Raw genomic sequence first — 57,671 nt, 5'->3', positions numbered from 1 at the left:
AGGTCCGGCCCGGCTTGATGCCGCTGACCAGCACGGTGCCGACCAGCACCACCATCGAGATCAGCAGCTGCTGGAGCTGGATCACGGTGAACGCGATCGGCAGCGAGGCACGGGGGAAGTGCAGCGCGCGGATCAGGCCGAGGTTGTCGGCGATCGCCCGGGTGCCGGACTGCACCGCGTTCTGGGTGAACTGGAACACGAAGACGCCGATGCAGAGCCAGGCGATGTAGGTGTCCGGCGGGAAGTTGTCCTTGCTCTTCAGGATCACGCCGAAGACCAGGTAGAACACCGCGCAGTTCAGCAGCGGCGTCACGACCTGCCACAGCTGCCCGAGCTTGGCGTCGGTGTACTGGGCCACCAGGCGGGCGGTGGCGAAGGCCCAGATGAAGTGGCGCCGGGCCCAGAGCTGCTTGGTGTACGCAATCAGGCCGGGCCGCCTGCCGCTCACGGCCAGGCCGTACTTGTCCGCAAGCTGCTTGGGGGTCAGGCCCGCGTCCACCCCCCTGGGGGCTGAGAGGCTGACGGGTTCACTCACTGTCGACACATTCGTCCTTCACGCGGGATCGGTCGGGGCGGCCGGTCGACGGGGGTCCGCCGGCCTTGCGCCGATGGGGATCCACTGGATCACGGGGAGAGTCCGGCCGGTGTGTGGTCACCGGCCGCAGCGATTGATCATTCGATCAGATGACCGGTGGCCGGCCCAGCCTGGTCAATCGCCAAACGGTACGCCATCGCATGGGCCGCCGCGGACCGCAGGGTTCGCGCCAGCCCGCCCGGAACCCGCCCCACCAGGCCTTCAGCGCCTCCGAGGAGGGGCGGCGGGCCAGGGTCAGCAGGAACCAGGTTCCCAGATAGAGAGGCACCAACAGGGCCGGAAGGTTCCGCCTGGCGAGCCAAACCCTGTTCCGGGCGATGTTGTGGAAGTAGGTGGCGTGCCGGGCGGGCGAAGTCGTCGGGTGGTGCAGCACCACGTCCGCCCGGTAGTCGATGGCCCAGCCGGCGTCCGCCGCGCGCCACGCGAGGTCGGTCTCCTCGTGGGCGTAGAAGAACTCCGCGGGCAGCTGCCCGGCCTGCTCGAACACCGCGCAGCGCACGGCGCTCGCGCCGCCCAGGAAGGTGGTCACCCGGGACGAGCGCAGCGGGTCGCTGGCGCGCAGCCGGGGGACGTGCCGGCGCTGGGTCACGCCGGTGTCGGGGTCCGCGATCCGGAAGGCCACGATGCCCAGCTCCGGGTCGGCGGTGAAGGCCTCGCGCAGCAGGCGGGCCGAGTCGGTGCGCGGCAGGTGCCCGTCGTCGTCCAGGAAGAGGACGGCGTCCACGTCCCGGCCGTCGCGGCCGAACAGCTCGATGCCGACGTTGCGCCCGCCCGGGATGCCGAGGTTCTCCGGCAGCTCCACGCTGCGCACGCCCTCCGGCAGCGGCGGCAGCTCGGCGCCCTGGCCCACCACGGCCAGCTCGACCGCCGCGCCCTCCTGGGCGCGCACCGAGTCGATCAGGGCGGCCAGTTCCTCGGGGCGGTTGCCCATGGTGATGATGACGGCTCCGAGGCGGAAGGTCTCCGCGCTGGTCGGGGCGCTCATCGCAGCCTGCTGGAGAGGACGATGCTCAGCAGGTGCAGCACGGTCTGCAGCATGGCGATCGCCGCCAGCACCACCACCGCGAGCCGGGTGAAGAACAGCCCGCCGTGGACGGCGTCGGCGATCCCGGCCGCGAGGATCAGCAGCGAGGCCTCGACCGCGCCGACCAGGCGGTGGAACTTCAGGAAGGCGGCCGCCCGGCGGGCCTTCGCCACCGAGGAGGAGCGCGGCACCGAGGCGCTGTCCTCGACCGCCGTCAGGCCGCTGCGGGCCCGGGCCACGTCCACCAGGTCCGTCTCGGACTTGATCAGGATCGCGCCGAGCGCGGCCAGCGTGCCCAGGAACGCCCACTCCCAGTGCGAACCGCCGCCCTCGCGGTGCAGCAGGTCGGTGGCGCGCAGGCCCAGCCCGGTCAGCAGGGCCGCCTCGGACATGTAGTGGCCGACCCGGTCCAGGTAGACACCGGTGAGCGAGGTCTGCCGGCGCCAGCGGGCCACCTCGCCGTCCACGCAGTCCAGCAGCAGGTAGACCTGGATCAGCAGGGCCCCCAGGATCGCGCCCGCGATGCCCGGCACGACCAGTGCGGCACCGGCCAGGACGCCGGTGAACATCATCAGGTACGTCAGGCCGTTCGGCGTGATCGCCGTCACGGTGGAGAGCACCCGGGTGATCCGCAACGAGATCCGCCGCATGTACAGGCGCCCGGCCCAGTGCTCGGCGCTGCGGCGCTGGAGCATGCCCTCCGGGTGGATCACCGCGCGCAGTTCCTCGATCGAGGGCCGGCGGGTCAGGTCCACCGGGGGCCGTTCGGCGCCCGCGGTGGAGGGGTCAGCTGTTGACGGCTTGGACATAGTCGGCGTACGCGTCCCTGATTGCTGAGGGGGAGAGGTCGAGGTGCTCAAGGATGGTGAAGCGCCCCGGGCGGGTGTTCGGAGCGTAGTGCACCGCGTCGGTGAACTCCGCCTCGGTGAAGCCGATCTGAGCCGCGGTCACCGGCAGCCCGTGGCTCGCCAGGCGCTCCACGATCAGACCGGTCAGCTCGCGCTCGCCCCGCAGGAAGCTGGCGAACGCGGCGCCGAGGCCGACCTGTTCGCCGTGCTGGGCGGAACGCTTGGGGTACAGCACGTCCAGGGCATGCGAGATCTCGTGGCAGGCACCCGAGGAAGGCCGGGTGCTGCCCGCGATGTTCATCGCGATGCCGGACAGTACCAGGGCTTCCGCGAGGGCCGTGAGGAGGTCCTGATCCTGAGTGTTACCTGGGTGGCGCAGCAGGTTCTCGCCGGCCGAACGGGCCATCGCCACGGCCAGTCCGTCCACCGGCTCGCCGGTGACCGCGTGCGACAACTCCCAGTCCGCGCAGGCCGAGATGTTGGAGACCACGTCGCCGATGCCGGCCGCCACGAAGCGCGGCGGGGCCTGCCGGATCACGTCCAGGTCGACGATGATGCCGATCGGGCTGGGCACCCCGTAGGAGCCGCGGCCGGCGTCGTTGTCGAGCGTGGAGACCGGCGAACAGATGCCGTCGTGGGCCAGGTTGGTGGCGACCGCGACCAGCGGCAGGCCGACCCGGGCGGCGGCGTACTTGGCGGCGTCGATGATCTTGCCGCCGCCGAGGCCGACCATCGCGTCGTAGTGCCCGCCGCGCATCGACTCGGCCAGGCGCACCGCGCTGTCCAGGCTGCCGTCGTCCACGTTGTACCAGTCGGCGCCGGGCAGGGCCGGCTCCAGGCGCCGGCGCATCGCCGCACCCGAGCCGTTGCTGATCGCCACCGCGATCCGGCCCGAGGCGGACAGCCGCTGGTCCGCGAGGATGCCGCCGAGCGCGTCCAGCGCGCCCGGGCGGACCTCGACGAACAGCGGCGACGGGACCAGCCGGGTCAGTACTGGCACGCGATCTCCCGCGCCTTCGCCAGGTCGTCGTGGTTGTCGACCTCGACCCAGGAGACCTCGCCGATCGGCTGCACGTCGATCCGCAGGCCGCGGTTGACCATCTCCTGGTAGCCGTCCTCGTAGTACAGCTGCGGGTCGCGCTCGTAGGTGGCGCGCAGCGCGTCGGTCAGGTCGACGGCGGCGGCGGGGTTGATCACGGTGACGCCGATGTACTCGCCGGTGGCCTCGATCGGATCCATCAGCTTGGTGATGCGGCGCATGCCGGCGGCCGGGTCGACGACGACCTTCATCTCCTCGTCGGCGAGCTTCTTCACCGTGTCGAGGGCCAGCAGGATGCCGGGGGCGGTACCGGCCTCGACGAGGCGCTGGTTGCCCTCCAGCATGGTGCGCTGCACGGACGCCGGGTGCACGGTGTCGCCGTTGGCCAGCAGCAGGCCCTCGGCGAAGAGCTCGCGGGCGCACCAGAGCGAGTAGGCGTTGTTCCACTCCTCGGCCTTGTCGTTCTCGACCAGGTGGAGCTTGACGCCGTACTTGCTCTCCAGGGCGTCCTTGCGGTCGTACACCGCCTCCTTGCGGTAGCCGACGACGATCGCCGCCTCGCGGATCCCGACCTCGGCGAAGTTGCCGAGGGTGAGGTCCAGCACGGTCCGCTCCCCGTCGACCGGCACCAGCGCCTTGGGCAGGGTGTCGGTGTACGGGCGCAGCCGGCGGCCGGCGCCGGCTGCCAGAACGAGGCCGATCATGCGAGGTCTCCTGATCCGTCGTGCGGTGCGCGGGGCGGTGCGCGGGGGTGCCGGGGCACCGGCTTTCCGTCCGGCCGGGCCGCGAATCGGCGCGCCGGTGCCACCGCGAGTGCGGGCACCGTGCCGTAAGCGATGGTAGGCGACCCGGGCGACCGGCCCGAACGCGGCCGGGGGCTGCGAGGTGACGGGAGGGTGGCGAAGCGGCGATCGAACGTGGGGCACGGCAGTGATCGAACGCGGGACGAGGCGGTGATCGAACGCGATTCGCATGGGTGCCGAACAATTCTGCTATTCCGATGACCCTTCCGGGAACGTCTCGGACCCATCTGTGCCCGGAATCGACCCGCGGACGGTCATGATCCGCCCGGTTGTGCGTGGGACCCGTACCCACCGCCACCCATACGGCAGACTGGAGCCCGACGCCGGCGCCGGTGCCCCCGCTGCGTCCGCTGCACCCGGTGTACCGGACGTACCCGATGCTTCCGTTGCTCCCTCTCCCGAAAGAGGCCCCATGCCCCAGAGCCTGCCGACCAACCCGACACACTTCGACTCCGAGATCGACACCGGTCTCGACGTCGAGACGGACGTGACGGTCGACCCGGGGGCCTCGACCGGGGCCGCCGACGCCGGCCCCGAGATCCTGCTGGAGCTGGTCGACGACGAGGGCGTCACCACCGGCACCGCCGAGAAGCTCTGGGCACACCAGCAGCCCGGCCGGCTGCACCGCGCGTTCTCGGTCTTCCTCTTCGACCGCCAGGGGCGGCTGCTGCTCCAGCGGCGGGCGCTCGGCAAGTACCACTCCCCCGGCGTCTGGTCGAACACCTGCTGCGGCCACCCGTACCCGGACGAACCGCCGTTCGTCGCCGCCGCCCGCCGCACCGCCGAGGAACTCGGCATCGCGCCGGCGCTGCTCTGCGAGGCGGGCACCGTCCGCTACGACCTGCCGGACGAGGCCTCCGGGCTGATCGAGCGGGAATGGAACCACCTGTTCGTCGGGCTGGTGACCGCGCCCGTCGAGCCCAACCCCGACGAGGTGGACGACTACGCCTTCGTGACCGCGCAGGAACTGCGGGAACTGCGCGCCGAGCGACCGTTCTCGGTCTGGTTCGAGACGGTCTTCGAGGCGGCGCTGCCGGGGATCCGGGAGATCGCCGGGCGGGACTGGTAGCGGGGCCGGTAGGCGGGCCCGGGGCGGGTCGGGGTGCGCGGCGGATCGGGGTGCGCGGCGGGTCGGCCCACGGCGCTCAGTCGTCGGTCTCCGGGGGGACGGGCAGTGAGGCCCAGATGACCTTGCCGCCCTCCCCCGTCCGCTCCACGTCGCACACCCCGCCGGCCTGCAACGTCACGCTCTTCACCAGCAGCAGGCCTCGGCCGCCGGTCCGCCCGGTGTCGCTCTCCAACGCCTTCGGCCGGTACGGGTCGCCGTCCTCGACCGACACCCGGACCCAGCCCCGGCGGACCGCCAGCTCGGTCGTCACCTCCGGCGACAGCTCCGCCGCGTGCGTCACCGCGTTGCTCACCAGCTCCGAGACGATCAGCAGCACGTCGTCCACCAGCTCCTGGTAGCGCACCCCGGCCATCCCCTGGGCCAGCAGGCGGTCACGGACCGCGTGCCGGGTCCGCGGCACCGAGGCCTCCTCGGCCGGCACCGGGAAGCGCCACACGCCCTCGACCGGTCCGGCGAGCGCGCGCGCCGGACCGGCGGGCATACGTTCCGGCCCGCCGCGTCTTGGCTCGGCCTTCGCCGCCCCGCTGATCTGCTCCACGTCCAGCCGCCCTTCGTCCGCGACCCGGGAGTGTCCGCGACCCGGGGATCAGGCGTTCCGCTCATGGCGCCCTCGGTCCACAGAGGCTAGGAGAGGCACCGGTGGGACCGTGGCACCGTCGACAACTTGCCCGTGTCGGACCGCTTCCGGCCGGAACGGACCACGGCCGCCGCCGGGGTCGACCGTTTCCTTCGCGCTCGCCACCGCTTCGGCCGGGGTTCGCGCACCGTGGCGACCCATCCCAGCCAGCCCGACCACCCCGGCCGACCCGGACGTCCCCCCACCCGGGGAAACGCAGGTGAGAAGCACTCCAGAACCCTGGTAATGTTCTCTCTGTCGCCGAGGGGGCGAGAAAAACCCCGAAGCACACACCCTGTCCGGGTGGCGGAATGGCAGACGCGCTAGCTTGAGGTGCTAGTGCCCTTTATCGGGCGTGGGGGTTCAAGTCCCCCCTCGGACACAACCGAATTCCCCGTGGGATCCGAAAGGAACCTGCGGGGAATTTCTTTTTTTCCGGCGCGCCGCCGCTATCCGCGGGTTCTCTCGGGTTCCCTGTACGGGCCGGGTTGCCGCTGCGGCGCTCGCCACCCCTGTGACCCATGCGACTTTTGCGGCTGCCGCGGCCCGAAAACCGGACACGAGATGGCAACGATCGGACAGTTTGAGCTTCCCCTGAGGTATTCGCCCGTTTTGGCCCCATAGGCTATCTCCGTTTGTCCGGAAACCAGCACAAAAACCACGACACCACCCGATGAAACCCCGAGCGAGAGGACCGATACGTTGAGTGAGCCCGAGTCTCCGACGGCATCGCATCAGAACTACCGGCGATCGCTCGGCACCATCAGCCTGACCGCCGTCGGGCTCGGATCAATCATCGGATCCGGGTGGCTGTTCGGCGCCGAGCGCGCCGCCCGGCTGGCCGGCCCCGCGTCGATCCTGGCCTGGGTGATCGGGGCCGCGGTGGCGCTGACCATCGCGCTCACCTACAGCGAGCTGGGGTCGATGTTCCCCAAGGCCGGCGGCATGGTCCGGTACGGCCAGTACTCGCACGGCTCGCTCGCCGGCTACCTCGCCGCCTGGGCCAACTGGATCGCCATCGTCTCGGTCATCCCCGGCGAGGCCACCGCCTCCGTCCAGTACATGAGCTCCTGGCACTTCGGCTGGGCACAGGGGCTGTACAACGGCAAGGAACTCACCCTGAGCGGGGTGGCGCTGGCCAGCGTGCTGCTGGTCGGCTACTTCGTCCTCAACTGGTTCGCCATCACGATGTTCGCCAAGACCAACACGGCGATCACCGTCTTCAAGGTCATCGTCCCGACCCTGACCGCCGGCGCGCTGCTGTTCGCCCACTTCGACACCGCCCACTTCACCGACCACGGCGGCTTCGCGCCGAACGGCTGGAGCGCCGTGTTCACCGCCGTCGCGGTGTCGGGCATCGTCTGGGCCTTCAACGGCTTCCAGTCCCCGCTCAACCTGGCCGGCGAGGCCCGCAACCCCGGCAAGTCGCTGCCCAAGGCCGTCATCGGCTCGATCCTGATCGCCCTGGTGATCTACGTCGCGCTGCAGATCGCCTTCATCGGCGCCATCCCGGCCGCCGACCTGTCGAACGGCTGGAGCAACCTCGCCTACACCTCGCCGCTCGCCGACCTCGCGATGGTCTGGGGCCTCAACTGGCTCGCCCTGCTGCTGTACGCGGACGCCTTCGTCTCCCCCAGTGGCACCGGCATGATCTACGCCGCCACCACCTCGCGGATGATCCACGGCGTGCAGGAGAACGGCCACCTGCCGAAGATCTTCGGCAAGGTCGATGCCAAGACCGGCATCCCGCGCCCGGCCCTGGTGCTCAACCTGGTGGTCGCCTTCCTGTTCCTCGCGGTCTTCCGCGGCTGGGGCTCGCTGGCCGAGATCGTCTCGGTCGCCACCGTGATCTCGTACGTCACCGGCCCGGTCGCCGTGATGGCGCTGCGCCGCCTCGCGCCCGACCTGCCCCGGCCGGTCCGGCTGCGGGCCATGCCGGTCATCGCACCCGTGGCGATGGTGTTCGGCTCGCTGGTCCTGTACTGGGCCCGCTGGCCGCTCACCGGCAAGGTCATCCTGCTGATGGCCGCCGGCCTGCCGATCTGGGCCTGGTACGAGCTGCGCAAGCCGTGGGCCGAGCTGCGGCCGCACGTGAAGGCGGGCGCGTGGATGGTCGCCTACCTGTTCGTGATGGCCGGCGTCTCCTGGGCCGGTAGCACCGACTTCGGCGGCCAGGGCTACCTGCCCGAGGGCTGGGACCTGCTGGTCGTCGCGGCCATCGCCCTGGCCTTCTACCGCTGGGGCGTCGCCAGCGCCTGGTCCAACCCGTCCCTGGCCGCCGTCCGACGCGAGCTGGCCGAGGAGGCCGCAGCCGCCGAGGGCTCTGCGGGCTCCGGTCAGGAGCCGCGGGAGGCCTCGCGGGCCTGAGGGGCGTGCAACGGTGAAGGGCCGGTCGAGTTCATCGACCGGCCCTTCCGCGTTGGTTCGGGGGGTGGGGTGCTGGAGTTCCGGGGTGCCAGGGGTTCCGGGTGACAGCCGACGGCCGACAGATGTCAGCGAACAGATAACAGATTTCAGATTCTGTTATCTGTTCGCTGACATCTGTCCATCGGGCCCGCCGGCCGTCGGCGGTCGGCCATCAGCCCCGGCGGGCGCGGCGGATGACGGCGGTGACGACCGGGGGGAGCAGGTCGCGGGCGGCGCGCTTGGCGACGTTGGCCGGGCGGCGCAGTTCGGCGGCGCGGGCGCGGCGGGCGGCGAGGTCGCGGGCGGCATCCTCCTGGAGCGCCCGACGGGACTGCACGGCCTCGCTCCGGGCGGCCTCGGCGGCCAGCCGCTGGTGGTGGCGGGAGGGGCGGAACTCGCCGATCCCGTCCGAGCTGCCCGTCATCCGGAGCACCTGCTGCCCGTTCAGGGTCTCGGCGCTGAGGTAACAGCCCGCGGCGAGGTCCACCCTGTCGAGCAGGTCGCGCTGGAACGGCTCCGGGTCGCCCCAGGTGCCGTAGAACTTGCACTCGGTCAGCATGATCGGCTTGAGCCCGTGGTTGAAGACCGCGCCCCAGGTCGCGGCGGCCACGCCCGGGGTGTGCTGGGAGCGGTAGTCGTCCAGGACCACGACGCCCTGGTCCTGGAGCGCGACCCGGGCCACCTGGAGGTCGCCCACGACGTGCTCGTACAGGTGCGAGGCGTCGATGTGGATGAAGCGGAACGTGCCCGCCGCGATCCGCCCGCCGGCCAGGATGGAGGTCGGGGCCTGGATTATCTCCGGCAGTTCCTCGTGGAAGGCGAGGTAGTTGGCCTCGAAGGCCGAGCGGGTCAGCGACTTCCGGTAGGAGGTGTCCATCTCGGCCGCGTTCTCGTCGTCCGGCGCGTCCGAGTCGAAGAGGTCACAGACGGTGAAGGTCTCGCCGGGCTGGAGGTGCTCGCCGATCACGATCGCGCTGCGGCCCAGGTACGCGCCCATCTCCAGCAGGTCCCCGGTGATCCCGGCCTTCTCCTGCTGCCCCATGAACCAGTCGAACGAGTGCCGGTCGTGGTCCCAGAACCAGCCCGGGACGTCTTCCAGCAGAGCCGGTTCGGCAGGCCGCTGCGACTCGTCCTTCAACGCGGCATCGGTCACGGGATGCTCCTTAGGCGGTACGGATGACCTGCGGATTTGAGCCAGACCTCAGCCCGGTGGCAGCCCCCGCCCGACCGTGGGACACGCTGGCCCCGGACCATGCGCACCACTACGAACCACTGGCAACAGTAGTGCCTCGCAGCTGAGTTCGCTGCAATCTACAGCGGTGCCCACAGGCGTGAGGAGCTTTTCGCGCAATGATTTTCGCGGACCGTCGTTTCGCTGCCGGAGAGTGGACACGGCGCCTTCGGGACGGTTCGTCCAGTGTCCCGCACCGGCGCCGCCGAGTCACCGTCCCCGGGGATGATCTTCGTCGCTTTCTTCCCGCCTACCGTGAATGGCAGGCGGCCCGAGGAGCGGGCCCGGGCGCGAGGAGCGAAGAGATGACGACAGCGGAGCGGCACCCGCAGAACGGCCGACTGCCCTCCCTGGCCGAGGAGTTGATCGCGATGATGGCTGAGGACGGCGCCGGCGCCCGACTGGCGAACAGCCCGGACCTGGCCGAACAGGCCTGCTGGCGGCGGCTCACGGCCCGACACGGGGACCGGCTCGCCGCGATCATGGCGGACCACGGCTGGCCGACCGAGCAGGCCGTGGGCCCGGAGGCCGCCCGGGCGGCGTGGCTGGTCGCGCAGCACGCCGATCGCCAACTGGACGTCCAGCGGCGGGCGGTGGAGCTGATGGCGGAGGCGGTGGCGGGCGGCGCCGCGAGCGCCCGGGACTTCGCGTTCCTCCAGGACCGCCTCGCCGTCAACGAGGGCCGCGAGCAGCGCTACGGCACGCAGATCGGCGCGGTGGCGGACGGCCACCCGGTGCCCTGGCCGTGCGAGGACCCGGAGCGGTTGGACGAGCGGCGCGCGGGCGTGGGGATCGAGCCGTTCGACGAGTACACCGCGCGGTTCGCCCCGAGGTAACCCGCCGGTCCACCGGGCCGGATTGGCTCTTGCGCGCGGCCACCCGGGCCGCCTTGACTGGCCCTTTGACTAGCACTGTCAGTCAAGCGGCCGATCGGATGAGAGGACACTCGGTGCAGCAGTACGCGGAGTACGGCGACCAGTACATCGACGGCGCCTGGCGGCCCTCCCGGGACGACGCCGGGTCGATCGCGGTGCTGAACCCGGCGACGGAGCAGGTGCTCGCCACCGTGCCCGCCGGCGGGCCGGCCGACGTCGACGCCGCGGTCGCCGCGGCCCGCCGGGCAGCCCGCGGCTGGGCGACGACCACCCGCGAGGACCGGCTCGCCCTGCTGACCCGGCTGCGGGACGGGATCGCCGCCGCCCAGGAGGAGATCACCGCCACCGTGGTCGCCGAACTCGGCGCCCCGGTCGGCTTCACCGCCGCCGTGCACGCCGGCCTACCGCTGACCGTGGCGACCTCCTACCTGACGCTGCTCGCCGAGCACCCCTTCGAGGAGCGGATCGGCAACTCGGTGGTGCTCGCCGAGCCCGCCGGGGTGGTCGCGGCGATCACGCCGTGGAACTACCCGCTGCACCAGGTCGTCGCCAAAGTCGTCCCGGCCCTGGCGGCCGGCTGCCCGGTGGTCCTCAAGCCCGCCGAGGACACCCCGCTGGTGGCCCGGCTGTTCGCCCGGCTGGTGCACGAGGCGGGCCTCCCAGCGGGCACGTTCAACCTGGTGACCGGCACGGGCGCGGTGGCGGGCGCGGCGCTCGCCGCCCATCCGGGCGTGGACGTGGTCTCGTTCACCGGATCCACCGCCGTCGGCCGGCAGGTCGCCGAGACGGCCGGCCGGGGCCTGAAGCGGGTCGCCCTGGAGCTCGGCGGCAAGTCCGCCAACGTGGTGCTGCCCGGCGCGGACCTGACCCGGGCGGTCAACGTCAACATCGCCAACGTCTTCGCCAACTCGGGCCAGACGTGCAGCGCGTGGACCCGCCTGCTGGTGCACCAGGACCAGTACGAGGAGGCCGTCGCGACGGCCGCGAAGGCCGCCGCCAAGTACGCCCCGGGCGATCCGGCCGACCCGCAGACCCGGATCGGCCCGCTGGTCAACGCCAAGCAGCTGGCCCGGGTGCGCAGTTACGTCGAGAGCGCGCTCGTCGAGGGCGCCCGGCTGGTCGTCGGCGGCGCGGAGCCCGTTCCGGGCCTGCCCACCGGCTTCTACGTCCATCCGACCGTCCTCGCCGACGTCACGGGGGACATGGCGATCGCCCGGGAGGAGGTGTTCGGCCCCGTCCTGGTGATCCTCCCCTACCGGGACGAGGACCACGCCGCCGAACTCGCCAACGACACCGAGTACGGCCTGGCCGGCGGCGTCTGGGCCGCGGACACCGACACCGCCGCCACCTTCGCCCGCCGCCTCGACACCGGCCAGGTCGACCTCAACGGCGGCCGCTTCAACCCGCTCGCCCCGTTCGGCGGCTACAAGAACTCCGGCCTCGGCCGCGAACTGGGCCGCCACGGCCTGGAGGAGTTCCTCCAGTACAAGTCGCTGCAGTACTGACCTCGGGACCGAGCGGGGTACCGGCCGCGGCATCGGCTCCGGGCCCGCCGCAAGTGGGGCGGGCCCGGGGGTTCGGGCATCGAGGCCGGTCGGGCGGGGCCGGTCAGGTGAGGTCGACGCCCGGGTAGAGGGGGAAGGGGGCGAGGAGGTCGGCGGCGCGCTTGGCGACGCCGTCGCGCACGGCGCCGTCGAGGCGGTACTGGGCCTTGGAGGGGGCGCCGCCCGCGGTGGTGGTCGGGGTGGTGGCGCGCAGGACGGTGTCGATCAGGGCGGCGATCTCGTCCATCTCGGCGGTGCCGAGGCCGCGGGTGGTGAGGGCCGGGGTGCCGAGCCGCACGCCCGAGGTGTACCAGGCGCCGTTCGGGTCCTGCGGCACGGAGTTGCGGTTGGTGACGACGCCCGAGTCGAGCAGCGCCGCCTCGGCCTGACGCCCCGTCAGGCCGTAGCCGGAGACGTCGGCGAGGACGAGGTGGTTGTCGGTGCCGCCGGTGACCAGCCGACCGCCGCGGCGCAGCAGGCCCTCGGCGAGCGCCCGGGCGTTGTCGACGACGGCGCGGGCGTAGGTCCGGAACTCGGGCCGGCGGGCCTCGGCGAAGGCGACCGCCTTGGCGGCCATGACGTGCGAGAGCGGTCCGCCGAGCACCAACGGGCAGCCGCGGTCGACGTGTTCGGCCAGTTCGGCGTCGCACAGCACCATGCCGCCGCGCGGGCCGCGCAGCGACTTGTGGGTGGTCGTGGTGACGATCTGGGCGTGCTGGACGGGGTCGTGGTCGCCGGTCAGCACCTTGCCCGCGACCAGGCCGGCGAAGTGCGCCATGTCGACCATGAGGGTCGCGCCGACTTCGTCCGCGATCTCCCGCATCCGCCGGAAGTCGACCAGCCGCGGGTAGGCGGAGTAGCCGGCGACCAGGATCAGCGGGCGGAACTCCCGGGCGGTCTCGCGCAGCGCGTCGTAGTCGATCAGGCCGGTGACCGGGTCGGTGCCGTAGCTGCGCTGGTCGAACATCTTGCCCGAGATGTTCGGCCGGAAGCCGTGGGTGAGGTGGCCCCCGGTGTCCAGGGACATGCCGAGCATCCGCTGGTTGCCGAGCGCCTGGCGCAACTCCGCCCAGTCCTGCTCGGTGAGGTCGTTGACGCCCCGGACCTCGGCCCGCTCCAGCGCCGGGCTCTCCACCCGCTGGGAGAGGACGGCCCAGAAGGCGGTGAGGTTGGCGTCGATGCCGGAGTGCGGCTGGACGTAGGCGTGGTCGGCGCCGAACAGGGCGCGGGCGTGCTCGGCGGCGATGGTCTCGACGGTGTCGACGTTGCGGCAGCCCGCGTAGAAGCGCCGGCCCGCGGTGCCCTCGGCGTACTTGTCGCTGAGCCAGTTGCCCATGGCGAGCAGGACGGCCGGGGAGGCGTAGTTCTCGCTGGCGATCAGCTTGAGCGAGGCGCGCTGGTCCTCCAGCTCCTGGCCGATGGCGGCGGCGATCCGCGGCTCCACGCCGGCGACCACGTCGAGGGCGCTGCGGAAGGCGGTGTCGGCGGCCGGGCCGGCGACGGTGTGCGGGGCCTGGGCGGCCTCAGGCGCGTGCGGGGCAGGGGTGTGCGGGGTGGCCAAGGCGGTCTCCTCGTGGTGCACGGACGAGTACGGACGGCCCAGGCGCTCGGCAACTGTCGTGCGGGTGCACGGAGCCGCTTCCCGATGGTCGGTTCCATCCGTGCGCGCCAGTCGCGGCTCCCGGGGATCGTACCAATGCCCGGGGGAATGTGGCGGAGATCTCAGGATTCGGGACGCCATGCCCGTTTCACCCCTCGATGTCCGTTCTTCTGCAACACCGGCATTGCGGCGCAATGACGCCGAATGAAGCCGCAATACGCGCCGAAACAATGCCCGGGAAAACCGCCTGAGGTGATTTGCGGACCTCCCCGCGCATCCGGTCTGATGGCGCTCGAACGGCCGACGGGAAACCCCCGGAGGCCGGTTCGGAAATGCACACCAGCGCACCCTCACCCACAGGGCGGCGGAGAATTCGGGGAGTACGCCTCTCATGGCCGTGGTCGAGACAGCAGCGGGCTCCGTCCCCGCACCCGCCGCGCCGAGGCTGCTCGGCCGCCTCCTGCGCGACCGGGTCGGCGCCGCCGCCCTCGCCGTCGTCCTGCTCTTCCTGCTGCTCGCCCTCGCCGCCCCGCTGATCGCCGCCCTGTACGGGAAGAACCCGGTCGAGCACTACGGCCAGAACTCCCCCGGCCTGCTCAGCGACGGCGGCCTGCCCGTCCTGCCGAACGGCGGCATCTCGGGCGACTTCTGGTTCGGCCTGGAGCCGGGGCTCGGCCGGGACGTCCTGACCCAGTTGCTCTACGGCATCCGCACCTCGCTGCTGATCGCCTTCGCCTCCGCCGCCGTGACCACCACGCTCGGCGTGCTGGCCGGGGTCGCGGTCGGCTACCTCGGCGGGATCACCGACCGGCTGTTCGGCTTCCTGGCCAACGTGCTGCTGGCTTTCCCGACTCTGCTCCTGCTCCTCGCGCTGAGCCCCGTCATCCAGTCCCGGCTGGTCGATCCGGGCACCGCGGAACCGGAGTGGATGCAGTTCCTGGTGCTGATCCTGGTCTTCTCCGCGTTCGGCTGGATTCCGCTCGCGCTTTCCCTGCGGGCCACCGTGCGGTCGCTCCGGGAAAGGGATTTCGTGCAGTCCGCGCGGGCCCAGGGTGCCAGCCGGTTTCATGTCGTCGTCCACGAACTGCTGCCGAACGTGCGCTCGCAGCTGCTGGTGCACGCCACCATGGCGGTGCCGACCTTCGTCGCCTCCGAGGCGGTGCTGTCCTTCCTCGGCGTCGGCATCACGGAGCCGATCCCGGACTGGGGCCGGATGATCTCCCGCGGTTCGGAGGTCTTCCAGGCCGACCCGACCTACATGGTCTTCCCCGGCGTGGCACTGCTGCTCTTCGTGCTCGCCTTCAACCTGCTCGGCGACGCCGTCCGGGACGCGCTGGACCCGCGCGCCGCCCGCTGAGCCCCGCCGCCCTCCGTCCATCACCCCGAGCCCACCCCGACCCGCCCCGCCTCCCGGGGCAAGGAGAGATTCGCCATGCGCTGGACCAGACCGTCCCTCGCCGTCATCGCCACCGCCCTGCTGGCAACCGCCTGCTCGGCCGGCGCGGGCACCGGCCAGGCCCCCGCCGGGGCGGCCGCCAAGGAGACGTCCCCGCTGACCGCCGCGCTCGGCGGCGAGAAGGAGAGCGCCGGCCCGGCCCCCGCCGTTCCCGGCGCCCGCGCGGGCGGCACGGTGAACGTGTACAACAGCGTCGAGTTCCGCCACCTCGACCCGCAGAAGGTCTACGCGGGTGCGACGTACAACGCCTCGCTGCTCTGGGGTCGCCAGCTGACGCAGTATCAGGTCGTCGACGGGAAGGCCAAGTTGGTCGGCGACCTGGCGACCGACACCGGCACCTCGGGGGACGGCGGGCGCACCTGGACGTACAAGCTCAAGGACGGCGTGGCCTGGGAGGACGGCAAGCCGATCACCGCCCAGGACGTCAAGTACGGCATCGAGCGCAGCTTCGGCAAGGGCTACGAGGTCGGCCCGCCGTACTGGCCGCAGTGGCTCACCGGCGAGGCCAGCTACGAGGCGGCGCGCACCAAGTACGCCGGCCCGCAGGACGGCGACCTGGCCGCGATCGAGACGCCCGACGAGCACACCATCGTCTTCCACTTCCCGCAGCCGCAGGCCGACGTCCCGTACATGGCCGCGCAGTCCTCGTCCTCGCCGGTGCGCCGGGACAAGGACACCGGGACGGACTACGACCGGCAGCCGTTCGCCACCGGCCCCTACCGGATCGTCGAGCACGTCCAGAACACCCGCATGGTGCTGGAGCGCAACCCGAACTGGAAGGCCGACACCGACCCGATCCGCAACCAGTACCCGGACAAGTTCGTCTTCACGTACGGCAAGGAGGCGCTCAACATCAACCAGGAGATCCTGTCCGGGCGCGACGGCGGCGCCAACGCCACCACCGCCTCCGACGTACTCTCCCCCGAGCTGTACCAGAGCGCCGACACCGATCCGAAGGCCAAGGACCTGGTCGTCTCCGGCCGCCAGGGCGCCTTCGTCACCCAGCTGGTGATCAACAACGAACGGGTGCCGGACGTCGAGGTCCGCAAGGCCCTGCACCTCGGCTACCCCCGCCAGCAGGCCCGCCAGGTCCAGGGCGGCTCCCGGATCGGCGAACTCGCCACCACCCTCAGCTCGCCCGCGCTGATCGACTGGGAGAAGTACGACCTCCACCCGGTCAAGCCCGAGGGCGACCCGGAGGCCGCCAAGGCCGCGCTCGCCAAGGCCAAGCAGCCGCCGGCGAGCCTGACCTACGGGTACAAGAACACCCCGGACGGGCAGCGCATCGCGCAGGTGCTGGTGGACGGCTTCGCCAAGTCGGGCATCACCATCGTGCCCAAGCCGGTCGACCCCAAGGCGTTCCTGGACGAGGTGCACCGCGCCGACTCCCCGTACGACCTGTTCGAGGAGACCTCGTCCGTCGACTGGCCGACCCCGTCCACGCTGATCCCGTTCTCCTTCGACGGCCGCGCCGGGAGCGACCTCAACTCCGCGCGCTACCGCAACCCTGCGGTGGACAAGGAGATCGACCGGATCAACCAGATCGGCGAGCCGCGCGCCAAGGCCAAGGAGCTGTACGCGCTGGAGAAGACCGTGATGCAGGACGTCCCGGTGCTGCCGTTCGTCTACGCGAACGTCAACCAGCTGCGCGGCTCCAACGTCGGCGGGGCGTTCATCCACCCCATCTACGGCACGGTCAGCCTGGCGTGGCTGTACCTGAAGTCCTGACCGCCGTACCCGCCCCCGCGCCGGTCGGTGCGGGGGCGGGCCCCTGAACGCCCGCACTCCCCCTCCCGGGCACTCCCCGTCCCGCGCACTCCCCCCGTCCCGTCGACCCCGGACCGGCCATGCTCTCCTTCGCCCTGCGGCGGACCCTCCAGGCCCTCGCCGTCCTGGTCGCGGTCTCCGCCGCCGCCTTCGCCCTCTTCTACGCCGCGCCCGCCGACCCGGCCCGCGCCGCCTGCGGCCCCCGCTGCGACAGCGGCCAGGTCGCGGCGGTACGCCAGAGCATGGGCCTGGACCAGCCGCTGCTCACCCAGTACACCGACTACCTCACCGGGGTCGTCGCCGGGCGCGACATCGGCGACGTGGACGGCTCGGTCATCCACTGCGACGCGCCCTGCCTCGGCTACTCCTACCGGCTGCACCAGCCCGTCACCGAGGCCCTGCTCGACCACCTGCCGGTCACCTTCTCGCTCACCGCCGGCGCCCTCGCCGTCCTGCTGGTGCTCGGCCTCGGCACCGGATTCGTCTCCGCGCTGCGGCACGGCGGCCGCACCGACCGGCTGCTCTCCGGCTTCACCCTCGTCGGCGCCAGCGTGCAGATCTACTTCCTCGGATACGTCGCACAGTGGGCGCTGGTCTACTCCACCGGCCTGCTGCCGCTGCCCTCCTACACCCCGCCGACCGAGAACCTTGCGGCCTGGGCGGGCGGGCTGCTGCTCCCCTGGCTCGTCCTCGGCTTCGTCAACTCCGCCGTGTTCGCCCGGCTTTCGCGCTCCCAGCTGCTGGAGACGATGAACGAGGAGTACGTCCGCACGGCCCGCGGCAAGGGCCTCGGCCGGCTGCGCGCCCACCTCAAGTACACCTCGCGCGGCGCCGCCGGGCCACTGGTGCAACTGCTCGGTCTGGAGGCCGGGGTGCTGCTCGGCGGGGCGGTCATCACCGAGACGGTGTTCGGGCTGAACGGGGTCGGGCGGTTCGCCGCCCAGGCCGTGTCCGGGCAGGACCTGCCCGCGGTGGTCGGCGCGGTGCTGCTGGCCGCCTGCTTCGTGGTGCTGTTCGTCGCGCTGGCCGACCTGGTGGTGGCCTGGCTCGACCCGCGAATCCGCCTGAGCTGACTGGAGCCGTTCGATGACGTCCACTGTTGAGTCCGCGCCCGGGGCCGTTCCCGGGCTTGGCTTCACGTCCGATTCCACGCAGGGGCCCGCCGCAGAGCCCGTGCTGAGCGTTCGCGATCTGACCGTCACCTTCGCCGACCCGCGCGGCGGGGTGCCCGTGACCGCCGTCCGGGGGCTCTCCTTCGACCTCGCCGCCGGTGAAGTCCTCGGCCTGGTCGGCGAGTCGGGCTCCGGCAAGTCGGCCACCGGCCTCGCCGTCCTCGGCCTGCACGACCCGCGCACCACCACGGTCACCGGCTCGATCCGCCTGGGCGGGCAGGAGTTGGTGGGCGCGACGGAGTCCGCACTGCGCCCGGTCCGGGGCGGCCGGGCCGCGCTGGTCTTCCAGGACGCGCTCACCTCACTCAGCCCCTTCCACGGCGTCGGCGCCCAACTCGCCGAGATGTACCGGCTGCACCACCCCGGCACCGGCCGCGCCGAGGCCCGCCGGCGGGCCATCGCGATGCTCGACCGGGTCGGCATCCCGGCCGCCCGGGTGCGCGACTTCCCGCACCAGTTCTCCGGCGGGATGCGCCAGCGGGTGATGATCGCCATGGCGCTGATGAACGACCCGCAGGTGCTGATCGCCGACGAGCCCACCACCGCCCTGGACTCCCGGGTGCAGCGACAGGTCCTCGACCTGCTCGGCGAGTTGCAGCGCGAGCACGGCACGGCGGTGCTGCTGGTCAGCCACGACCTCGGCGTGGTCGCCGGGACGACGGACCGCACGCTCGTGCTGCGCGGCGGCGTCCAGGTCGAGTCCGCGCCGACCGCCGAGCTGCTGGCCGCGCCGCGCGAGCCGTACACCCGCGCGCTGGTCGGGGCGGCGCTCACCCTGGACTCCGTACCGGGCACGCCGCTTCCGACAGTTGACGATCCGTCACCCGTTGTCGAGTTCGCGCCCCGGGCGATCGGGCGCCCCGAGCGCTGGCTGGTCGAGGTGGCGGACCTCGCCGTCCACTTCCCCGGGCGGCGGCGCCTCCCCAGCCTGCGCGCCGAGCCCGTCCGGGCGGTGGACGGCGTCGGACTGCGCATCGCCCCCGGCGAGACGCTCGGGCTGGTCGGCGAGTCCGGCTCCGGCAAGTCCACCACCGCCCGCGTCCTGGCCGGCCTCCAACAGCCCACCTCGGGAAGGGTGTTGTACGACGGGCAGGACGTCACCCGCCCGGGCCGGGAGCTGCGGCGCCGGCTCAGCCGGGAGATCCAGCTGGTCTTCCAGGACCCGTACGCCTCCCTCAACCCGCGTCGCACCGTCGCCCAGACCCTCGACACCCCGCTGCGCCTGCACACCTCACTCGACGCGGCACAGCGGCGCGAGCGCTCGGCCGAACTGCTGGAGCAGGTCGGGCTGCCCGCCGCCCACCTGGACCGCTACCCGCACGAGTTCTCCGGCGGACAGCGCCAGCGGATCGGCATCGCCCGGGCCCTCGCCCCGCAGCCGCGGCTGATCATCGCGGACGAGCCGGTGTCGGCCCTCGACGTCTCGGTCCAGGCGCAGGTGCTCAACCTGCTGATGGAGCTGCGCGAACGCCTCGGCGTCGCCTTCCTGTTCGTCTCGCACGACCTCGCCGTCGTGCGGCACTTCTGCGACCGGGTGGCTGTGATGCACCGGGGCCGGCTGGTCGAGTCCACCGACCGTGACCGCCTGTTCAGCGCCCCGCACACCGAGTACACCCGGGAGCTGCTGGCGGCGGTGCACTAACGCTGGGACCGGTCCTCGCGGGGATCCGGCGCGGCCTCGCGGGGATCCGGCGCGGCCTCGCGGGGATCCGGGGCCTCGCGGGGATCCGAGGCCTCTCGGGGGTCTGGGGCCTCGCGGGGGTCTGGGGCCTCGCGGGGGTCGGATGTGGCCTCGCGGGCGTCGGTGGGGAGGAGCGCGTAGAGGTGCATGTCGCGGCGCTCGTCGCCGATGGTGCGGTGGCTGCGCAACAGGCCTTCGTGCCGGAAGCCGGTCCGCTCGGCGGTCCGGAGGGACGCGGCGTTCCAGGGTTCGATGGACAGCTCCAGCCGGGCGAGACCGAGGTCGTCCAGCGCCCAGGCCGCGACCGTCCGCAGCGCGTGCCCGGCCACCGCGCGGCCGCGCGCCGAGGGGGCCGTCCAGTAGCCGATGGAGGCACGGCCGTCGGCCTGCGGGAACAGCCCGACGAAGCCGACGGCCCGGTCGTCCGGCCGCAGCGCCACGGCGAAGGAGTAGCCGGTGCCGTCCGCCGCCCTCGCCCACTGCCGTTCGACGAACGCCCGACCGGCCGCGTCGTCGTACCCGGCGGAGGCGGCCGGGACGGTGGTGACCAGCGGGATGTACGGGTCGGCGGCCGCCTCCCGGACCACGGCGAGGTCGGCGAGGCGCCAGGGGCGAAGGATGAAGGGGCCCGCACAAAGCGTTGGCACGATCAGGGGCGGTCGGTCCATGCTCGAAGCCTGTCATGTTCGATCAGGGAGTCGTAGCGAATATGTCCACCAGCGATCACGCCGCAGGAGGCCGCGCAGCCGTCGACCACGAGGCCGGGCACCGTCCGGCCGTCGACCACGAGCTCGTCGAGGCCGCCCGGGCGGTGGCCCAGCGCTACTCCCGAGGCGACAACCACACCGTCGCGGCCGCCGGACGCAACGCCGACGGGCGGATCGTCACGGCCGTGAACGTCTACCACTTCACCGGCGGCCCGTGCGCGGAGCTCGTCCTCATCGGCGCGGCCGCCGGCCAGGGCGCGTACGACCTCACCACGGTCGTCGCGGTCGCCGACCAGGGCCGGGGCGTCGTACCGCCGTGCGGCCGCTGCCGGCAGGTGCTCCTCGACTACTTCCCGACGGTCGAGATCATCGTCGAACGGGGACCGGGACTGGTCGCCCTGCCCGTCCTCGATCTGCTCCCCGAGGCGTACGTCTGGGCCGAGCACCAGGACGGCTAGCGGGCCCGCGCTTGAGCCGCGCTCGCGTGGCCGTTCGCCCATCGTTCGGCTGCGCGATCGCGGCTCAAGGCGTTAGCGTGCTGGCGACGTGTCGTAGTGATCGCCAACCGAGGGGGCACATTGTCGGACGACCTGCTCACAGCAAAGATCAACCATGGGTTCGACCACCTCGACGCCGACGGCGACGGGCTCCTCACCGAACGGGACCACGTCCTCATGGGCCTCGCCGTCGCCCGCTCGCTCGGCCACCAGGAGGGTTCGGAGGCCGAGGCCGTCATCGTCCGCGCCTACCTGACGGTCTGGCACGATCTGCACCTCGTCCACCTGCCCGCCGGCACCGAGGCGATCACCCGCGAACAGTTCGTCCGCTCGACCGGCGCCCTCTCCGACGACCCCGAGGCCGCACAGACCAGCCTCGGCGCACTCGCCGACGCCTTCCTCGCCGTCGCCGACGCCGACCGCAGCGGAACGGTCGACGCCGGCGAGTTCTTCGTCTTCCAGCGCGGCCACTTCGCCGACCTCTCCCGCGACGACGCCGACGAGGCCTTCCGCCACCTCGACCGCGACGGCGACGGCACCCTCTCCGCAGCCGAGTTCACCAGCGCGATCATCGAGTACTGGACCAGCCGCGACCCCGACGCCCCCGGCAACTGGTGGACGGGCAAACCCCCGCACGCCCTCTGACACCTCCTGAGGAACGGCCGCCCCCTCGCCCGCCGGAAACGCGAGGACGGCGGCCTGCCCGCCAGCCGCCGGAGCCGGATGACCGGCCCCGGCGGGATCACCGCTCCCCCGAGGCTCCCGGTCCGGCCGGGATCACGCGCAACGCCCGGACCTCGCCTGCGAGCAACAGCGGCAGGCAGGAGAGCAGGCTCGTCCCGGCGACCAGCCAGAGCGCGGGGCGCAAGCCGATCCACGAGCCGAGGAGGCCTCCAGCCAGCGCGCCCAGCGGCAGGGTGCCCCAGATGAGGAAGCGGATCGACGCGTTCATCCGGGCTTGCAGACCGGTGGGCGTGACGGCCTGGCGCAGGCTCACCTGGCCGATGTTGTAGACGGTGATGCCGCACGCCATGACCCCGGTCGCCACCGCGACCGTGGCCATCGCCCGCCCGGGAGCCGCGGCCGCGAGCAGGACGACCGCGGCTCCCGGCAGCGACTTCGCGACGATCAGCACCCGTCCGAGGCCGAGCCACCGGATCAGCCGCCCGGTGGCCACCGCCCCCAGCAGCGCCCCCGCGTTGCCGACGGTGAGTGCCAGGCCCAGGCCGCCGGGCGACAGCCGCAGGTCGTGGAAGGCGTAGGCGGTCAGCAGCGCGCTGAGCGCCCCGCCCAGGCCGGCCAGGTTGCTGATCGCGGTGGCCAGCGCGAGCGGGCGCAGCGTCCGGTGGGTGAGGACGAACCGCAGGCCCTCGGCGATCCGGGTGCGCATCCGGGGCGCGGGCGCGGTCTCGGACGAGGTTTCGGGTGCGGTCTCGGGCGCGGTCTTGACGGCGGCGGGCTGGTGACGTGCACCGCGGTCGGTTCGGTCGGACTGGTCGGCACGGACGGTCTGGTCGGCACTGACGGCACTGACGGCCCGGTCGGCACTGACGGCCCGGTCGGTTCGGACGGCCCGGTCGGTTCGGACGGCGCGGAGCAACAGGGCCGAGAGCAGGTAGCTGACCGCGTCGGCGAGCAGGATCAGTGGAGCGGCGAGCACTTGGAGCAGCAGCCCGCCGAGGCTGGGCCCGGCGAGTTCGGCGGCCGACCGGGAGAACTCCAGCCGGCTGTTGCCGTCCGCCGTCTGGGCCCGGGAGACCACGCTCGGCAGGAGGGCCTGGTCGGCGATGTCGAAGAAGACGGTGAACAGCCCGATGACGAAGGCCACCGCGCAGAGCAGCGGCACGCCCAGCACACCGGCGGCGTACCCGAGCGGGAGGACGCAGATCGCCGCCGCGCGGCCGAGGTCCGCGATGATCATCACCCGGCGGCGGTCCCAGCGGTCGAGCAGGGCTCCGGCGGGCAGGCCGACCAGCAGGAACGGGAGGGTCTCGGCGGCCGAGACCAGGCCGAGCTGACCGGGCGTCGCGGAAAGGGTGGTCAGGGCGAGCACGGGGATCACGAAGAAGGTGATCTGTGTACCGAACTGGCTGACGGTGTGAGCCGACCACAGTGCGACGAAGGCGCGTTGGCGCCACACCGCGACCGGCCGGGGTTCGGCTGGCCGGTCCGCCGCCTTCTGCATGGCCTCCAACACCGCTATCCTCTCCCCCGGTTCGACTCCGGCCTTCGTGGACGATGATCCGGTTGATCTTAACTCCCGCCCAGGGGTTGGTCATTCGATTCGCAAGACTCCTCGCACACCGCCGGTTCGATGCGGTTGAGGCGGCTGCCGCCGGATCAAGTCGCCGTGCCCGTCGAGGGATCAGGCCGCCGGGACGATCCGCTCGACGATGGTGTCGATCAGCGCGGGCAGGGCCTCGGCACCCAACACCTCGGGCAGGGTGAGGTGTTCGAGGACCAGGCCGGTCATCGCGAGGTAGAGGACGAGGACGGTCTCCCGGTCGCCGGGCAGCCCCCCGTCGAGGTGGTAGGCGATGTTGGCCTCCAGCTGCTCGCGGATGGTGCCGGTGAGCTGGGACCGCAGGCCGGGTCGCCGGGTGGCCTCCAGGCGCAGTTCGAGCATCGCGAGGTAGCCGGCCCGGTCGGCGGAGATGCGGCGGATCAGGTCGTGCATCAGGGCGGTGACCAGGGCGCGGTCGCGCGGGGCCCGCAGCAGCTCGGCGATGACGGCCGGGTCCGGGGTGAGCCGGTGGTGGATGTGCCGGGCGGTCTGGTGGAGCAGGTGGTCGCGGTTGGCGAAGTAGTTGGAGGCCGTGCCGTTGGGGACGCCGGCCTGCACGTCGACCGCGCGGAAGGTGAGGCCGCGGGCGCCTTCGCGGGCGAGGACCTCGATGGCGGCGTCGGCGAGGGCGGTACGGCGGGCGGGGTTCTGGACCATGGGCCGATTCTCTCTCGTGAGGTTTGCGGGGACCGGGGCGCCCGGGACCGGAAACACCTTGGCAACCACTACATCTGGAGTACTATAGTCGGAGTGGTTAAGGCGACGGGCCGCACGGCCCGCGCCGCCTCCCGACCCCAAAGGACCTGCATGCGCAAGCTCAGCTACTTCATCGGCGCCACCATCGACGGCTTCATCGCCGGCCCGGACGACAGCTTCGACTTCTTCGCACCGTTCCTCACCGAGGACTACGTCTCGACGTTCTTCTCCGAATTCCCGGAGACCGTCGCCACCCCCGGCCGCGCGGCGATCGGCATCGCGGAGGCGCCCAACAAGCACTTCGACACCGTCGTCATGGGCCGCGGCACCTACGCGCCGGGGCTGGCCGTCGGCCTCACCAGCCCCTACGCCCACCTGCGGCAGATCGTGCTCTCCCGCACCCTCGGCACCAGCCCGGACCCAGCGGTGGAGGTCACCGCGGAGGACCCGCTGGCCCTCGTCCGCCGGCTGAAGCAGCAGGACGGGCTCGGCATCTGGCTCTGCGGCGGCGCCGACCTGGCCGGCCAGCTGCTGCCCGAGATCGACGAGTTGATCATCAAGCAGTACCCGGTGGTGGTCGGATCGGGCATCCCGCTGTTCCGCGCGGAGTTCGAGCCCCGCGCCTTCACGCTCACCGACAGCCGCGTCTTCGAGCGCGGCAACGTCGTCCTCACCTACGCGCGGACCGCCCCGGACTCCGCCTGACGCCACCCGCCGCCCCCTGCCGGGGATCGGCAGCCCGGGGCGCGGGCGGCTATCGCGGCGCGGGCGCGAGGACGTACCGTGGGCGCTCCCCCAGCCAGGAGGTCGAACCCGTGTCCGAGGAGGCCCTGCCGTTCTTCGTCTACGGCACCCTGCGCAGCGGCGGCCGCAACCACGCCGCCCACCTGGCCGGACGCTGCGCCGACATCCGCCCGGCCGTGCTGGACGGCGCCACGCTGCACGACGGACCCGGGTACCCGTACGCGGTGCCGGACGCGACGCCCGGGCACCGGATCGTGGGCGAGCTGATCACCGTACGGCCCGGCGCCTACGCCGGAGCGCTCGCGGCACTGGACCGGCTGGAGGACTGCCGGGCGGACGGGACGGGCCTGTACGTACGACGACGGCTGCCGGTCCGGACGGCGGCGGGCGAGGTCCAGGAGTCCTGGGTGTACTTCGCCGGGCCCGCCGTCGAGAGCCGGCTGCGGGAGCGGCCCGCGGTGATCGACTCGGGGGACTGGGCGGACCGGTAGCGGGTGACCGTGCGGACCGGTAGCGGGTGACCGTCGGGTGACGGCCGGCCGGATACCGCCAGGTAGGCTGCCCCGGCCGCTTGTTTTCCATACTCACGGCGCCCGCCGAACAACAAGGAGCCACCCGGTGCCCGAGCTGCCACCCCCGATCACCGTCGTCGGGATCGGGGCCGACGGCTGGCCCGGCCTCTCCACCGCCGGCCAGGCCGCCCTGCGGGCAGCCGAGGTGGTCGTCGGCGGCCCCCGGCAGCTTGACCTCCTCCCCCGCGACGAGGTCGCGGCCCAGCGCGTCCCCTGGCCGTCCCCCTTGCGCCCGGCCGTTCCCGCCCTGTTCGCCGCGCACGCGGACCACCGGGTCGCCGTCCTGGCCAGCGGCGACCCGATGTTCTACGGCATCGGCCGCACCCTCGCCGAGACGGTCGGCGCCGAGCGGCTGCGCATCCTGCCGCACCCCTCCTCCGTCTCCCACGCCTGTGCCCGACTCGGCTGGCCGCTGGAGTCCACCGAGGTGATCAGCCTGGTCGGCCGCCCGCTGGACACCCTCAGCCTGGCCCTGCACCCCGGCCGCCGCCTGCTCGTGCTGAGCGCCGACGCCGCGACCCCGGCCGCCGTCGCCGCCCTGCTCACCGCACGCGGCCACGGCACCGCCCGCCTGCGTGTGCTCGAACAGCTCGGCGGCCCGGCCGAACGGCAGCTCCACGGCACCGCCGACGGCTGGCCGCACCCGCCCGGCGACCCGCTGAACGTCATCGCGGTCGAACTCGGCGACGGCCCCCGCACCTCGCTCGTCCCCGGCCTGCCCGACGCCGCGTACGAGAGCGACGGCCAGCTCACCAAGCGGCACGTGCGCGCCGCCACCCTCGCCGCCCTCGCCCCCTCCCCCGGCGAACTGCTCTGGGACGTCGGCGGCGGCTCCGGCTCGATCGCCGTCGAGTGGCTGCGCGCACACCGCGACTGCCAGGCCGTCAGCATCGAACGCGCCCCGGCCCGCGCCGAACGGATCACCCGCAACGCCGCCGCCCTGGGCGTGCCACGACTGCGCGTCGTGACCGGCCCGGCGCCCGCCGCACTCGCCGAACTCCCCACCCCCGACGCCGTGTTCATCGGCGGCGGCCTCACCGCACCCGGCCTGCTGGACAGTTGCTGGGCAGCCCTGCGGCCGGGCGGCCGCCTGGTCGCCAACACCGTGACGCTGGAATCCGAGGCGCTGCTCACCGAGTGGTACCGGCGCCACGGCGGGGAGCTCGTCAAGCTCGCCGTCGCCCACGCCGTCCCGGTGGGCGGCTTCACCGGGTGGCGGCAGGCCATGCCGGTCACCCAGTGGTCCGCCGTCAAGCCCAACACCCCCCAGGAGAACCCGTCGTGACCGTCCACTTCATCGGAGCCGGCCCCGGCGCCGCCGACCTGATCACCCTGCGCGGCCAGCGCCTCCTGGCCCGCGCCGAGGTCTGCCTCTACGCCGGCAGCCTGGTGCCGCGCGAACTGCTCGACGAATGCCCGCCCGGCGCCCGCCTCGTCGACACCGCGCAGCTCAACCTGGACCAGATCATCGCCGAGCTCGTCCACGCGCACCAGGCCGGACAGGACGTGGCCCGGCTGCACTCCGGCGACCCGTCCGTCTTCTCCGCCGTCGCCGAGCAGATGCGCCGCCTCGACGCGGCAGGCGTGCCGTACGAGATCGTCCCCGGCGTGCCCGCCTTCGCCGCCGCCGCGGCCGCGCTCAAGCGGGAGTTGACGGTGCCGACCGTCGGCCAGACCGTCATCCTCACCCGGATCGCCAAGCGCGCCACCCCCATGCCCGAGGGCGAGGACCTGGCCACCCTCGGCCGCAGCGGCGCCCTGCTGGTACTGCACCTGGCCGCCGGATACGTGGACGACGTCGTCGAGCAGCTGCTCCCGCACTACGGCGCCCACTGCCCGGCCGCCGTCGTCGCGATGGCCAGCCGACCGGACGAGCTGGTGCTGCGCGGCACCCTCGCCGACATCGCCGAGCAGGTCAAGGCCTCGGGCGTGGTCCGCACCGCCGTCATCCTGGTCGGACGGACCCTGGCCGCCGAGCAGTTCCGCGACAGCCACCTCTACTCGGCGGAGCGCGAGCGCCCGCACGAGCCCTGCGGGGCGTGAACCCCATGACCCGGCACGTCCTGATCCTGGGCGGGACGACGGAGGGCCGGGCGCTCGCCGCCGCACTCGTCGAGCTGCCGCCCCTACGGGTCACCAGTTCACTGGCCGGCCGGGTCGCCCAACCCCGGCTACCCGCCGGAGAGGTGAGGATCGGCGGCTTCGGCGGCCCGGACGGGCTGACCGCCTGGCTGCGCACCGAACGGGTCGACGCGGTCGTCGACGCCACCCACCCGTTCGCCGCCGGGATGTCCCACAACGCCGCCCTCGCAACGGCCTCCGCCGACATACCGCTGCTGGCGCTTCGGCGGCCCGGCTGGGCACCCGTCGCCGGGGACCGCTGGCACCACGCACCCTCGCTCACCGCGGCCGCCGAACTCCTGCCCGGCCTCGGGCGGCGGGTCTTCCTCACCACCGGCCGACAGGGCATCGCCACCTTCGCCCACCTCGACCACCTGCACTTCCTCGCCCGCTCGGTCGACCCACCCGAACCGCCGCTGCCGTCCTCGCTCGAAGTCCTGCTGGACCGGGGGCCGTTCACGCTCGACGGCGAACGGGCGCTGCTGCGCGAGCACCGGATCGACGTCGTGGCCACCAAGGACAGCGGCGGCGCCGCGACCGCACCCAAACTCACCGCCGCACGCGAACTCGGGCTCCCGGTGGTCATCGTGGAACGCCCGCCCCTGCCCGACGGCGTACCGGAGGCCCCGGACGTACCGGGCGCAGTGCGGTGGTTGCAGCAGCACCTGCGCTAGGCCGGGCCGCCGATCCGGTCGGGCCTGATTGAGTCCGGTTGGGCCTGATTGAGCCCGGTTGGGCCGGTTGGGCCGGTTGGGCCGGTTGGGCCGGTTGGGCCGGTTGGGCCGGTTGGGCCGGTTGGGCCGGTTGGGCCTGATTGAGCCCGGTTGGGCCGCAAGAAACTGCCGGGCCGGTTCGACGCCGCACCGGCAGGATGGGCCGATGGCAGACGATCACCGCACCACGACCCTGCGCACGGCCGGCGAACGGGCCACCCTGGCCAGCTTCCTGGACTACCAGCGCGACACGCTCGCGTTGAAGTGCGCCGGCCTCTCCCCCGAACAGCTCCGCACCCGGGCCCTCGAACCCTCCGATCGAGGAGTACGCCCGCCACAACGGCCACGCCGACCTCCTGCGCGAACACCTCGACGGCACCACCGGCGAGTAGCCCGCGGCACCGGGCCCGCGAAGGACCCGCGACCGCCGCCCAAGGCCACCGACCACGGCCACGGCCACGGCCACAACAGAATTGCCGACCGGCCTCAACGGGTGAGGCGGGTCGGCAATCTGCCGGCGATCCGGGCTCGGGCCGGATCAGATGTCGCGGAAGGTCTCGATCTGCGCACCGATGGAGTTGAGGCGCTCGGCGAGGTCCTCGTAGCCGCGGTTGATGACGTAGACGTTGCGCAGGACGGAGGTGCCCTGGGCGGCGAGCATGGCGAGCAGGATGACGACCGCGGGGCGGAGGGCCGGCGGGCACATCATCTCGGCGGCGCGCCAACGGGTGGGGCCCTGGACCAGGACGCGGTGCGGGTCGAGGAGCTTGACGTCGGCGCCGAGACGGGTCAGCTCGGTGAGGTAGATGGCGCGGTTGTCGTAGACCCAGTCGTGGATCATCGTGGTGCCGTGGGCGGCCGCGGCGATGGCGGCGAAGAACGGCACGTTGTCGATGTTGATGCCGGGGAACGGCATCGGGTGGATGGTGTCGATCGGCGCGGTCAGCTTGGACGGGCGCACGGTGAGGTCGACCAGGCGGGTGTGGCCGTTGTGGGCCCGGTACTCGGGGGTGCGGTCGTAGTCGAGGCCCATGCCCTCCAGCACCGCGAGTTCGATCTCCAGGAACTCGATCGGCACCCGGCGGATCGTCAGCTCGGAGGAGGTGACGACGGCGGCGGCGAGCAGGCTCATCGCCTCCACCGGATCCTCGGCCGGGGTGTAGTCGACGTCGCAGGTGATCTCCGGGACACCGTGGACGGTGAGGGTGGTGGTGCCGACGCCCTCGATCCGCACGCCCAGCTTCTCCAGGAAGAAGCACAGGTCCTGGACCATGTAGTTGGGCGAGGCGTTGCGGATGACGCTGACGCCGTCGTGCCGGGCGGCGGCCAGCAGGGCGTTCTCGGTGACGGTGTCCCCGCGCTCGGTCAGCACGATCGGACGGTCCAGCGGGGTGCCCGGCTCGACCGAGGCGTGGTAAGCGCCGCCGGTGGTGGCGACCTCCAGCCCGAAGCGGCGCAGCGCCGTCAGGTGCGGCTCGACGGTGCGGGTGCCGAGGTCGCAGCCGCCCGCGTACGGGATGGCGAAGCGGTTGGCGCGGTGCATCAGCGGGCCGAGGAACATCAGCACGCTGCGGGTGCGGCGGGCCGCCTCGACGTCCATCGCGGCGAGGTCGAGCTCGGCGGGCGGGGTGAGTTCGAGGTCGCGGCCGTCGTTGGTCCAGCGGCTCTTGACGCCGATGCTGGTGAGCACCTCGAGGATGCGGTAGACCTCTTCGATCCGGGCGACGCTGCGCAACGTGGTGCGCCCGGTGGTCAGCAGCGAGGCGCAGAGGATCGCGACGCAGGCGTTCTTGCTGCTGCGGACGTCGATGGCGCCGGAGAGTCGGGTGCCGCCGGCGACCCGCAGGTGCATCGGGCCGGAGTAGCCGAGGGAGACGATCTCGCTGTCGAGGGCTTCGCCGATGCGGGCGATCATCTCAAGGCTGACGTTCTGCTTGCCCTGCTCGATGCGGTTGACCGCGCTCTGGCTGGTGCCGAGGGCCTCGCCGAGTTGCGCCTGGGACCAGCCGCGGTGCTGGCGGGCGGTACGGATGAGGGTGCCGATACGGGTGAGGTAGTCGCCTGTCACTCGCCAGACCATATCTCATGGTTGAGATGGCGACAGAGCCAGGGGTGGGCGCAGCACTCCTTTTGTCCGTTTCTCGCCCCGTATGAGCGTCAGATCTTCACATCACCAGGCGGTACTGTCGCGATTCTGTGACAGTGTCACGGCCCGAGCGGCTCCGCCCGGCCGACGATGGTGCCCGCGCGGTCGATGCAGATGACGTCCACCGCCACCGGCGAGCCGAGCAGCACGCCGAGCGCCGTCGCCCGCGCCGCCTCGGCGACCAGATCGCCCAGCGGCACCCCGGCCGCCCGGCACAACTGCACCGCCTCCAGCCCGGTGTTGGCGTGGGCCACCGCCTCGGCCAGCGCCCCGTCCGCTCCACCGCGCCGCGCCAGTTCGGCCAGGTACCCCTTGTCCACCTGGGAGCGCGCCGAATGCAGGTCGAGGTGGCCGGCGGCGAGCTTGGACAGCTTGGCGAAGCCGCCCGCGATGGTCAGCCGGGGCACCGGGTGGCGCTTGAGGTACTTGAGGACGGCGCCGGCGAAGTCACCCATGTCGAGCAGTGCGTCCTCGGGCAGTCCGTGCACGGCGACGGCGACCTTCTCGGAGGTCGAACCGGTGCAGCCGGCCACGTGGGTGCGACCGGCAGCCCGGGCCACGTCCACGCCACGGCGGATCGAGTCGATCCAGGCGGAGCAGGAGTAGGGGACGACGATGCCGGTGGTGCCGAGGATCGACAGGCCGCCGAGGATGCCGAGCCGCGGATTCCAGGTGGAACGGGCGATCTCCTCGCCGTGGTCCACGGAGATCTCGACCACCACGTCCCCGCTGCCGCCGTGCACGGCGGCCACCTCCGCCACGGCGTCGCGGATCATCTGCCGGGGCACCGGGTTGATCGCGGGCTCGCCGACGGGCAGCGGCAGGCCCGCCTTGGTGACCGTCCCCACCCCCGGGCCGGCCCGGAACACCACTCCGGCACCGGGCTCGCCGGCCCGCACCGTCGAGCGGATCAGCGCGCCGTGGGTGACGTCGGGGTCGTCGCCAGCGTCCTTGACCACGGCGGCCATGGCGCTCGCGGGCCTGGGCGGGGCGGCGGGGCGGCGCCCGGCGGCGAGGTCGCCGACGGTTGGTCGCCCGGCGGCCAGTTCCTCGGCGGCGAGGGCGAAGGCGGGCTGTTGGCCTTTGGGGAGGGTGATGGTCACCGGGTCCGGGAACTCGCCGGTGAGCAGCGCGGTGTACGCGGCCCTGGTGGCTGCGGTGGCACAGGCGCCCGTGGTCCAGCCGTGCCGCAGGCCGCTGCTCTTCAGTTGGCCGGCCCGGCCCCCGGGTGCGGCTGCCGCTCCGGCTTCGGCTCCCGCTTTGGCTCCGGCATTGGCTCCGGCGTTGGCTCCCGCTTTGGCCACCTGCGTCTCGCTTCCGGCTCCGTTGAGGTGCGGCCGCATCGACCGTCGGTGCCGATTTTCCCCCATTCACCCGGCCGCGCCCCGACCGGGGGGCGGTGGAGCAGGGCTCCGCGACCCGGTGTGCGAGTTGGGGAGCGGCCGCCGCCCCGCGTTCCCGAAGAGTTCTCCGCACGGGCCTCGCACCCCGTGGCTACCAGTGAGTAATCTGGCGGTCCGCCAGAGAGCGGGTTCATGACACGGGGCCCGGTGGCCGGATTGTCCGGTCGGGCCATCAGCATGTGGGGGTTTTTGTGGCAGGGATGAGTCGGCGTACGTTCCTCACCGGTACGTCGGTGGCCGCCGCCTGGTCGGCCTTGTCGCTGGGCGGCGGGCAGTTCGCCTCGGCCGCGGAGCGCGAGCGCGCACTGGCGGCCACCGCCGCGCGGGCGGTCAAGGTCACCGGCACCACGCTCGACCAGGTGGCCACGCCGGTCGGCACCGGCGGGTACAAGCGGCTGTCGGCGGGGCCGGGCTGGCCGCTGGTGGTGCGCGGCGACCTGGCGGCGCCGGGCACCGGACGGGACGACCGACGGACCGGGCTGGCCAGCTTCGTCCAGTTCAGCGACCTGCACCTGGTGGACACCGAGTCCCCGGTGCGCTTCGAGTACCTGGCCCGGTTCAACGGCAGCGCGTACCGGCCGCAGGAGGCCCTGAACGCCCGCGGTGTCTCGGCCCTCGTCGAGCGGGTCAACGCGCTCGACGGCGGCCCCTACACCGGGATGCCGTTCAGCATGGTGATGGCCACCGGCGACAACACCGACAACCACGAACAGGCCGAACTCGACTGGTACCTCACCGTCATGGGCGGCGGCCGGCTCGCCCAGAACACCGGTGACCCGAACCGCTACGAAGGCGTGCAGAACTCGGGCAACGCCGCCTACTGGAACCCCGAACTCGCCTACGACGACGGCTACAAGGCGAAGGGCTTCCCGCAGATACCGGGCTTCCTCGACGCCGCCGGCCGACCGTTCGACGCACCGGGCCTGCGGACGCCCTGGTACACGACGGTCGGCAACCACGATGACAGCCTTGAGGGTTCGCTCCCGGACCTCGGGCTGCTGAACGACCTCTACACCGGCCAGTACAAGCTGGAGGGCTGCAACGACGCGGACGCGGCCCGGCTGATGGACTCGCTGCGCCGTGACCCGGCCGGCGCCGCGCTCCTGCTCGCGAAGCTGCTCGCGAGCGGCGACGCGGTGCGCCGGATCACGCCGGACGAGCGCCGACGGCCGTTCACGCTCAAGGAGTTCGCCAAGGCCCACCTGAACCCGGCGCACACCGGCGCGGGCCCGTACGGGCACGGCTTCACCTCGGACATGGTGGGCAGCGGCAAGCTCTACTACACCTTCCGCATCTCGGAGAAGGTGGTCGGCATCAGCCTGGACACCACCAACCAGGCCGGATTCGCGGACGGTTCGCTGGGCACCGCGCAACTGCGCTGGCTGGAGCAGCAGTTGAAGGCCCACAGCGGCCACTGGTACGACACCGACGGACGCAAGGTGACGGGCGGCAGCACGGACGAGGTGATCCTCCTGTTCAGCCACCACACCAGCACCACCATGGGCAACCTGCTGCCCGACCCGCGCAACGTCTTCGAGCAGCGGCACGACGGCAACGAGCTGGTGGCGCTGCTCCAGCGCTACCCGAACGTGGTCGCGTGGGTGAACGGGCACACCCACATGAACAAGATCACGGCGCACGGCCACGCGGTGCCGGAGCGGGCGTTCTGGGAGATCAACACCGCCTCGCACATCGACTATCCGCAGCACGGGCGCATCATCGAGATCGCGGACAACGGGGACGGCACGCTCTCCCTGTTCACGACGCTGATCGAGTCCTCCGCGCCGTACGGCACGGACTTCGGCAGCACGTCGGACGCCAACCTCGCCGCGCTGTACCGCGAGCTGTCGTACAACGACCCGAACGGCCGACCGGCGGCGCTGCTGGGCGCGGGCGAGGACCACAACACCGAGCTGGTGATCGCCAAGCCGACCCGGTGACGGAGGCGGCGGCGAACAAGTAACAGAAAACAGATGACAGCTAACAGATGATGAAATCTGTTAGCTGTCATCTGTCAGTCGTCGCCCGCTACTCCTCCGGGTACCGCCGCGGCGTCCAGACGACCTCCACGCCGCCGCCCCGCTCGACCGCCTGGGTCTGCGAGGAGCCGATCAGCAGGATCGTCCGCATGTCGACCAGCGCCGGATCCAGCTCCCCCAACCGGACGATCCGCACCCGCTCGGTCGGCCCGCCGACGTCACGCGCCATCACCACGGGCGTCTCGGGCGCGCGGTACTCCAGCAACAGGTCCCGGGCGAGGGCGACCTGCGTGGTGCGCGACTTCGAGCCCGGGTTGTAGAGCGCGAGCACCAGGTCCGCCTCGGCCGCCGAGCGCAGCCTGCGGGCCACCACGTCCCAGGGCTTGAGCCGGTCCGACAGCGACACCACCGCGTAGTCGTGCCCGAGCGGGGCGCCGGCCCGGGAGGCGGCCGCGTGCGCCGCGGTCATCCCCGGGACGATCCGCACCGGGACGTCCCGGTAGGCGTCCTCGCAGGCGACCTCCAGGACGGCGGTGGCCATCGCGAAGACGCCCGGGTCGCCCGAGGACACCACCGCGACCTTGTGCCCGCGCCGGGCCAGTTCGAGGGCGTACTCGGCGCGCTCCGACTCCACCTTGTTGTCCGAAGCGTGCCGCCGCTGCCCCGGCCGCTCGGGCACCCGGTCCAGGTAGGTGGTGTAGCCGACCAGGTCGGTCGCCTCGGCCAGGGCGCCGCGCGCCTCGGGGGTGAGCCAGAGCGGCCCGGCCGGACCGGTGCCGATGACGGCCACCGCACCCGCGCCGCCCGCCCGCCGGTCCAGCGGCTCCAGCGGCTCCAGCGGCGCGACCTTGCTCGGCAGCACCGCCACCGAGAAGTACGGGACGGTCTCGCCCTCGACCTCCGCGAGCGGCAGGATGCGCTCCCCGTCCATGAACGCGCGCTCGACGTACTGCGCGTCGTCGAGCCGGCCGGCCCGCTCCAGCGCCCGCCGGACGGCCGGGAAGGTGCGCCCCAGCTTCATGATCACGGCGGAGTCGGCGGCGGCGATCCGCGCCGTCAGCTCCTCCTCGGGCAGCGTGCCGGGGATGACGGTGAGCGTCTCCTCGGCCTCGGTCAGCGGCTGGCCCAGCCGGGCGGCCGCGGCGCTGACGGAGGTCACGCCCGGCACCACCTCGGTCGGGTAGCGGTGCGCGAGGCGCTTGTGCATGTGCTGGTACGAGCCGTAGAACAGCGGGTCGCCCTCGGCGAGGACCACGACGTCGCGGCCGGCGTCCAGGTGGGCGGCCAGCCGGGCGGCGGCCTCCTCGTAGAAGTCGTCCAGCGCGCCCCGGTAGCCGCCCGGGTGGTCGGTGGTCTCGACCGTGATCGGGTAGACCAGCTTCTCCTCGACCTGATCACCCGTCAGATACCGCTCGGCGATCGAGCGCGCGATGGACCGGCCGTGCCGGGCGCTGTGATAGGCCACCACCTCGGCCTTGCCGATGAGTTCGGCCGCCCGGACGGTCACCAGCGACGGGTCGCCGGGGCCGAGCCCGACGCCGTAGAGCCGGCCGACACCAGGGGTTTGACGATCCGTCACTCTTCTTCGCTCGCAATCGCGTTGACGGCGGCGGCGGCGATCGCGCTGCCACCGCGTCGGCCGCGCACCACCAGGTGCTCCAGGCCGGACGGGTGCTCGGCCAGGGCCTGCTTGGACTCGGCGGCGCCGATGAAGCCGACCGGGACGCCGATCACCGCGGCCGGGCGCGGCGCGCCCGCCTCGATCATCTCCAGCAGCCGGAACAGCGAGGTCGGCGCGTTGCCGACGGCCACCACCGCGCCCTCCAGCCGGGGCAGCCACAGTTCCATGGCGGCGGCACTGCGGGTGTTGCCCATCTTCCGGGCGAGCTCCGGCACGGACGGGTCGGTGAGGGTGCAGACGACCTCGTTGTCAGCGGGCAGCCGCTTGCGCGTGACGCCGCTCGCCACCATGTTCACGTCGCACAGGATCGGCGCCCCGGCCCGCAGCGCCGCGCGCGCGGAGGCGACCACGCCGGGCGAGTACACCAGGTCCTCGACCAGGTCGACCATCCCGCAGGCGTGGATCATCCGCACCGCGACCTGGGAGACGTCCGCCGGGAGGGCGGCCAGGTCGGACTCCGCACGGATGGTGGCAAAGGACTGGCGGTAGATGGACGCGCCGTCCTTCTCGTACTCGATCACTTCGTGGTCCTCCTGGCCTCGGCGACCGCCTCGGCCATCTCCTCGTTCGTCACGTCCACGGCCGCCCCGGCGGCCGCCGGACCGTTCACCGTCACCCGGTAGCCCTGCCCGGTGGCGAGCACGTCCACCCACCGCCCGGCCGGATGACCGCAGCGCCGTTCACACCCCGACCAGTGCACCGGGAGACCGGTGATCGGGAAACCGGTGGTAGCGCGGCCGGTGGCAGGGAGCCCGGTAACCGGCAGACCCCCGGTGGCGGCCGCCGCATCGAGCGCCCGCGCCGCGTCCGCCCGGACGTCGGCCGGCGACTTGGCGCACCCCGGAAGTCCGGTGCAGGCGGTGGCCCGCTCCCAGGGCGAGCCTGGCGCCGTCCGGAACCCGGCCGCCGCCAGGACGGGCAACCGATCGACCGACGCCCCCGGCAGCACCGCGCCGCGCCAGGGCGTCAGCCTGATCTCCCCGGCGCAGGCGCCCGCGAGTTCCCGCCACTGCGCGGCGCCGGCCCGGCCGAAGCGCAGGCCCACCGAGAGCCCGCCCGCCACGATCCCGCTCGCCGTAGCACCGCCCGCCGTAGCACCGCCCGCCACCGTGCCGACCGCAGGCGCGGCCCCTACGAAGGCGGGCAGCGGCACCGGCGCCGGCCCGGCCGACAGCAGGTCGGGGACCTCGCGCAGGTGCCAGGCCTTGCGCCCGCTCGCCCGCAGCGCGTCCAGGAAGGCCCGGGCCGCGTCGAGCACGGCCGTCACCTCCTGCCCCGCCGGCACCGGACGCCCGTGGGCCGCCCGTCCCAGGCGCAGCAGCGCCGATCCGTCCGAGCCTGCGATCAATGTCACATCGGCGTCGAGCGCGGCGACGTCGCCCCGCCCGTCGTCCAGCGCGAACAGGAACTTGCCGGAGAGCCCGGCCGCCCAGTCGCTCGCGCACAGCCGCGCGTCCAGCTCCCGCACCCAGGCCTGCACGTCCGCGAAGCCGTGCCCGTCGAGCCCGGCGAGCGGGGAGGCGACGATGTTGCGGACCCGTTCGTGCGTGTCCGAGGGCAGCAGGCCGACGGCGCGCAGCCGTTCGGCGAGTTCGGCCCCGCAGTGCGAAGCCAGGCCGCGGAGTTGGACGTTGCCGCGGGAGGTGGTCTCCAGTTCGCCGTCGCCGAGCGCTTCGGCGGCGTCGGCCAGCGCCAGTACCTGACGAACCGTCAGCATGCCGCCGGGCAGGCGGACCCGGGCCAGGGCGCCGTCGTCGGCCGGGTGCAGACGAAGGGCCCCTGGGCAGGCGTCCGCGCGCCCCCGGTCGGGCACCGCGGCGCCCGGCGCGGTGGCGTCGGGTGTCGGTGGCATGGCCGCGAGCATACAGATGATCCGATCGGTTGCCTTTGTCCGTCACCTCACACCCCGGGCGCTCCGGGCGGCCTCCCCGGGATCGCCCTCCCCCAGGTCAGCCGCACCCCGTACGATGCTGGCGGACGGTCCCCGCGGACCGTCCGCACGCCAGCGACGGCGCAGGGGAGGAAACCGGTGCAAGCCCGGTGCGGTCCCGCCACTGTGACCGCGGTTCACCGGGAGACCGGACGGCCGCGGGAGCCAGGAACTCCTGCCGTCCTCCACCGGCCCGGGGCGCGGACCCCGAGGAAGGCTCGAAGAGCAATGCGCTGCCGCATGCCCGCGCCCGGGTCCCCGGACGCCCCACGCCCGCCCGCCTCCGGGCGCTTCCTCGACGTCCTCGACGTCCCGGCGCTCCTTCGGTCGCCGCTCGCGCGTCGTCGCACTCCTTCGCCGACCGCGCGTCGTCACTCGCCTTCGCCGCTCGCGCGTCGTCGTACTCCTTCACCCGTCACGTGCCGCGCGCCATCGCCGGTCGTTCGCCCCACGCCTTCGTCCGCCGCATGCCACGCGCCATCGTCAGTCGCTCGTCACTCGTCACTTTCAACGCCGGCGCGCCCTTCGGCTCGGGGCGGCTCCGAGGCCGGGAGGGCCTTCGCATGATCCTGCTGCTGTCGACGTCCGACACCGACCTGCTCAGTGCCCGCGCCGCCGACGGACCGGTCCGCTACCGGCTCGGCAACCCGGCCCGGCTCACCCCCGAGGACCTGCCCGCGCTGCTGGAGGGCACCGACCTCGTCGTGGTCCGCCTGCTCGGCGGTCGCCGCGCCTGGCAGGAGGGCCTGGACGCGCTGCTGGCCGGCCCCCGCCCGGTGGTCGTGCTGACCGGTGAACAGGCCCCCGACGCCCAGCTGATGGAGCTGTCCACCGTCCCGGCCGGCATCGCCGCCGAGACGCACGCCTACCTCGCGCACGGCGGCGCCGCCAACCTCGCCGAGCTGGCCGCCTTCCTCTCCGACACCGTGCTGCTGACCGGCCACGGCTTCGCCCCGCCGGCCTCCGCCCCGGCCTGGGGGCCGCTGGAGCGCGAAGCCCGTGCGCAGGACGGCCCGACGGTCGCGGTGCTCTACTACCGCGCCCACCACATGAGCGGCAACACCGCCTTCGTCGAGACGCTCTGCCGGGCGATCGAGGACCAGGGCGCGCAGGCCAGGGCCTACTACTGCGCCTCGCTGCGCGGCGCCGAGCCCGAACTGCTGGCCGCGCTCGGCGAGGCCGACACGCTCGTCACCACCGTGCTCGCCGCCGGCGGCACCCGCCCGGCCGACGCACAGGCCGGCGGCGACGAGGAGGCCTGGGACGCGGGCGCGCTCGCCGCCCTGGACCGGCCGATCCTGCAAGCGCTCTGCCTCACCTGGTCGCGCGCCCAGTGGGAGGCCAGCGACGACGGTCTGTCCCCGCTGGACACCGCCACCCAGATCGCGGTGCCGGAGTTCGACGGCCGGCTGATCAGCGTCCCGTTCTCCTTCAAGGAGCTGGACGAGGACGGCCTCACCGTCTACGCCGCCGACCCGGAGCGCGCCGCCCGGGTGGCCGGCACCGCCGTCAAGCACGCCCGGCTGCGGCACATCCCGGCCGCCGAGCGCCGCCTCGCGCTCGTGCTGTCCGCCTACCCGACCAAGCACGCCCGGGTCGGCAACGCCGTCGGCCTGGACACCCCGGCCAGCGCGATCCGCCTGCTGACCCGGCTGCGCGCGGAGGGCATGGACCTGGGCTCGGACCTCCCCGGGCTCGACGGGACGAGCGGGGGCGGCCACGACGGTTCCCTCGACGACTCCCACGACAGCTCGCGCAACGACTCGCACGACGACGCCCCCAACGGCTCCCCCAACGGTTCCCTCGACGACTCCCACGAGGGCGACGCCCTCATCCACGCCCTGATCGCAGCCGGCGGCTACGACCAGGACTGGCTCACCGAGGACCAGCTGGCCCGCAACCCGGTGCGCATCCCCGCCGCCGACTACCGCCGCTGGTACGCCACGCTCCCCCAGGCGCTGCGCGCGCAGGTCGAGGAGCACTGGGGCCCGGCCCCCGGCGAGCTGTACGTCGACCGCTCGCAGAACCCGGACGGCGACATCGTGCTCGCCGCGATCCGCTCCGGGAACCTGCTCGTCCTCATCCAGCCGCCGCGCGGCTTCGGCGAGAACCCCGTCGCCATCTACCACGACCCCGACCTGCCACCGAGCCACCACTACCTGGCCGCCTACCGCTGGATCGAGGCCGCGCAGGCCGACGGCGGCTTCGGCGCGCACGCCGTCATCCACCTCGGCAAGCACGGCAACCTGGAGTGGCTGCCCGGCAAGACCGCCGCGCTGTCCGCCGAGTGCGGCCCGGACGCCGTCCTGGGCGACCTCCCGCTGATCTACCCGTTCCTGGTCAACGACCCGGGCGAGGGCACCCAGGCCAAGCGCCGCGCCCACGCCACCCTGGTCGACCACCTCGTCCCGCCGATGGCCCGCGCCGACTCCTACGGCGACATCGCCCGTCTGGAGCAGTTGCTGGACGAGCACTCCAACATCGCCGCGATGGACCCGGCCAAGCTGCCCGCGATCCGCGCGCAGATCTGGACCCTCATCCAGGCCGCCAAGCTGGACCACGACCTCGGCCTGGACGAGCGCCCCGAGGACGACGGCTTCGACGACTTCCTGCTGCACGTCGACGGCTGGCTGTGCGAGATCAAGGACGCCCAGATCCGCGACGGCCTGCACGTCCTCGGCCAGGCTCCGGCCGGCACCGACCGGGTCAACATCGTGCTCGCCATCCTGCGCGCCCGCCAGATCTGGGGCGGCGTCAGCGCGCTGCCGGGCCTGCGCGAGGCGCTCGGGCTGGACGAGGCCGCGCTCAGCCTCGGGGCCACCGACGCCGCCGAGGCCCGGGCCCGCGCCCTGGTCGAGGCCATGGAGGCGCAGGACTGGGCGGTCGAGGCGGTCGAGAAGGTCGCCGCCGGGCTGCCGGAGGCCGTCCACGAGGTGCTGACCTTCGCCGCCACCCAGGTGGTGCCGCGGCTGGCCGCCACCACCGACGAACTGGACGCCGTCCTGCACGCGCTGCGCGGCGGCTTCGTCCCGGCCGGGCCGTCCGGCTCGCCGCTGCGCGGCCTGGTCAACGTGCTGCCGACCGGCCGCAACTTCTACTCCGTCGACCCGAAGGCCGTCCCGAGCAAGCTCGCCTGGGAGACCGGCCAGGCGCTCGCCGCCTCGCTGGTCGAGCGGTACACCGCCGACAACGACGGTGCCTACCCGCCCTCGGTCGGGCTGTCGCTGTGGGGCACCAGCGCGATGCGCACCGCCGGCGACGACATCGCCGAGGCCTTCGCCCTGCTCGGCGTCCGCCCGGTCTGGGACGACGCCTCGCGCCGGGTCACCGGCCTGGAGCCGATCACCCTCGCCGAGCTGGGCCGCCCGCGCATCGACGTGACGCTGCGCATCTCCGGCTTCTTCCGCGACGCCTTCCCGCACGTGGTCGCCCTGCTGGACGACGCGGTGCGCCTGGCCGCCGCCCAGGAGGAGCCCGCGGAGCAGAACTTCGTGCGCGCCCACGTCCAGGCCGACCTGGCGGTGCACGGCGACGAGCGCAAGGCCACCGTCCGCGTCTTCGGCTCCCGCCCGGGCACCTACGGGGCGGGCCTGCTCCAGCTGATCGACAGCCGGGACTGGCGCACCGACGCCGACCTGGCCGAGGTGTACACCGTCTGGGGCGGCTACGCCTACGGACGCGGGCTGGACGGGCGGCCGGCCCGCGAGGAGATGGAGACCGCGTACAAGCGGATCACCGTCGCCGCGAAGAACACCGACACCCGCGAGCACGACATCGCCGACTCGGACGACTACTTCCAGTACCACGGCGGCATGGTGGCCACCGTCCGGGCGCTCACCGGCAAGGCACCGACCGCCTACATCGGCGACTCGACCCGCCCGGAGACGGTCCGCACCCGGACGCTGACCGAGGAGGCCGCCCGTGTCTTCCGCGCCCGGGTGGTCAACCCGCGCTGGATGGAGGCGATGCGCCGGCACGGGTACAAGGGCGCGTTCGAGATGGCCGCAACGGTGGACTACCTGTTCGGCTACGACGCCACGACGGGCGTGGTCGCGGACTGGATGTACGAGAAGCTCACCCAGGAGTACGTGCTCGACCCGGTCAACCGGGAATTCCTGACCGGCGCCAACCCGTGGGCGCTGCACGGGATCAGCGAGCGGCTGCTGGAGGCGGCCAGCCGCGGGCTGTGGGAGCAGCCCGACCCGGAGCTGATCGCGCAGTTGCAGGCCGCGTTCCTGGAGACCGAGGGGGACCTGGAGGGCGACGAGGGCTGAGTCACGGGGGTGGCCGTCGGTGTTCCTGTCGTCCATTCGGGTGACAGGAACACTGGTGGCGTAGTCCGTCCAAGCGGACAATACGGGGCATGCCCCGCCGCCTCGCCCTCACCAGCCCCGCCCGGCGCACGCCGCACGCCGAGCACCCTGAGCACGCCGAGCAACCCGAGCACCGCTCCCACCCGTCGGCGTACGGGCACCTGCCTCCGCGTTCCGGTTCGCATGCGGGCGCGGGACCGGGTGCGGGACCGGGTGCGGGACCGGGTGCAGGTGCGGGACCGGGTCCGCACCGCTACCGCGCGCGGTTCGGCGCGCTGGCGGCCGGGGCGGTGCCGGTGCTCGCCTTCCCGGCGCCGGGACAGGCCTGGCTGGCCTGGGTCGCGCTCGTCCCCGGGATGCTGCTGATGCAGCGCGCGCCCGGCGGGCGGGAGGCGGCGGTGCGCGGGTGGTGGTTCGGGGCGGGCTTCATCCTGACCGCGATGTACTGGCTGGTCCCGTCCATCGGGCCGGGATTGCCGGTACTCGCCGTGCTGTTCGGGGCGCTCCAGGGCGGCTTCGGGTACGCCGTCCACCGGCTGCTGCACCCGCCGCTGACCGGCCGTCGGGCGCTGCTCGCGCTGCTCGTCGTCCCGGCGGTCTGGGTGACCACCGAGTACGCGCGGTCCTGGCACGCGCTCGGCGGGCCGTGGGCGCTGCTCGGCGCCACCCAGTGGCAGCACCCGGCGATCCTCGGGCTGGCCTCGGCCGGCGGGATCTGGCTGGTCAGCGCGGCCGTCGCGGCCGCCAACACCGGAGTGCTGATCCTCCTGACCGCCGTGCACTGGCGGCCGCGCGCCCTCGCGGCGCTGACCACCGTCCTGGTCCTGTCCGCCGGCCCGGTGCTGTTCGCGCTGCGCGACGCCCCCGCCCCGGCCGGAGCGGTCACCGTCGCACTGGTCCAGCCCGGCATCGTGGACGACCCGCAGGCCCGCTTCGAGGCCAGCGCCCAGGCCACCGCCTCGCTCGGCGGGCGGCCGGTGGACCTGATCGTCTGGGGCGAGAGCAGCACCACCGCCGACCTCGACCGCGACCCGGCCGCGCTCGACCGGCTGCGCCAACTCTCCACCGCCACCGGCGCGCAGATCATCATCGGGGAGGACGCCCGCAAGGCGGACGGGCGGATCTCCAAGGACGCGGTGCTGGTCTCCCCCGCAGGCGTGCTGGACCGCTACCGCAAGATCCGGCTGGTGCCCTTCGGCGAGTACATCCCACTGCGGCCGGTGCTCGGCTGGATCGCCGGCGTCAGCCGGGCGGCCGGCGAGAACCGGGCGCCCGGCACCGCCTTCCACGTCCTGCCGGCCACCGACCGGGCGGGCGGACCACTGCCGGTCGGCGCGCTGATCTGCTTCGAGTCGGCCTTCCCCGACATGGCCCGCACCGCCGCGCGGGACGGCGCCCGGGTGCTGGTCTACCAGTCCTCCACCTCGACCTTCCAGCACACCTGGGCACCCGAACAGCACGTCTCGCTGGCGGCGATCCGGGCCGCCGAGACCGGCCGCCCGGCCGTGCAGGCCTCGCTGACCGGGGTGTCGGCGGCCTTCGACGCGCAGGGCCGCGAGCTCGCCCGGCTCGGCACCGACGGCACCGGCGCGCTGACCGTCCGGCTGCCGCTCGCCGAGCCCGGGACGCTGACCTGGTACGACCGGATCGGCGACGTGGTGCCGATCGGCGCGCTGCTGGTCACGGCGGGCGCGACGGCGGCGGCGTGGCGTTCCGCCCGGAGGCGGCGGGGCTGAGGACGACGGGGCTGAGGACGGCGGGGGTGAGGACGGCGGGGGTCCTCGGCAGGGGCGTGGGCTCCGGACGTCAGCCCTCGGTGCCGGCCAGGTAGACGCCGAACGGCGCGCCCTGCGGGTCGCGCAGCACCGCGATCCGGGGGCCGTCCGGCACGTCGGCGGCCTCCATCAGCACGTCCGCACCGAGGCCGCTCGCCCGGGCGACGGTGTTGTCGACGTCCGCGACCGAGAAGTACGGCAGCCAGTGCGGCGGCACCTGCGGCGGGAAGCGGTCGTCCATCACCAGCATGCCGCCGAAGTCGGCGCCGTCCAGGCCCCACTGGGTGTACTGCGCGGACGGGCTGACGGACCAGCCGAGGACCGCCGGGTAGAAGGCGGTCGCACCGGACGGGTCGCGGGTGAGCAGTTCCACCCAGCCGAGCGCGCCCGGCTCGTTGAACACCCCGGCGCCCGCGAACGCGCGGGCCTGCCAGAGCAGGAAGACCGCGCCGGAACTGTCCCCGACCACCGCGAATCGGCCGAGGTCGGACACGTCGGTGGGCTCCTTCAGGACCTTGCCGCCGGCGTCCTTGGCCTTCGCGACGGTGGCGTCGGTGTCGGTGACCGCGAAGCAGGTCGACCAGGCGATGGGCTGCTGCGGCGCGAACCGCGGGCTGACGGCGGCCGCCGGGGCGTCGCCGAGGAACATCTGGGTGTAACCGCTGGCCTCGGGGCGCACATCGGTCTCGGCCCGCCAGCCGAACAGTTCGCCGTAGAAGGCGCTGGCGGCGACCGGGTCGGAGGTCCCCAGCTCGACCCAGCAGGGGCCGCCGATGGTCACGGAGTTCTGCTTCATGGCTTCTTCTCTCGACTTCTCTCGACTTCTGCTCTCGGTTCTCGATCTCTCGGCCGTCACTGACGGACCGTCATCTGAAGGTGGTGTCAGGAGACTTCGAGGACCACCTTGCCGCGGGCATGGCCGGACTCGACGAGGGCGAGCGCCTCGGCGGCGTGGGCCAGCGGGTAGCGCCCGGTGATGTACGGGTCCAGCTCGCCGGTGGCGACCAGGGACGCCAGCGCGGCCAGGGTCTCGGACGTCGTCGAGCGGGTGATGTAGCGGCCACCGAGTTCGGCCACGGTGGCCGGGTCTGCGGTGCTGACCAGCTCCGCACGGTCCTTGAGCGCGGGGACGGCGGCCCGCAGGGCATCGCCGCCGACCAGGTCGAGAATGCCGTCGACCCCGCCGGGCGCCGCGTCCGCGATCCGTTCGACGACGCCGTCGCCGTAGCGGACCGGCACCGCGCCGAAGGACTCCACGTGCGCACGGCTGGCGTCGCTCGCGGTGCCGAGGACGGTCAGGCCGCGGCTGCGGGCGATCTGGGCGGCCGCGCTGCCGACGCCGCCGGCGATGCCGAGGATCAGCAGCGTCCGGCCGGCACCGAGGCCGAGGTCGCGGATGGCGTCGTCCGCGGTGGCCGCCGACACGGGCAGGACGGCGGCCTGGTCGAAGCCGACACCCTCGGGCTTTAGGGCGCTCAACTCGGCGCGCATCAGTGTCTGTTCGGCGTACGAACCGGCGGCCGCGAGGCCGAACACCTCATCGCCCGGGGTGAATCCGGCGACCCCGGGGCCGACCTGCAGGACCACGCCCGAGGCCTCTTGGCCCATGACGACGGGGACTTCGCGCTCCCGGCCGAGCAGGCCCATGCGGACCTTCCAGTCCACCGGGTTCACCCCGGCCGCACTGACCGCGATCGCCAGCTGCCCGGGGCCGGGCTCCAGCACCGGGCGGTCCAGGAACTCCTGTGTCTCCGGCCCACCGTAGTCGACGAAGCCGAACGCCTTGGCCATCGGTGATCCCACTCCTCGGGTAGCGGTTGCGATCCCCCGTCCTCCCCCGCCCCAGCATGCGGGCGGGGGAGGACGGGTGCGGGCGCTGCTGGGCCGAACGGGGGCGGGCGGGGCTTCGGGCGGGCGGGCGAACAAAAGACAGATGACAGATAACAGATTTCGAAATCTGTTATCTGTCATCTGTTAGTTGTCAGCCGCCATCCGTCAGCGCACCGCCCGCGCCACCGGAATCCACAGCTGGGCCTCCGCCTGGCCGTCCGGCAGGAACCGGGTGCGCAGGATCTCCGGCCCCGGCCGGAACTCGTACGGGTTGGACGGGAACCACTGTGTGAAGACGTCCCGCCACATCTCCTGGAGGGCCTTCGGGAAGGTCCCGGTGTTGGAGAAGGCGGCCCAAGTCCCCGCCGGCACCTCCCGGACGTCCAGGTCGTCCGGGACGACGGCCTCCGCGTCCGCCACCACCGCGTGGTAGTAGTCGAGTTCGACGCCCTCCTCGCGGCTCTCCGAGAAGAACTCGGTGACCGAGAGGATGCCTTCCGGCTCACGGCCCGAGAGCGCCGAAATCCGGTCGATGGTCTCCTGACCAAGCCCCTTGATGAACGAGGCGATGGCCGGGTTCACACCCTCGTGCACCAGCGGGACCCGCGCCCGTCGGCCGATGATCCGGAAGTCCGGCTGCTCGATGATTCGGTATTCCATACTGCTGCTTCCTTCCACGACGAGTCGGAAGGACATCCGGGGCTGGGACTTGAGCACCGCGCCCTCGCGCCGGGCCTCACCGGGCCCGACCCCGTGCATCGCCCGGAACGCCCGGGCGAACGCCTCCCCCGAGGTGTAGCCGTACCGGATCGCGACATCCAGCAACGTCCGCTCACCGCCGAGGACTTCAGCCCCGGCGACGGTCAGCCGCCGGCGCCGGACGTAGTCCGACAGCGGCATCCCGGAGAGCATCGAGAACAGTCGTCGGAAGTGGTACTCCGACGTCATCGCGATCCGGGCCAGTTCGGCGACCTCGACCTCCTGGTCCAGGTTCCGTTCGATGTGTTCCATCGCCCGGTTCAGGTGTTCCAGCACTCCGACCCCGTCCTTCCCTTACTGATCACCACCGTAGGAAGGACCCACCCTGCCGCACCCGACAATCGGTGCCCGCTCCGGTCGGGTACCGATCGCCGGGTGGCGGCGAGTCGCACCGTTGGCGCCGGGTGGCGGGCGCGGGGTGACGGGCGGCAGGCAGCAGGGCGCCAGCCGGCAGGCGACAGGCGACAGAGGTCAGGGGTCAGATCAGGCCCTGGGCCAGCATCCCGTCCGCGACCAGCTCGAAGCTGGCGATGTTCGCGCCCACCACGTAGTCGCCCGGGTGGCCGTAACGCTCGGCGGTGGTGAAGCAGGAGTCGTGGATGTGCTTCATGATCCCGGCCAGCCGCTCCTCGGTACGGGCGAAGGTCCAGGAGTCACGCGAGGCGTTCTGCTGCATCTCCAGCGCGCTGGTGGCGACGCCGCCCGCGTTCGCCGCCTTGCCCGGGCCGAAGGCCACCCCGGCCTCCTGGAACACCCGGACCGCCTCCGGGGTGGTGGGCATGTTGGCACCCTCGGCGACCGCCAGCACTCCGCCCCGCACCAGGGCCAGCGCATCCGTCTCGGTCAGCTCGTTCTGGGTGGCGCAGGGCAGCGCGACGTCGCAGGGCACGCTCCACACGCCCGGGCCCTCGACGAACCGGACGTGGCTGCCGCGCAGTTCGGCGTAGTCGGCGACCCGGCCGCGCCGGACCTCCTTGACCTCCTTGAGGAGCGCGAGGTCGATGCCCTTCTCGTCCACCACGTAGCCGCTGGAGTCGGAGCAGGTGAGCACCGTCGCGCCGAGCTGCCGCGCCTTCTCGATCGCGTAGATGGCGACGTTGCCGGAGCCGGAGACGACGACCCGGCGCCCGTCCAGGCTCTCGCCACGGCTGTGCAGCATCTCGGCGGTGAACATCACGCAGCCGTAGCCGGTCGCCTCGGTCCTGGCCTGCGCGCCGCCCCAGCCGAGGCCCTTGCCGGTGAGCACGCCGGCCTCGTAGCGGTTGGTGATCCGCTTGTACTGGCCGAACAGGTAGCCGATCTCCCGGCCGCCGACGCCGATGTCCCCGGCCGGGACGTCAGTGTGCTCGCCGAGGTGGCGGTACAGCTCGGTCATGAAGGACTGGCAGAACCGCATGACCTCGGCGTCCGAGCGGCCCTTGGGGTCGAAGTCGGAGCCGCCCTTGCCACCGCCGATCGACAGCCCGGTGAGCGCGTTCTTGAAGATCTGCTCGAAGCCGAGGAACTTGACGATGCCGAGGTTCACCGAGGGGTGGAAGCGCAGCCCGCCCTTGTACGGGCCGAGGACGCTGCTGAACTCCACCCGGAAGCCCCGGTTCACGTGGATGTCGCCGGAGTCGTCCGTCCACGGCACCCGGAACATGAGCTGCCGCTCGGGTTCGCAGATCCGCTCGATGATCCGGGCGTCGACGAACTCGGGGCGGCGGGCGAGCACCGGCCCGAGGGTCTCCAGGACCTCGTGGACCGCCTGGTGGAACTCCGTCTCACCCCTGTTCCGGCGGACCACGTCCGCGTAGAGCGCCTCGATCACGCGCTGCTCGGCGTCGGAGGAGGTCGGGGAAGTGGCGGCGGGAGGGGTTGTGGGCATCTGATCAGGACCTTCCGTGGTCGTCGGTGCTCGTAACGCGAGGCGTTCCCGTGCCCAGGAAACGGGGGAATCCTCGCAGTGTCCACAGTCCGGCTCCCGACGCATCCACATGCTGAAACCCTCGCGCCTCGCGGACCGTACGATCCACCAGCGCCCTCGCGTCAGCGCGGAGCCCGGCTGAACCACCGTCCGCATGCGAGGACCCGCCGACCGCCCTGGGCGATCGTCACGGAACGTAGGCGTCCCGCGTGGCAGGAACACGGCGGGAACACCGGCGGGAACACGGGCGGGAACACGGGAACAGGCGAGGCTCGGGTGGTGTTGTGCGCCTCCGTGGTCATGCCGGGCACGGACAGTACCCAGTTGTTCAAATTGGAACTACCGAGTACGGTCATCGACATCCGATCCACCCCGGGCCGCCCGGCCCGCCCGTTCCTCTCAACCCATCGGTTCTCATCGACGGAGGCCCACCCATGCCGCAGCCCGGCCCCGCCACGGTGCGCTCGCGTGTGCGCATCCCGCTGACCTTCCCCGACGGCTACCGCGCCGAGGCGGAGGCCGTCACCTTCCACGACCTCGCCGACGGCGCCGAGCACCTGGCGCTCGCGTTCGGCGAGGTGCCGGAGGGCGGGACGCCGCTGGTACGCCTGCACTCGGAGTGCCTGACCGGCGACGTCTTCGGCTCGGACCGCTGCGACTGCGGCCCGCAGCTGCGCGAGTCGGTCGAGCGGATCACCGAGGCCGGCGGCTACCTGCTGTACCTGCGGCAGGAGGGCCGGGGCATCGGGCTCTACAACAAGCTGGAGGCCTACTCCCTGCAGGACTCCGGATTGGACACGTACGACGCCAACACGGCGCTCGGCCTGCCCGAGGACGGCCGGGACTACACCGCCGCCGCCCAGATGCTCACCACGCTCGGCGCCACCGGCATCGACCTACTGAGCAACAACCCGGACAAGGCGGCGCAGCTGGCCGACCTCGGGATCACCGTGCGGCGGCGGGTGCCGACCGACGTGCACCTGTCCGCGAGCAACGTGCGCTACCTGCGGGCGAAGGTGGAACGGACCGGGCACTCGATCGAACTGTCCCGGCTGGTCGGCTGAGCCTGATGGCGGCGGGGGGCTGACAAGTAACAGATGACAGATGACAGATTTCGAAATCTGTTATCTGTCATCTGTCAGTCGTCGGCCCCCCGCCGCCCGCACCCCGCGCCCGGACCGTGCGCAGCACCCCGTACGCCGCGAGCGGGAGCGCGACGAGCAACGCGGCCCAGAACGCGCCGTACCCCCAGAACTCCGCGACGGCCGTGAACTGCCCCTGGAGCACCGGGATCCGCAGCGCCTCGACCGGGCCGAGCGGCCCGGGCCAGGCCCCGAGCACCAGGGTGGTGGGGATCCAGCAGCCGAGGAGCACCCGAGCGGCGACCGGCGTCCCCAGGGTGCTCGCGAAGGAGACGACGGCCAGCAGGACGACGAACCCGGACTGGTAGGCCGCACCGGTCTGGCCGGTCCCCCACGAGGCCGGCGTCGGGTGGTGTCCGGTGGCCGCCAGCCGCACTTCGACCGCCGCCCACAGCAGCAGGGCCAGCACGCAGGTGCTCCCGAGCGCGAACAGCGCGCGGTCACGGGCACCCGCGGGGCCCGTCCGCCACTGCTTGCCGTCCCACCGTGCCGGCGCGCCCCGCCCGGCGAGCCGCCGCCAGGCCTCCCGCACCTGCCGCCGGGCCTCGTGCGCGGGCTTCAGCAGCCGGTCCGCCGCGCGCTCGATCAGCACGTACGACGCCATGATCGCCACCACCGCCGCGAGGCCGGCCCAACTGCCCATCCCGCCCTCGAACACGACCACCCGCTCGGCCACCGGTTTCGGCATCTCCACGCCCGTCATCGGCGGTCCGAGCCGCAGGTAGCCGATGGCGAAGGCCCCGGCGCCGGTCAGGGCCGCCGTGCCGAAGCCGACCCGGGCGGGGAAGAAGGCGAGGACGGCGGCGGCGACCAGTGCCGCCCCCAGTTGGCCGACCACCTGCTGGGCCGCGTGCTCGCCGGCCTTCTTCAGCGGCCCGCCGAAGGCGCCGTCGGGCGAGATCTTGAGCTGGACCCCGGCCTCGACGGGGTAGCGGAACACCGCCCCCGCCCACAGCAGCAGCCCGAGGGCGAGGAACAGCAGCAGCACGGCGCCCGCCCGGCGCGGCAGGCCGGTGCGGGCGTGCGGCCACCAGGCCCGCAGCCGGGCCGGCCAGTCCACCGGCGTCCGGTCGCGCCCGCCCGGCCACAGCCGCCCCGGCCACCGGTCCCGGCCGGCCCGGGCCGCGCGACCCTCCTGGCCTTCCCGACCCTCCGTGTCCCCGATCCGCTCGCCCCGGCCCCGGCCGCGCGGGCGCAGCGTCTCGGCGGCGACCAGTGCCGCGCGCCCGGCGTCGTCCCCCGGGTCGGCGGCCACCGCCCGCCGCCGCAGTGCCGACCAGCGGCGCCGGACCGCCTCCGGTGCGGCGGTCGGGTCCGGCGCGGGCCGGCGGACCGCGGCGCGTGCGGCCGTGCGGACGCCGGAGCCTGCGGCGAGGGCCGCGTCCACCACCGCCGACGCGACCAGGGCGGCGAGCTCCGACACCCGTTCGGGCAGCGGCAGCCGGTGCAGGGCGGTGGGCAGCGGCGAGAGCCGGCCGAGCAGCCGGTCGCGCTCCTCGGGTCGCACGCTCAGCCACACCACCAGCCGGTGCGCCTCCTCGCGCTCCTGCGGGCTGAGCCCGTCGCCGCCCCGCCGGCCGCCGCCGACGGTGCGGGCGGCGCGGTCCACTTCGGCCAGGACGTCCGGGAGTTGGGCCAGGGCGAGCAGTCGGGAGCAGTGTTCGCCGGAGCACTCGGGGTGGAAGCAGTCGTAGCGGGCGGCGACGGCCGGGGCACCGCCCCGGACCAGTGCGTCGATGAACGCGGCGCCGTCCGGTTCGGTGGCGATGCGTTCCAGCCCGGGGGTGTCGATCGGGCGGTCGAGGTAGTACGGGGTGGCGGAGGGGGCGAAGGCGGCGCCGAAGGCGAGCACCGCGAGGGCGGCCACGGCGTCGCGACGCGAGCCGGGCGCCCGGGCGACGTCGGTGAGGTGGTGCAGGTCGAAGACGTTGTCCTGGACGTCGTCGCGCAGCCAGTCGCGCAGCCGCTCCGCTCCCCCGGCGGAGAGCCAGCGGGTCGCGTCGCCGGAGCGCCGGAGCAGGACCTCGGCGAGCTTGGCCGGGTCGGTGAAGGGGGAACCGAGGAAGGTGATCGGCCGGTGGGTGCGGCCGGGGTCGGTCCGGGTCTGTCGCCGGACCACCGCGGGGCTGCCGCCGGCCAGCCAGCTGCGGACCTGCGGGGCGGTCCAGCGGTCCTCCGGGTTCTTGGTGAACAGTCCTTGGAGAAGCAGCAGTTGGCGCGGGTCGGCAAGGGCGGAGAGGTCGACCTCCTCGCCCAGGACCAGTTCCAGCTGCAACACCTCGTCGCTGATCAGCAGGCCGTCCGCGCCGAGGAAGCGGGGGCGGCCGGTGAACAGCTCGTACAGGACGTTGCCGAGCGCCCACCAGGGCCCGGCCTCGTGGTTGCGTCCGGCCAGGAGCTCGGGGGCCATGTACGGGATGGTGACGATCGTCTCGGGCGTGAAGCGGCGGCTGGCGGTGAGCCGGGCGACGCCGCCGAAGTCGGCGATCACGAACTCCCCGGGCGCGCGACCGGGGCGGACCAGGACGTTGGCCGGCTTGAAGTCCAGCGGGTTGCGCTCGATCCGCCGCTGCCAGAAGTCGAGCAGGGCGACGAGCTCGTAGACGATCCGCTCGGCCTCCCGCCGGTCGGTGGGCCGACCGTGCTTGCGCAGTTCGGCGAAGTGGTCGGCGAGGGTGACCGGCAGGTACTCCATGGCCACCCAGTCGAGTTCGGTGCCGTGGTGGCCGACCCGGCCGAAGTCGACGATGTGCGGGACGTGGCGGCGGTAGTCGTCGTTGCACAGGTAGGCGAGCAGGTCGGCGTCCATGGACTGGCCGGCGGCCGTCACCTTGACCGCGGCGTCGCCGCCGCCGTCGGTGCGCCGGACGTGCCAGACGGTGCCCTCGGTGCCGGAGCCGGCCACGCCGAGCGGGGCGAAGCGGCCCCGCAGGGCGTCCGGGAAGGCGTCCGCGAACCGTCCGCCGGTGGGCCCCTCGCCCTCCGGCGCCCCGCCCCCGGGGCCCTCACTCCCCGGCACCCCGCCCGCGGGCCGCTCGCCGCTCCGGCTTGGCCCGGGGCCGATGTTGTCGGCCCAGCCGGGGGCGGCGGCACGCCCGGTGCCCGCGCGCCGCTGGACCTTGGTCGGGGCCTCCGGGTCGACCCGCTCCGGCGCGGCCCGCTGGACCCTGGTCGGCGCCTCCGGGTCGAAGCGGGTCCCGCCGTCCGGCGTCCTCCCGGTCGCGGCGTCGGGGTCCACCCGGGTGCGCGGGACGGCGCCGAGCCGCGACGACCGGTCCGGCACGACGCCGAGGCGCCGCCCCCACGGCCGCCGGTCCACCCTGGTCCGGGGCTCGGACCGGGGCCCGGGGCCGCTCTCCGGCCAGGGGCCTCGTCGGTCGTCGTCGGCCGGGCCGGCTTCCTCCGGTGTGGCCATGGCGGCGCTCCCCTCCCCGCTTCCCAGGGCCGGCCCGGGGGCCGTAGCCACGCGCCCGCCACCCCGGGTGGTGATTTTGACGCGTCATCATCCCGCATGGCGGGCTGTGGTGTTGGCCGCTTTTCCGGAACGCGACCGAGCGGTTGCGCTACCGCCACCGAACGCCGCCGCAGGCCTCCCCCACCTGCCCCGACCCCGGCCCCGCCCCCGGCGCCTGAGCCTTCAACGCCTCAACCCCGAGGCCGCCGACGCGTCAGCTCTCGACCGGGCGTCCCTGGGGCTCCTCGGCGATCCGGCGGGCGATCTCGCCCGGCCGCACCGGGCGGCCGAAGTGCCAGCCCTGCGCCCAGTCGCAGCCGATGGTCCGCAGCCGTTCGGCGTCCCTGCGGGTCTCCACGCCCTCGGCGGTGACGGTCAGCCCGAGCGCGTGCGCCATCGACACCAGACCGCTGACGATCCGCCACCCGGTGGACTCGTCCTTCTCCGGATCGTGCAGGTCGCCGACGAAGGAACCGGCGATCTTCAGTCCGGAGACCGGCAGGTCGCGCAGGTAGGCGAGGTTGGACCAGCCGGTGCCGAAGTCGTCCACGGCCAGCGACACGCCGAGGTCCACCAGCCCGTGCAGGGTGCGCAGCGCCTCGTCCTCGGGCCCGACCACGGTCGACTCGGTGATCTCCAGCTGCAACCGGGCCGGATCGAGGCCGGTCGCGTCGAGGATCCGGCCGAGGTCGGTGACCAGCGCCGCGCTGCGCGCCTGGCGGACCGCCAGGTTGACGTTCAGCTGCGGCGCGGCGTCGCCGAACCGCTTGATCCAGTCCGCGGCCTGGCCGCAGGCCTGCTCCAGCACCCAGCGGCCGAGCGGCATGATCAGCCCGGTCTCCTCGGCGGTCGTCACGAACTCGTCCGGGCCGAGCACGCCGAGCTGTGGGTGGCGCCAGCGCACCAGCGCCTCCACGGCGGCCAGCCGGCCGTCCGCGAGCGCGTACAGCGGCTGGTAGTCGATGAAGAACTCGCCCCGGTCGAGGGCGGCCGGCATCCGCACCGACACCGCGTATCGGCTGACCGCGCGGGCGTTCTCCCTGGGGTCGAACAGCGTCCAGCGGCCGCGGCCGGCCTCCTTGGCCCGGTACAGCGTCAGGTCTGCGGCCCGGACGGCCGCGCCCGGGGTGGTGGTGGACACCCGCCGCTCCAGCACGCCGACGCTCGCGCCCACGGCCAGCTTGTGGTCGCCGATCAGCACCGGCCCGGCCAGTGCCTTGAGCACCGTCTTCGCCGCCGCGACGGCCTCCTGCTCGCCCCGGCAGTTCTCCAGCAGCACCACGAACTCGTCGCCGCCGAGCCGGGCCACCAGGTGGCCGAGCGGGCTGAGCGCGGCCTTGAGCCGGGCCGCCACGGCGGACAGCAGCTGGTCCCCGGTGTCGTGGCCGAGGCTGTCGTTGACCACCTTGAAGCCGTCGAGGTCGACGTAGCAGAGGCCGAACCTGGCACCCGGATCCGGATCCTCGAACAGCTTCTCCAGCCGTTCGAAGAAGGCCGCCCGGTTCGGCAGGCCGGTCAGCGGGTCGTGGGTGGCCTGGTGGCGCAGCCGCTCCTGGAGCCGGTAGCGGTCGGTGACGTCCTCCAGCATCGCGACCTGGTACTGCGGGACACCGTCGTCGTCGCGGATCAGCGAGACGGTCAGATGGGTCCAGACCACCTCGCCGTCCTGGCGGTAGTACGGCTTGTCGAACTGGAAGTAATCCCGCTTGCCGCTGATCAGCTCCTCGTACGCCTCCCACACGCCCGGGGTGTCCTCGGGGTGGACGAGATCGCCGACCCGGCGGCCGGTCATGTCCTCCGGGCTCGCGCCGAACAGCTCCTGGAGCGCCTTGTTGACGGCCAGGATGTTGCCGTCGGTGTCGCCGATGCCGATCCCGATGGCCGCGCTCTCGAACAGCGCGCGGAACCGCGCCTCGGAGGCGCGCAGCGCCCGCTCGGCCTCCTTGCGGGCGGTGTCGGCGGCGGTGCGGATCGCCTCCTGCTCACGCAGTGTGCGCTCGCGCAGGGCGGCGGCCCAGCCGGCCGCGAAGGCGCCGGTCAGGGCCGGGCCTCGGTCGTCGCCGACCGGCTGCGCCTGCAGCAGCTCCACCGCCCGGGCCAGCACCAGCGGGTCGGTGAAGTGCGCGTCGACCAGCTCCGCGCCGGCCTGCTCGGCCAGCCGGGGCTCGAACGGCTCGTCCAGCTGCGCGCGGTGGAGCAGGGCGGCGGTCCGGGCGACCAGACGGCCGAGCAGGCCGGGGTGGACGGCCATGCCGTGGTCGGCGGAGAGCAGCCGTGCCCAGGCCTCGTGGAACCGTTCGGCGCTGCCGAACACCGGGGTGGCGCTCATGCGTCCACCCGGGTGCGCGCGGGCGCCGCTGCGGGGTGGCCGCCGGCGGCGGTCCGGGCGGCGGCAGTCCGGGCGGGGGCGGTGCGGGCGGGGGCGGTGCGGACGGGGGGCGCCGTGTGCCGCGCGGCGGGCACGGCGGTGTGACCGGCGGCCGCTTCGCGGAACCCGCGGCCGTCGGTCACTCGCCCGATCCGTCCGCTCAAGGGCGGAACCCCACGCCCGCCACCCCGGTCATCCGCTCGGGGTGCTCGCCGACCGCCTCCGGCTGGTCCGGGCGCCACTGCGGCAGGTAGACCACGCCCGGTTCGACCAGCTCGAAGCCGGCGAACATCTCGCTGATCTGCTCATGGGTGCGCATGGTCAACGGGGTCGGCGTCTTGCGGTAGAGCTCCTGGTGGTCCTCCGCCTGGTCCGGGCGGCCCTCCAGGGAGGCGTGTGAGAGGACCAGGGCGCTGCCCGGCGGAAGCGCGTCGCGGAGCGTGCCGATCAGTTTCCACGGGTCCTCGTCGTCGGTGACGAAGTGCGTGACGGCGACCAGCAGTACGGCCACCGGCTCGCCCTGCGCCAGCAGCCCGGCCACCTCGGGGCGGTCCAGCAGGTCGTGGATGTCCCGCAGGTCGGCCTGGACGACGTCGCTGCCCGGGTCGTCTTCCAGCAGCAGGCGGCTGTGTGCGACGGCGACCGGGTCCCGGTCCACGTAGAGGACCTTCGCCTCGGGGCGGATCGCGCGGGCGATCTCGTGCACCGCGCCGAAGGTCGGGATGCCGGAGCCGATGTCCAGGAAGCGGGTGACGCCGCGCTCGGCCAGGAAGGTCACGGCCCGGCGCAGGAAGGCCCGGTTGGAGCGCATGATCTGCGGCAGCTCCGGCCACAGGGCCATCGCCTTGCGCGCCATCTCCCGGTCGACCTCGAAGTTGTGCGAGCCCCCCAGGTAGTAGTCGTAGACCCGCGCGGCGTTCGGTTTGTCCAGGTCCGTGCCCTCCGGTACCCAGCTCGGTCGCCGCATGCCTGTGACTCCTTCACTCCGGTTCTGGGGATGCAGCGCCTCGCGGCAACTGCTGTGACAGATGAGACTACAAGCACACAAGATCCTCCCCTGCACCCCGAACGGCTGCAAGCGGAATGCTTCCCTCCTGGCATGCGACGTTTACGGAGCGTTCGCCTCTCGTCCCACCGGCACCGGACCCACCGACGGCCAGACCGAAGCAACGCTCGGGCCGGGCCGACTCGGGGCCCGGCCGGAGCGGGGCCCTCGCCGGCCTGGGGCCCTGGCCGGAGCGGGGCCGAGCCGAAACGGGCAAACTCCGGGCTGGGGCGCTCTAGGGTGGGCGCGTGGACCCCAACCACTACCGCTTCCGGGGCGTGTGGCGGCTCGCGGCGCCGGCGCCCGACGTGTACGCGGCACTGGAGGACGTACGGAGTTACCCGCTGTGGTGGCCCGAGATCCTCGAAGTCCGGCAGACCGGCGAGGAGTCCGAGGAGTCCGGCGACGTCGTGGTGCGCGCGCTGCTGCCGTACCGGCTGGTGATCCGCCTGGAGGCGCGACGGCACGACCCGGCCGCCGGCGTGCTGGAGGCGGTCATGCGGGGCGACCTCACCGGGTGGTCACGGTTCACCGTCACCTCGGACGGACCGGGCAGCCGAGTGGTCTTCGAGGAGGACACCCGGCCCGACAAGCCCCTGCTGCGCCGCCTCGCCCTGCCCCTGCACCCGCTGTTCCGAGCCAACCACGCGGTGATGATGCGCCGGGGGCGGCGGGGGCTGGCGGCGTACCTGGGCAACGGGGGCCGGCGGGTGGCAGTGGACGAATGACGGGCGACAGGTAACAGATGACAGCGAACAGATAACAGATTTCGAAATCTGTTATCTGTTATCTGTTTGCTGTCATCTGTTCGCCGCCGTCCGCCGTCCGCCTGCCGTCACTCGCTCGCCCCTGGTGACCGCGCGGCCGGCGGCGGTTAGCGTGGCGGCGCACCCCCCGACCCGCCGGAGGACCGTCATGCCCACCACCGCACCGGACGCGTTCGGCTTCACGACCCCCTTCGACCGGACCGGAACGGGCAGCAGCAAGTGGGCCCGCGCGGGGGCGCCCGGGGTGATCGCGATGGGCCTGGCGGACATGGACCTGCCCGGGCCACCGGCCGTCGCCGCGGCGCTGGAGCGCCGGGCCCGGCACCGCGCGTACGGGTACACGGTGTGCGACCCGGCCGGGCGGACGCTGGTGGCCCGCTGGTACCGCTCGCGGCACGGCGTCGAGGTGGACCCGGACTGGGTGCTGCTGCTGCCGTGCGGTCCGCGCACCGCCCTGCGCCTGCTGCTGGAGACCGTACGCCCGCAGGCGCCGGTGCTGTTCCCGACGCCGGAGTGGGGCGGCTTCGCCCAGCTGTGCCGGGCGGCCCGCCTCCCGTACCGGGAACTGCCCCTGGCCGCCGGCCCGGACGGCTACCGGCTCCCGGACGGTCCGCTCCCCCACCCGGCCGGTGCCGTCCTGCTGAGCAGCCCGCACAACCCCTCCGCCCGGGTCTGGCCGCCCGCCGGCCTGCGGGCCCTCGCCGAACGGGCGGCGGAGGCCGGCGCGCTACTGGTCTCGGACGAGGTGCACGGCGATCTCACCCACCCCGGGCATGTCCACCCGGTCGCGGTGACCACCGTCGACGCGGCGCTCCGGCCCCGGGTGGTCACGCTGAACTCGGTCGGCAAGACCTTCAACTGCTCCGGCGTGCCGAGCAGTTTCGCGCTCGTCCCCGATCCGGGCCTGCGCGCCCGGTTCACCGAGGTGCTGGCCGGATTCGGCCTCTGGGAGGGCGGCCGTGCGACACGAAGTTGCACGAGTTTGAGTGGACTGACCGATTGGAGGGGCGGCTGATGAGGCCGTAGGTGCAGTCACGGGTCTGTGTCCGTATG

45 protein-coding genes, 1 tRNA gene, 1 pseudogene and 2 riboswitches (1 of these 49 running past the window's edge) are annotated in these 57,671 nt (G+C 73.2%); of the genes and pseudogenes, 23 read left to right on the top strand and 24 right to left on the bottom strand.

Features of this window, described 5'->3' with window-relative positions:
- The 5 genes from ACIPLC_RS24175 to ACIPLC_RS24155 form a co-directional block, all read right to left on the bottom strand.
- A protein-coding gene (locus tag ACIPLC_RS24175; RefSeq protein ID WP_400475082.1) for an ABC transporter permease crosses the window boundary here: on the bottom strand, positions 1-544 show its 5' portion. 398 nt of this gene lie to the left of the window's left edge; only the first 544 of its 942 coding nucleotides appear in the window; it begins with the start codon at positions 542-544; its stop codon lies beyond the left edge, outside the window.
- A gap of 136 nt (positions 545-680) precedes the next feature.
- A complete protein-coding gene (locus tag ACIPLC_RS24170) occupies positions 681-1,580 on the bottom strand; it encodes a glycosyltransferase family 2 protein (protein WP_400475081.1) in 900 nt (299 codons plus the stop codon).
- Positions 1,577-2,314: a CDP-alcohol phosphatidyltransferase family protein gene (locus ACIPLC_RS24165; protein ID WP_400475140.1), complete on the bottom strand. Its 738-nt coding sequence runs from the start codon at positions 2,312-2,314 to the stop codon at positions 1,577-1,579. The genes ACIPLC_RS24170 and ACIPLC_RS24165 overlap by 4 nt, the downstream gene beginning before the upstream one ends.
- 91 nt (positions 2,315-2,405) lie before the next feature.
- On the bottom strand, positions 2,406-3,467 hold the full coding sequence (locus tag ACIPLC_RS24160; RefSeq protein WP_400475080.1) for an iron-containing alcohol dehydrogenase family protein: 1,062 nt from the start codon (positions 3,465-3,467) through the stop codon (positions 2,406-2,408).
- Positions 3,455-4,210 (bottom strand): sugar phosphate nucleotidyltransferase, encoded by a 756-nt coding sequence (locus tag ACIPLC_RS24155; protein ID WP_400475079.1) that lies wholly within the window; start codon positions 4,208-4,210, stop codon positions 3,455-3,457. The genes ACIPLC_RS24160 and ACIPLC_RS24155 overlap by 13 nt, the downstream gene beginning before the upstream one ends.
- Positions 4,211-4,721: 511 nt before the next feature.
- On the opposite strand from ACIPLC_RS24155, the gene idi reads away from it, so the two are divergent.
- Positions 4,722-5,378: an isopentenyl-diphosphate Delta-isomerase gene (gene idi / locus ACIPLC_RS24150; RefSeq protein ID WP_400475078.1), complete on the top strand. Its 657-nt coding sequence runs from the start codon at positions 4,722-4,724 to the stop codon at positions 5,376-5,378.
- A gap of 76 nt (positions 5,379-5,454) precedes the next feature.
- On the opposite strand, the gene ACIPLC_RS24145 is transcribed toward idi, so the two are convergent.
- Positions 5,455-5,919, bottom strand: coding sequence for an ATP-binding protein (locus ACIPLC_RS24145; protein ID WP_400475139.1), 465 nt, complete (start codon positions 5,917-5,919; stop codon positions 5,455-5,457).
- Positions 5,920-6,351: 432 nt separating this feature from the next.
- On the opposite strand from ACIPLC_RS24145, the gene ACIPLC_RS24140 reads away from it, so the two are divergent.
- Together ACIPLC_RS24140 and ACIPLC_RS24135 are read left to right on the top strand one after the other, a co-directional pair.
- Positions 6,352-6,436, top strand: a tRNA-Leu gene (locus ACIPLC_RS24140).
- A gap of 320 nt (positions 6,437-6,756) precedes the next feature.
- The gene (locus ACIPLC_RS24135) at positions 6,757-8,421 is read left to right on the top strand and encodes an APC family permease (RefSeq protein WP_400475077.1); all 1,665 of its coding nucleotides are present in this window, start codon (positions 6,757-6,759) and stop codon (positions 8,419-8,421) included.
- A gap of 211 nt (positions 8,422-8,632) precedes the next feature.
- On the opposite strand, the gene ACIPLC_RS24130 is transcribed toward ACIPLC_RS24135, so the two are convergent.
- Positions 8,633-9,613 carry a class I SAM-dependent methyltransferase gene (locus ACIPLC_RS24130; RefSeq protein ID WP_400475076.1) on the bottom strand — a complete coding sequence of 327 codons (981 nt, stop codon included), beginning with the start codon at positions 9,611-9,613 and terminating at the stop codon, positions 8,633-8,635.
- Between the two features lie 383 nt (positions 9,614-9,996).
- Between ACIPLC_RS24130 and ACIPLC_RS24125 the strand changes: the two genes are divergently transcribed.
- Together ACIPLC_RS24125 and ACIPLC_RS24120 are read left to right on the top strand one after the other, a co-directional pair.
- Positions 9,997-10,527: a DUF6624 domain-containing protein gene (locus tag ACIPLC_RS24125; RefSeq protein ID WP_400475075.1), complete on the top strand. Its 531-nt coding sequence runs from the start codon at positions 9,997-9,999 to the stop codon at positions 10,525-10,527.
- 113 nt (positions 10,528-10,640) lie between these two features.
- A complete protein-coding gene (locus tag ACIPLC_RS24120; RefSeq protein WP_400475074.1) occupies positions 10,641-12,071 on the top strand; it encodes an aldehyde dehydrogenase family protein in 1,431 nt (476 codons plus the stop codon).
- A 103-nt stretch (positions 12,072-12,174) separates the two neighbouring features.
- Here ACIPLC_RS24120 and ACIPLC_RS24115 read toward each other — a convergent pair whose 3' ends face one another.
- Entirely contained in the window at positions 12,175-13,671 is a 1,497-nt protein-coding gene (locus ACIPLC_RS24115; RefSeq protein WP_400475073.1) for a glycine hydroxymethyltransferase, read from the bottom strand.
- 29 nt (positions 13,672-13,700) lie between these two features.
- Positions 13,701-13,796: riboswitch (ZMP/ZTP riboswitch) on the bottom strand.
- 305 nt (positions 13,797-14,101) lie between these two features.
- On the opposite strand from ACIPLC_RS24115, the gene ACIPLC_RS24110 reads away from it, so the two are divergent.
- The 4 genes from ACIPLC_RS24110 (at position 14,102) to ACIPLC_RS24095 (ending at position 19,747) form a co-directional block, all read left to right on the top strand.
- Positions 14,102-15,067 carry an ABC transporter permease gene (locus ACIPLC_RS24110; RefSeq protein ID WP_400475072.1) on the top strand — a complete coding sequence of 322 codons (966 nt, stop codon included), beginning with the start codon at positions 14,102-14,104 and terminating at the stop codon, positions 15,065-15,067.
- A gap of 75 nt (positions 15,068-15,142) precedes the next feature.
- Positions 15,143-16,894, top strand: a complete 1,752-nt coding sequence (locus tag ACIPLC_RS24105) for an ABC transporter substrate-binding protein (protein ID WP_400475071.1) — start codon at positions 15,143-15,145, stop codon at positions 16,892-16,894.
- Positions 16,895-17,013: 119 nt separating this feature from the next.
- Positions 17,014-18,006 (top strand): ABC transporter permease, encoded by a 993-nt coding sequence (locus ACIPLC_RS24100; protein ID WP_400475070.1) that lies wholly within the window; start codon positions 17,014-17,016, stop codon positions 18,004-18,006.
- A gap of 13 nt (positions 18,007-18,019) precedes the next feature.
- Positions 18,020-19,747, top strand: a complete 1,728-nt coding sequence (locus ACIPLC_RS24095; protein ID WP_400475069.1) for a dipeptide ABC transporter ATP-binding protein — start codon at positions 18,020-18,022, stop codon at positions 19,745-19,747.
- On the opposite strand, the gene ACIPLC_RS24090 is transcribed toward ACIPLC_RS24095, so the two are convergent.
- A complete protein-coding gene (locus ACIPLC_RS24090) occupies positions 19,744-20,454 on the bottom strand; it encodes a GNAT family N-acetyltransferase (RefSeq protein ID WP_400475068.1) in 711 nt (236 codons plus the stop codon). The two genes, ACIPLC_RS24095 and ACIPLC_RS24090, sit on opposite strands and share 4 nt — an antisense overlap.
- Positions 20,455-20,495: 41 nt before the next feature.
- Between ACIPLC_RS24090 and ACIPLC_RS24085 the strand changes: the two genes are divergently transcribed.
- Positions 20,496-20,951, top strand: a complete 456-nt coding sequence (locus ACIPLC_RS24085) for a cytidine deaminase family protein (protein ID WP_400475067.1) — start codon at positions 20,496-20,498, stop codon at positions 20,949-20,951.
- Positions 20,952-21,071: 120 nt separating this feature from the next.
- Positions 21,072-21,635, top strand: a complete 564-nt coding sequence (locus tag ACIPLC_RS24080; RefSeq protein ID WP_400475066.1) for an EF-hand domain-containing protein — start codon at positions 21,072-21,074, stop codon at positions 21,633-21,635.
- A 97-nt stretch (positions 21,636-21,732) separates the two neighbouring features.
- On the opposite strand, the gene ACIPLC_RS24075 is transcribed toward ACIPLC_RS24080, so the two are convergent.
- Positions 21,733-23,175 (bottom strand): MFS transporter, encoded by a 1,443-nt coding sequence (locus tag ACIPLC_RS24075; RefSeq protein ID WP_400475138.1) that lies wholly within the window; start codon positions 23,173-23,175, stop codon positions 21,733-21,735.
- Between the two features lie 180 nt (positions 23,176-23,355).
- Positions 23,356-23,931, bottom strand: coding sequence for a TetR/AcrR family transcriptional regulator (locus ACIPLC_RS24070; RefSeq protein WP_400475065.1), 576 nt, complete (start codon positions 23,929-23,931; stop codon positions 23,356-23,358).
- Positions 23,932-24,081: 150 nt separating this feature from the next.
- Here ACIPLC_RS24070 and ACIPLC_RS24065 point away from each other — a divergent pair, with 150 nt between their 5' ends.
- The 6 genes and pseudogenes from ACIPLC_RS24065 to ACIPLC_RS24040 all read left to right on the top strand — a co-directional run.
- Positions 24,082-24,675, top strand: coding sequence for a dihydrofolate reductase family protein (locus ACIPLC_RS24065; protein WP_400475064.1), 594 nt, complete (start codon positions 24,082-24,084; stop codon positions 24,673-24,675).
- Between the two features lie 110 nt (positions 24,676-24,785).
- Positions 24,786-25,205 (top strand): gamma-glutamylcyclotransferase family protein, encoded by a 420-nt coding sequence (locus tag ACIPLC_RS24060; protein WP_400475063.1) that lies wholly within the window; start codon positions 24,786-24,788, stop codon positions 25,203-25,205.
- A gap of 127 nt (positions 25,206-25,332) precedes the next feature.
- A complete protein-coding gene (gene cbiE, locus ACIPLC_RS24055) occupies positions 25,333-26,571 on the top strand; it encodes a precorrin-6y C5,15-methyltransferase (decarboxylating) subunit CbiE (protein WP_400475062.1) in 1,239 nt (412 codons plus the stop codon).
- Complete coding sequence (gene cobM, locus ACIPLC_RS24050; RefSeq protein WP_400475061.1) at positions 26,568-27,329, top strand: precorrin-4 C(11)-methyltransferase; 762 nt, start codon at positions 26,568-26,570, stop codon at positions 27,327-27,329. Before cbiE ends, cobM begins: the two co-directional genes overlap by 4 nt.
- Positions 27,330-27,334: 5 nt before the next feature.
- Entirely contained in the window at positions 27,335-28,081 is a 747-nt protein-coding gene (locus tag ACIPLC_RS24045; protein WP_400475137.1) for a cobalt-precorrin-6A reductase, read from the top strand.
- A 356-nt stretch (positions 28,082-28,437) separates the two neighbouring features.
- Positions 28,438-28,512 (top strand): annotated as a pseudogene (locus tag ACIPLC_RS24040) (DUF664 domain-containing protein); the annotation flags it as partial.
- Between the two features lie 146 nt (positions 28,513-28,658).
- Here ACIPLC_RS24040 and ACIPLC_RS24035 read toward each other — a convergent pair.
- On the bottom strand, positions 28,659-30,188 hold the full coding sequence (locus tag ACIPLC_RS24035) for a UDP-N-acetylglucosamine 1-carboxyvinyltransferase (protein WP_400475060.1): 1,530 nt from the start codon (positions 30,186-30,188) through the stop codon (positions 28,659-28,661).
- A gap of 137 nt (positions 30,189-30,325) precedes the next feature.
- Positions 30,326-31,474: a cobalt-precorrin-5B (C(1))-methyltransferase gene (locus ACIPLC_RS24030; protein WP_400475136.1), complete on the bottom strand. Its 1,149-nt coding sequence runs from the start codon at positions 31,472-31,474 to the stop codon at positions 30,326-30,328.
- A 395-nt stretch (positions 31,475-31,869) separates the two neighbouring features.
- Between ACIPLC_RS24030 and ACIPLC_RS24025 the strand changes: the two genes are divergently transcribed.
- Positions 31,870-33,609, top strand: coding sequence for a TIGR03767 family metallophosphoesterase (locus tag ACIPLC_RS24025; RefSeq protein ID WP_400475059.1), 1,740 nt, complete (start codon positions 31,870-31,872; stop codon positions 33,607-33,609).
- A gap of 88 nt (positions 33,610-33,697) precedes the next feature.
- Here ACIPLC_RS24025 and ACIPLC_RS24020 read toward each other — a convergent pair whose 3' ends face one another.
- Genes ACIPLC_RS24020 through ACIPLC_RS24010 form a run of 3 tightly spaced genes read right to left on the bottom strand, consistent with a single transcriptional unit; the run spans position 33,698 to position 37,181 of the window.
- Positions 33,698-35,227 carry a precorrin-2 C(20)-methyltransferase gene (locus ACIPLC_RS24020; RefSeq protein ID WP_400475058.1) on the bottom strand — a complete coding sequence of 510 codons (1,530 nt, stop codon included), beginning with the start codon at positions 35,225-35,227 and terminating at the stop codon, positions 33,698-33,700.
- A complete protein-coding gene (locus tag ACIPLC_RS24015; RefSeq protein ID WP_400475057.1) occupies positions 35,224-35,850 on the bottom strand; it encodes a precorrin-8X methylmutase in 627 nt (208 codons plus the stop codon). Before ACIPLC_RS24015 ends, ACIPLC_RS24020 begins: the two co-directional genes overlap by 4 nt.
- Positions 35,847-37,181 carry a hypothetical protein gene (locus ACIPLC_RS24010; RefSeq protein ID WP_400475056.1) on the bottom strand — a complete coding sequence of 445 codons (1,335 nt, stop codon included), beginning with the start codon at positions 37,179-37,181 and terminating at the stop codon, positions 35,847-35,849. Before ACIPLC_RS24010 ends, ACIPLC_RS24015 begins: the two co-directional genes overlap by 4 nt.
- 167 nt (positions 37,182-37,348) lie before the next feature.
- A riboswitch (cobalamin riboswitch) is annotated at positions 37,349-37,434 on the top strand.
- Positions 37,435-37,822: 388 nt separating this feature from the next.
- Between ACIPLC_RS24010 and cobN the strand changes: the two genes are divergently transcribed.
- Entirely contained in the window at positions 37,823-41,533 is a 3,711-nt protein-coding gene (gene cobN / locus ACIPLC_RS24005) for a cobaltochelatase subunit CobN (RefSeq protein WP_400475055.1), read from the top strand.
- Positions 41,534-41,622: 89 nt separating this feature from the next.
- On the top strand, positions 41,623-43,308 hold the full coding sequence (gene lnt / locus ACIPLC_RS24000; RefSeq protein ID WP_400475054.1) for an apolipoprotein N-acyltransferase: 1,686 nt from the start codon (positions 41,623-41,625) through the stop codon (positions 43,306-43,308).
- Positions 43,309-43,378: 70 nt separating this feature from the next.
- On the opposite strand, the gene ACIPLC_RS23995 is transcribed toward lnt, so the two are convergent.
- The 4 genes from ACIPLC_RS23995 to gdhA all read right to left on the bottom strand — a co-directional run bounded on the left by ACIPLC_RS23995 (position 43,379) and on the right by gdhA (position 47,803).
- Positions 43,379-44,143 carry a VOC family protein gene (locus ACIPLC_RS23995; protein WP_400475053.1) on the bottom strand — a complete coding sequence of 255 codons (765 nt, stop codon included), beginning with the start codon at positions 44,141-44,143 and terminating at the stop codon, positions 43,379-43,381.
- An 86-nt stretch (positions 44,144-44,229) separates the two neighbouring features.
- A complete protein-coding gene (locus ACIPLC_RS23990) occupies positions 44,230-45,138 on the bottom strand; it encodes an NADP-dependent oxidoreductase (protein WP_400475052.1) in 909 nt (302 codons plus the stop codon).
- Positions 45,139-45,342: 204 nt separating this feature from the next.
- Positions 45,343-46,212 (bottom strand): GyrI-like domain-containing protein, encoded by an 870-nt coding sequence (locus ACIPLC_RS23985; protein WP_400475051.1) that lies wholly within the window; start codon positions 46,210-46,212, stop codon positions 45,343-45,345.
- Positions 46,213-46,414: 202 nt separating this feature from the next.
- Entirely contained in the window at positions 46,415-47,803 is a 1,389-nt protein-coding gene (gdhA, locus tag ACIPLC_RS23980; protein WP_400475050.1) for an NADP-specific glutamate dehydrogenase, read from the bottom strand.
- Positions 47,804-48,276: 473 nt separating this feature from the next.
- Here gdhA and ribA point away from each other — a divergent pair, with 473 nt between their 5' ends.
- Positions 48,277-48,906, top strand: coding sequence for a GTP cyclohydrolase II (gene ribA / locus ACIPLC_RS23975; RefSeq protein WP_400475049.1), 630 nt, complete (start codon positions 48,277-48,279; stop codon positions 48,904-48,906).
- A gap of 67 nt (positions 48,907-48,973) precedes the next feature.
- Here the strand turns inward: ribA and ACIPLC_RS23970 are convergent, their stop codons facing one another.
- From ACIPLC_RS23970 to ACIPLC_RS23955, 4 genes are all read right to left on the bottom strand, one after another.
- Positions 48,974-52,399, bottom strand: coding sequence for a hypothetical protein (locus ACIPLC_RS23970; protein WP_400475048.1), 3,426 nt, complete (start codon positions 52,397-52,399; stop codon positions 48,974-48,976).
- 253 nt (positions 52,400-52,652) lie between these two features.
- A complete protein-coding gene (locus ACIPLC_RS23965; protein ID WP_400475047.1) occupies positions 52,653-54,767 on the bottom strand; it encodes a putative bifunctional diguanylate cyclase/phosphodiesterase in 2,115 nt (704 codons plus the stop codon).
- Complete coding sequence (locus tag ACIPLC_RS23960; RefSeq protein WP_400475046.1) at positions 54,764-54,949, bottom strand: hypothetical protein; 186 nt, start codon at positions 54,947-54,949, stop codon at positions 54,764-54,766. The genes ACIPLC_RS23965 and ACIPLC_RS23960 overlap by 4 nt, the downstream gene beginning before the upstream one ends.
- A 17-nt stretch (positions 54,950-54,966) precedes the next feature.
- A complete protein-coding gene (locus ACIPLC_RS23955; RefSeq protein ID WP_400475045.1) occupies positions 54,967-55,773 on the bottom strand; it encodes an SAM-dependent methyltransferase in 807 nt (268 codons plus the stop codon).
- Positions 55,774-56,099: 326 nt separating this feature from the next.
- Here ACIPLC_RS23955 and ACIPLC_RS23950 point away from each other — a divergent pair, with 326 nt between their 5' ends.
- Both ACIPLC_RS23950 and ACIPLC_RS23945 read left to right on the top strand, forming a co-directional pair.
- Positions 56,100-56,579, top strand: a complete 480-nt coding sequence (locus ACIPLC_RS23950) for an SRPBCC family protein (protein WP_400475044.1) — start codon at positions 56,100-56,102, stop codon at positions 56,577-56,579.
- Between the two features lie 187 nt (positions 56,580-56,766).
- Positions 56,767-57,633, top strand: a complete 867-nt coding sequence (locus ACIPLC_RS23945; RefSeq protein WP_400475043.1) for an aminotransferase class I/II-fold pyridoxal phosphate-dependent enzyme — start codon at positions 56,767-56,769, stop codon at positions 57,631-57,633.
- The last annotated feature ends 38 nt before the right edge of the window (positions 57,634-57,671 follow it).

The sequence above is a fragment of the Kitasatospora sp. NPDC086801 genome (assembly GCF_044745805.1).
Classification (GTDB): Bacteria; Actinomycetota; Actinomycetes; order Streptomycetales; family Streptomycetaceae; genus Kitasatospora.
The sequence above is the reverse complement of the archived record's forward strand: the minus strand, read 5'-3'. Positions and strand labels throughout refer to the sequence as shown.

What these genes read in the sequence shown, in the direction of transcription:
- idi (WP_400475078.1), top strand. Translation starts at nt 4,722, where the DNA reads ATGCCCCAGAGCCTGCCGACCAACCCGACACACTTCGACTCCGAGATC.
- ACIPLC_RS24110 (WP_400475072.1), top strand. Translation starts at nt 14,102, where the DNA reads ATGGCCGTGGTCGAGACAGCAGCGGGCTCCGTCCCCGCACCCGCCGCG.
- ACIPLC_RS24010 (WP_400475056.1), bottom strand. Translation starts at nt 37,181, where the DNA reads ATGCCACCGACACCCGACGCCACCGCGCCGGGCGCCGCGGTGCCCGAC.
- ACIPLC_RS23995 (WP_400475053.1), bottom strand. Translation starts at nt 44,143, where the DNA reads ATGAAGCAGAACTCCGTGACCATCGGCGGCCCCTGCTGGGTCGAGCTG.
- ACIPLC_RS24105 (WP_400475071.1), top strand. Translation starts at nt 15,143, where the DNA reads ATGCGCTGGACCAGACCGTCCCTCGCCGTCATCGCCACCGCCCTGCTG.
- ACIPLC_RS23970 (WP_400475048.1), bottom strand. Translation starts at nt 52,399, where the DNA reads ATGGCCACACCGGAGGAAGCCGGCCCGGCCGACGACGACCGACGAGGC.
- ACIPLC_RS24075 (WP_400475138.1), bottom strand. Translation starts at nt 23,175, where the DNA reads ATGCAGAAGGCGGCGGACCGGCCAGCCGAACCCCGGCCGGTCGCGGTG.
- ACIPLC_RS23990 (WP_400475052.1), bottom strand. Translation starts at nt 45,138, where the DNA reads ATGGCCAAGGCGTTCGGCTTCGTCGACTACGGTGGGCCGGAGACACAG.
- ACIPLC_RS23955 (WP_400475045.1), bottom strand. Translation starts at nt 55,773, where the DNA reads ATGCGGCGACCGAGCTGGGTACCGGAGGGCACGGACCTGGACAAACCG.
- ACIPLC_RS24090 (WP_400475068.1), bottom strand. Translation starts at nt 20,454, where the DNA reads ATGGACCGACCGCCCCTGATCGTGCCAACGCTTTGTGCGGGCCCCTTC.
- ACIPLC_RS23945 (WP_400475043.1), top strand. Translation starts at nt 56,767, where the DNA reads ATGCCCACCACCGCACCGGACGCGTTCGGCTTCACGACCCCCTTCGAC.
- lnt (WP_400475054.1), top strand. Translation starts at nt 41,623, where the DNA reads ATGCCCCGCCGCCTCGCCCTCACCAGCCCCGCCCGGCGCACGCCGCAC.
- ACIPLC_RS24045 (WP_400475137.1), top strand. Translation starts at nt 27,335, where the DNA reads ATGACCCGGCACGTCCTGATCCTGGGCGGGACGACGGAGGGCCGGGCG.
- ACIPLC_RS24100 (WP_400475070.1), top strand. Translation starts at nt 17,014, where the DNA reads ATGCTCTCCTTCGCCCTGCGGCGGACCCTCCAGGCCCTCGCCGTCCTG.
- gdhA (WP_400475050.1), bottom strand. Translation starts at nt 47,803, where the DNA reads ATGCCCACAACCCCTCCCGCCGCCACTTCCCCGACCTCCTCCGACGCC.
- ACIPLC_RS24170 (WP_400475081.1), bottom strand. Translation starts at nt 1,580, where the DNA reads ATGAGCGCCCCGACCAGCGCGGAGACCTTCCGCCTCGGAGCCGTCATC.
- ACIPLC_RS24070 (WP_400475065.1), bottom strand. Translation starts at nt 23,931, where the DNA reads ATGGTCCAGAACCCCGCCCGCCGTACCGCCCTCGCCGACGCCGCCATC.
- ACIPLC_RS24145 (WP_400475139.1), bottom strand. Translation starts at nt 5,919, where the DNA reads ATGCCCGCCGGTCCGGCGCGCGCGCTCGCCGGACCGGTCGAGGGCGTG.
- ACIPLC_RS24125 (WP_400475075.1), top strand. Translation starts at nt 9,997, where the DNA reads ATGACGACAGCGGAGCGGCACCCGCAGAACGGCCGACTGCCCTCCCTG.
- ACIPLC_RS24095 (WP_400475069.1), top strand. Translation starts at nt 18,020, where the DNA reads ATGACGTCCACTGTTGAGTCCGCGCCCGGGGCCGTTCCCGGGCTTGGC.
- ACIPLC_RS24025 (WP_400475059.1), top strand. Translation starts at nt 31,870, where the DNA reads ATGAGTCGGCGTACGTTCCTCACCGGTACGTCGGTGGCCGCCGCCTGG.
- ribA (WP_400475049.1), top strand. Translation starts at nt 48,277, where the DNA reads ATGCCGCAGCCCGGCCCCGCCACGGTGCGCTCGCGTGTGCGCATCCCG.
- ACIPLC_RS24065 (WP_400475064.1), top strand. Translation starts at nt 24,082, where the DNA reads ATGCGCAAGCTCAGCTACTTCATCGGCGCCACCATCGACGGCTTCATC.
- ACIPLC_RS24155 (WP_400475079.1), bottom strand. Translation starts at nt 4,210, where the DNA reads ATGATCGGCCTCGTTCTGGCAGCCGGCGCCGGCCGCCGGCTGCGCCCG.
- cobN (WP_400475055.1), top strand. Translation starts at nt 37,823, where the DNA reads ATGATCCTGCTGCTGTCGACGTCCGACACCGACCTGCTCAGTGCCCGC.
- ACIPLC_RS24165 (WP_400475140.1), bottom strand. Translation starts at nt 2,314, where the DNA reads ATGCTCCAGCGCCGCAGCGCCGAGCACTGGGCCGGGCGCCTGTACATG.
- ACIPLC_RS23965 (WP_400475047.1), bottom strand. Translation starts at nt 54,767, where the DNA reads ATGAGCGCCACCCCGGTGTTCGGCAGCGCCGAACGGTTCCACGAGGCC.
- ACIPLC_RS24085 (WP_400475067.1), top strand. Translation starts at nt 20,496, where the DNA reads ATGTCCACCAGCGATCACGCCGCAGGAGGCCGCGCAGCCGTCGACCAC.